Below are 57,671 nucleotides of genomic sequence, written 5' to 3' on the forward strand. Positions count from 1 at the left end.
TTGAGTTAGTGCGTATTACCAAGCTGAGTAATGAGCTGGAAGAGTAAGCGGTGAATGGAACAAAAGGGGAGCTTCGGCTCCCCTCAGACTGCTGACAAACCCCGATGACTCACTCTTGAACGGTGAAGATAGGCAGAGGAGTAAAGCGTCCGCGCCAAGGATGGCGCGGCTCGAGCCTACATGGATGTATTTACGGCGTCTTTACGATCTGCCTGTTCTCTCCGTTGCAGGCACTTTGTCAATAACCTCAGGGGAGCTTCGGCTCCCCTTTTGCTGTTTCAAGATATCTGTCGGTGAAAAAAATCAAGTACATTGCACTTTAATCGCCAGGCCGCCACGAGATGTTTCGCGGTATTTGGCATTCATATCTTTACCTGTTTCAAACATCGTTTCGATAACTTTATCGAGGGAGACACGCGGTTCACTGGTACGGCGCATCGCCATCCGTGCGGAGTTGATCGCTTTTACCGATGCAATCGCATTGCGTTCAATACAAGGTACTTGCACCTGACCTGCAACCGGGTCGCAGGTCAGACCTAAGTTGTGCTCCATACCAATCTCGGCAGCGATACAGACTTGGATCGGGCTGGCACCCAGCAATTCAGCAAGACCGGCGGCCGCCATTGAACAGGCAACGCCCACTTCACCCTGACAACCCACTTCTGCACCAGAAATAGAAGCATTCATCTTATACAAAATCCCGATGGCACCAGACGCGAGGAAATAACGGATAAAGATTTCAGGTGTCACCGGTTCGATAAAGTGATCGTAATAGGCCAGAACCGCCGGAACGATACCGCAAGCCCCGTTAGTAGGTGCCGTCACGACACGTCCACCTGCCGCATTCTCTTCATTCACGGCCAGTGCGAACATATTGACCCAGTCGATGACAATCATTGGGTCACTGGACAGCTTATCGGAAGAGACCAGCAGGCGGCGTAATGCCGATGCACGACGTGGTACACGCAGTGGCCCAGGCAGCACACCCTCGGTATTCAAACCGCGATCGATACAGGCGCGCATGGTCTGCCAGATAGCGGTGAAATAGGACTCAATCTCTTCTTTACTGTGCATCGCCAGTTCATTTTGCATCACCATACCGGAGATAGACATACCGGTTTGCTCGCAGTTGGCTAATATTTCTGCAGCAGAGTTAAACGGATAGGGCATACTAACGTCATTCACGCTGGCTTTGCCGAAATTCTCTTCATCAACGATAAAACCGCCGCCGATAGAGTAGTATGTTTTGCTGAGTACTTTTTCATCGCCAGCAAAAGCATGAATTTGCATGCCATTCTCATGCAGTGGCAGATTATCGCTGCGGAAGACCATCCCGCCTTCACGAGGGAAATCGGCTTCATGCAGGCCATTTGCCAACATCAGTTTCTGACGTAATTCAACATCACGGATAAACGCGGGGATACTGTCGATATCAACAGTATCAGGCAGGTTACCTGCCAAGCCCATAATAATGGCAATATCGGTGTGATGGCCTTTCCCGGTCAGCGACAGTGAGCCGTAAACATCGACGGCAACACGCGTGATAGACGGCATCAATCCTTCGGTTATCAGCAAATCGACAAACTGCTTACCCGCTTTCATTGGCCCAACGGTATGGGAGCTGGACGGACCGATACCAATCTTAAACATGTCAAAAACGCTAATCACGCTAAAGCTCCTTCACAAAAACCTATTATTATACCCAGCGCCTGAACAACAGGGGCTGAGAACATTTGTATTAAGTATAAAAGTTCTGTGGCTAGATGCGGGTCACTGCACATAATAAATATCCATACATGAAGTGATGCAATCACAGACCTTTATTGATTTGGGGTCTACTCGTATTAGCCGTGCCTATTTGATATGGCAACGGCTACATTTTTCTATTCCTCCATGGAGTATAAAAACCATTCATGGAGACTAAAAATTATCCATATTTTACAAAATACGTTCTAGTTATTCAGCTACGGGGTTAACGCCCCGGTATGTTTTGGTCTCTAAACGTTTTCTATCTCTTAAATACGGTCTCGCCATTAAGCCCATATGGGTAACAGCTTATGCCTATATTGGCTGCATTAACTATCAGGCATTAACCATAACTATCAGGAATTAACCTTAGTTTGTTAGTGGTTTATAGCGGCGGATAATATTTTACAGATATTTCGTAATGCTGATAGACCAGTTTACAGTTTTTTTAAAATGAATGTGCAAGGAAAATAGAGTAAAAATCGAAGTGAGGAGGTGATAAGGATCGCTTTATGCTGTTATTACTGTTTTTTAGCTACACGATGTGACGGATATCACGGGTTAACAGCCGCCAGTTGGCGGCTGTCAGACTGCTGACAAACCCCGATGACGCGATCTTGAACGGTGAGGATAGGCAGAGGAGTAAAGAGTCCGCGCCAAGGATGGCGCGGCTCGAGCCTACATGGATGTATTTACGGCGTCTTTACGATCTGCCTGTTCTCTCCGTCGCGGGCACTTTGTCAATAACCTCCAGCCGCCAGTTGGCGGCTGTGCGGTTAAATACTGACTTGCTGCGCCAGATGGCGAATAATCGTGGCGGTTAGGCCCCAGATAAACTGGTTCTCATACCATGAAAGATAGACCCGGTGATTGATCCCCTCCCGATGAATATCCAGCGAATGGTAGCGAGAGAGGCTCAGCGCTTCATGTAAGGGGATTTCAAATAACCCAGCCACTTCTTCGTCATTGCCGTAAAAAGGGATATTGGCTGGCACCAATCCCACAATTGGCGTGACGTGATAACCACTAGAACTGTTCAGAGGGGCCAGTTGTCCTAACACATGAACCGCTGATGCCGGAATGGCGACTTCTTCCTCGGCTTCACGTAGCGCGGTACTAATTAGTGACTGATCATCAGGATCGACTTTCCCTCCAGGGAAAGCGACCTGACCCGCGTGTTTGCGTAAGTGATCAGCGCGACGGGTTAGTAACAATGTGGGCTCTGGGCGGCAAATAATGGGTATCAATACGGCAGCATGGCGGTTGGTGGCAGAAAAATAGTGACTATTGGTCAAAACGTTATCGGGTTGCGGCAGTTGCAGTTGGAAACGGTTAATAAACTCGGACAAGTACTGCCCAGCAATTAATTCACTCACGAAATAACACACTCCCCAGTTGCGGTAAAATACGGGCGACCTTATCGAACGTTTCTTGATATTCAGCTTGCTCTTGGCTGTCGGCGACAATCCCCCCTCCGGCAGAACAATATATCTTACCGTTCTCTGTCATCAGGGTACGGATAGTAATATTGGTATCCATGGTGCCGCAGCAACTTATGTAGCCAATGTTACCGCAATAGGCATTGCGTCGATAGGGTTCGAGTTGTTCAATAATTTCCATTGCTCGGACCTTGGGTGCTCCGGTAATTGACCCTCCGGGGAAGCAGGCGCGCAGTAATTCGGTCGGCGGACATTCAGGGGGAAGCGTTGCGGTAATTGTACTGACCAAGTGGTGCACCGCAGGAAAAGGCTCGACTACGAAGAGTTCTGGCACCCGGACGCTACCCGGACGTGCGACACGGCCAATATCGTTACGCAGCAAGTCCACAATCATGAGGTTTTCAGCCCGATCTTTGGCTGAATTCGCCAATCGTTTAGCTTGCTGGCGATCCTGCTCAGGATCGGCCAAACGGGGTAGCGTACCTTTAATAGGCCGGGTTTGAATCTGATGATTTTCCAACCACAAGAAACGTTCTGGTGAGACACTCAATATTGCATTGTCGGGTAAGCGAATAAAAGCTGAAAAGGGGGCTTGATTGCTACGACTCAGTGACAGAAATGCTTGCCATTCATCCCCCTGATACTCTGCGCTGAATCTTTGTGCCAGATTGATTTGGTAACAGTCACCGCTACGTAGATACGCTTGAATTTGGCGGAATTTTTCGCCGTACTGCTCCCGTGACATATCTGCCTGCCATGGAACCGTGAGTTTGAAGGGGATGAGGTTCTCATCGGTTGTTTGCTGATGTAGCCAATGCAAGCGCTGTTCGGCGTCACCAAGGCATACCAGCGTTAGCTTCTGTCGATGGTGGTCAGCAATTAGCGCCCAGTCATACAGGCCAACGGCCATATCCGGTAAAGCGATATCATGCGCTGCCAGTTCAGGCAATTTTTCCACTCGGCGGCCTAAGTCGTAACCAAATAGCCCTAAAGCCCCCCCCTGAAACGGCAGGGCAGGGTGAGCAGGCATCGCTGGGGCGAATTTATCCAGTTGCTGCTGCAGCAAAGAGAAGGGATCCGCGAGGGAGGTTTCCTGCCCCTGATCACTGACAATAACCGTTTTATCGCCATGAGTTGTCAGCGTTATTTTTGGATCAGCGACCAAGATATCAAAGCGACTATGGGGGTGTTGAGCAAATCCAGAGTGCAACAACATCGCCCAAGCTTGGTTGGCAAGTGGGGTGAATTGTTGAAGCAGGGCATCAGGATGATAAGGTAACTCTTTGACGGTTAAAAATTTCTCACACATAGGTCGCTATTCTTTTCTTTCGAATGGTAATAAAGAGATGTCTCATGTACATGTTGGCAATTAGCTACAAGGCTGCATAAATCACTAAGACAGTGGTGGCAGGAGTTTACCGCAGGCAGGAATAAACAGGTATACTCAATAAATTATATGTAGGAGATCAATAGATGCTAGCGGGTATGCCTTCACTTTCCCATGAGGAACAGCAGGAAGCGGTTGAACGTATTCACAAATTCATGTCTGAAGGGATGAGCAGTGGTGAAGCGATTGCATTGGTGGCCGCAGAAATCCGTGAGCGGCACCAAAACGATCCACAAGCGATGGCTATTTTTGAAGATCATGATTTTGATGAACATACTGAGTCTGATTATCGTCGGGATGATGAACCGGATTCGGATGAGATTGAAGACCCGTATGAGGACTAGTGCTTCTGGTTGTTACGGTTCTCTGGCAGTTACTGACCGATAGATAGAAAGACAGAAAGAAAAGCCCGCTGTTGATTGGCGGGTTTATTTATTTGATAGCGTCTGCTAAATGAGCAGGATGGTTATTTCCCACTGACCTCAATGTTTCCCGCCGCCTGTTTTGCCACTTCAATGGCCGTTTCTATATTGTCTGCAACGGCCAGTGCAACCCCTAAACGCCGCTTACCGGCAATTTCGGGTTTACCGAATAACCGAATCTGCGTATCGCCTATCAGGGCGGTTTCCAGCCCGCAATAAGTGATGTTTTGGCTGGTCAGTTCTGGCAAGATAACCGCCGATGCAGCCGCACCATATTGGCGGATAGTGCCAATCGGCAAACCAAGAAATGCGCGAACATGCAGGGAAAACTCAGACATATTCTGTGAAATTAACGTCACCATGCCGGTATCGTGTGGGCGTGGAGAAACTTCGCTGAAAATAACGTCATCGCCACAGACAAACAGTTCCACGCCAAATAACCCAAACCCACCCAATGCAGTGACCACTTGTGCGGAGATCTCTTTTGCTCGCTGCAAGGCGATGTCACTCATGGCTTGGGGCTGCCAAGACTCGCGATAATCGCCATCTTCCTGGCGGTGACCTATCGGTGCGCAAAAATGAATACCATCGACAGCACTGATTGTCAGTAATGTGATTTCAAAATCAAAATTGACCAAGCCTTCAATAATCACTCGCCCGCTACCAGCACGACCACCTTGCTGTGCATACTCCCAAGCAGCTTGAAGTTGTTCTTCGCTGCGGATCAGGCTTTGTCCTTTACCAGAAGAACTCATCACCGGTTTAACAATACAAGGGTAACCTATATCGCGAACGGCCTGAAAGAAGGCGGTATCTGTGTCGGCAAAGCGGTAACTGGATGTGGGTAATTGCAACGTCTCTGCGGCCAGACGGCGAATGCCCTCTCGGTTCATGGTCAGACGGGTGGCTTCTGCACAAGGCACAACATGTTGGCCTATCCTCTCCAGCTCAACCAGCATATCGGTGGCGATCGCTTCGATTTCCGGCACGATATAATGAGGGTTCTCCAGGGCGACTAACTGCTTGAGTGCGGCACCATCCAGCATATTAATGACGTGGCTACGATGAGCGACATGCATCGCGGGGGCATCGGCATAGCGATCGACAGCAATCACCTCAAGCCCCAGCCTTTGGCATTCAATCGCCACTTCTTTACCCAGCTCGCCTGCGCCCAGCAACATGACACGGGTAGCGCTGGGGCGCAGAGCGGTTCCAATGGTTAGCATAGTTAGATACCTACATCTGTGGGAGATTACACGTTAATTTGACGCGCACTAGTATACAGTGAAATAGCGACGAAAACGATTGCGCCTGTGACTTTAAAGGGTGATCAGCTCAGACTGCTGACAAACCCCGATGACGCGATCTTGAACGGTGAGGATAGGCAGAGGAGTAAAGAGTCCGCGCCAAGGATGGCGCGGCTCGAGCCTACATGGATGTATTTACGGCGTCTTTACGATCTGCCTGTTCTCTCCGTCGCGGGCACTTTGTCAATAACCTCCAGCTGCGAATTTTTTCTCCATAAATTTCTCTCATGTTATACCGCCACCCTAAATACGAAGAAGAAGTTGCGCAGTGTATCGCCTATTTAGCCTGTTTTTTGCGGTTTAATTCCGGCAACGCACCTATCTCTGGTATTATCGCGGCAAAATCTTGCGCTTGCCTTCAGGCCATCGCTGCCATTCCATCCAGTTATAAGAGTTACTGTCGTGAGCACAACTTCCTTTTCTTCTCTGACACTGCCTGCCGAGCAGTTGTCCAATCTTAATGAACTTGGCTATACCGAGATGACCCCGGTACAAGCTGCGGCGTTACCCGCAATCCTCAATGGGCAGGATGTCCGGGCGAAGGCTAAAACCGGCAGCGGTAAAACAGCCGCATTTGGTATTGGTTTGCTGGATAAAATAGCGGTAGGGGAATTTGTTACCCAAGCGCTGGTACTGTGCCCAACCCGAGAATTAGCCGATCAGGTCAGTAAAGAGTTGCGCCGTTTAGCGCGATTTACACAAAACATTAAAATTCTGACCTTATGTGGTGGCCAGCCGATGGGCCATCAATTGGATTCTCTGGTCCATGCACCGCATATTGTCGTGGGTACGCCAGGGCGTATTCAGGAACATCTGCGCAAGAAAACGCTGGTACTTGATGAATTGAAAATTCTGGTATTGGATGAAGCCGATCGCATGTTGGATATGGGTTTTTCCGATGCCATTGATGACGTGATTGCGTATACCCCACCACAACGGCAAACCTTGCTGTTCTCTGCCACTTATCCTGCAGGTATTGAGCAAATCAGTGCACGAGTTCAGCGGCAACCGTTGAATGTCGAAGTGGGTGATACCGATGAAGAACCGGCTATTGAACAAGTGTTCCTTGAAACAACCCGTGAGAAACGTCTGCCGTTGTTGATCTCGGTCCTGAGCCATTATCAGCCAGCCTCTTGTGTGGTGTTCTGTAACACCAAAAAAGATTGTCAGAGTGTCTATGAGTCACTGGAATCACGTGGTATCAGTGTCTTGGCTTTGCACGGGGATTTAGAACAACGTGATCGTGATCAGGTTCTGGTGCGTTTTGCCAATCGTAGTTGCCGCGTGTTAGTGGCGACCGATGTTGCTGCTCGTGGTTTAGATATCAAGGATCTGGGGCTGGTCGTTAACTTTGAATTGGCGTTTGACCCCGAAATTCACGTACACCGCATTGGTCGTACCGGGCGGGCAGGGATGAGCGGTCTGGCCGTTAGCCTATGTACGCCACAGGAAATGGTACGTGCCCATACCATCGAGGATTATCTGCAGATAAAACTGAAATGGACGCCTGCGGAACAGATTAGCCATAGCACCAACATCATGTTGGAGCCAGAAATGGTGACGTTATGCATCGATGGGGGGCGCAAAGCTAAAATTCGCCCAGGTGATATTCTCGGCGCATTAACCGGTGAGGCAGGGTTAACCGCCGCGGATGTGGGCAAAATTGATATGTTCCCGGTTCATGCCTATGTGGCTATCCGTAAAGCCAGTGCCAAGCGTGCGTTGCAACAATTGCAGCAAGGCAAAATCAAAGGTAAAAACTGTAAAGCCCGTTTATTAAAATAATCACTGCGGGGTGATGGCAGTTGCATCACTCCGACAAATCACTCTATACTGTAATTATATACAGTTATCTGTGAGCAAAAAGGACGTGTAGCAATGGCCGTTGAAATAAAATTCGTCGTGGTGAGACAGGGTGAGGAAAAAATGACTTTCACAACCAAAAAAGAAGCCGATGCCTACGATAAAATGCTGGATTTGGCTGACAATTTGTCTGAATGGCTGTCACAGGCTCCTCTGTCGATAGAAGAAGGCCAGCGTGAAGCGTTAAGTTTCTTCTTGGCAGAAAATAAAGAAGCATTAGGGCAAATTCTGCGTGGCGGCATCCCTGTGGCCGCGGCTGATGGGCCACAAAAAGTAAAATCAGAAAAAAATACCGCTGAAAAAAAAAGTAAATCTGAAGAAGATCAAGCCGCTTAATGTGCTTACTTTCAGCAAAAAGTGAAAAAGAGATCTAAAATGAAGCGTGAAATCACCTTTTTTGGCTGTTTTGAAGCCGATATTCTGGCAGATCGTAAAACGATCACGATCCGGGATAGCAGTGAATCTGATTTCCACCCAGGGGAAGTCCTGCGGGTGTGCCGTAATGAAGATGGTGTATTCTTTTGCCACATCAAGGTTAAATCGGTCATGCCGATGACACTGGACGAGTTATCTGAACGTCATGCTGAGCAAGAAAATATGTCATTAGACGAACTGAAAAAGGTTATTAAGGCGATCTATCCAGGGCTGGATCAGTTTTATGTGATTGAATTTACTCGGTGTTAATTAAACAGCATTAATCACCTCGGTTTGGTCGTGCTGTTCACTCTATAACCTGCGTTTCAATCATCACTCCAGTCACTAGATGGGTATGCAAATGTGTGGAGGCGTGATGGAAAAGACAGGGTTAGTTTTAGTGCTGGCAACCATACTGCTTGGTATGATGGGAAGTGTACATGCCCAAGAGCCGCGAGCAGTAAACGTTCCTGCTTGTATTGGTTTAAATCAATCTCAGGTTGCAACTCAGGTCAAACGGGATTTTCTGCAAAACCGTATTCCTCGTTGGGAAATAGATAAAAAACAATTGGGCACTGATAAGCCCGTGGTGTGGATTAACGTGGTAGATGTTACAGGTAAAGATGATGTCTGGCAGGTTCCACTGACCGCTCGCGGTAACAAGGGTGATAAAACGTATCAAGTGGTACTCGATTGCAAGTCTGGCACAATTACTTATACCGGGCTGAATGCTCAGACCAGGTCAGATACCCAGATCGGTCTGAATAGCCAAGCAGGGCCGAAGTAACTTGCTGACTGTCGTGGACCTGGCACTTAATCAGTTGTTATTGCAGAGCAATAACCCGCTATATTTGGTGGGTTATGTTGCCATTCATCTGGTCAATCGTGTTTCAAACGGAGGCCAGAGTAACCTCTCTGGTAACTCTTTGTATCATTACCTGACAATAAATATTCCCAACAATCCCCTTAAATGCCCTTGTTTATCAGCAAACTATATGTTTTTCTTTGCATCAACAGGTAATCGTACCACTCTCGTGATAACGCACATAGATGGATAACCTAATCAATGATGACTCCTCCCAAAGCAGATAAACGCCCTTATCCGATGGCTCTACACGGTGATACGCGTGTGGATGACTATTACTGGCTACGTGATGACGAACGTACAGATGCTGATGTACTGAATTATTTGCAAGCTGAAAATGATTTCACGGCGGCGGTGCTTAAGCCACAACAGCAGTTGCGTGAAACCTTATATCAGGAAATGGTTGGCCGTATTCCTCCACAAGAGGAGTCAGTGCCTTATATCCGCAACGGCTACCGTTATCAAACCCGTTTTGAGCCGGGTAACGAGTACGCTATCTATGTTCGGCAACCCGTCAGCACAGACCGTGACTGGGAGACGCTATTGGATGGTAATCAGCGTGCCGAGGGCCGTGAGTTTTATACCTTAGGCGGTTTAGATGTCAGTCCTGATAACCAGTTACTGGCGGTAGCGGAAGATTATCTATCACGCCGCCAATATGATATCAGGATAAAAAACCTCTCCAGCGGGGCCTGGCACGATGAGGTTATCAGTAATACGTCAGGCGGATTTGAGTGGGCAAATGATTCAAAAACGCTGTATTACGTACGAAAACATGAAAAAACGTTATTGCCTTATCAAGTGTATCGGCATGTGGTTGGTACTGATCCTGAGCAAGATAAATTAATTTATCAGGAATCAGACGACACCTTTTACGTCAGTTTGGAAAAAACCACGTCTGAACGTTTTATTCTGATCCACCTTAGCAGCACGACGACGTCTGAGATTTTGTTGCTGGATGCTGAGCAGTCTGAGCCTGTACCGCAGGTTTTTGCGCCACGCCGTAAAGACCATGAATATGCTGTAGACCACTATAAGCAGCACTTCTATATTCGCTCCAATAGAGAGGGTAAGAATTTCGGTCTCTATAAAATTGAAGATAGCCAAGCGATCAGTGACTTTGCCGATGAGTTGCAATGGGCATTACTGATAGCGCCAAGAACGGAGGTTATGCTGGAAGGGTTCAGTTTATTCCGCGATTGGCTGGTGGTCGAAGAACGCAGTGAAGGGTTGACGCACCTACGGCAAATCCATTGGTCTACTGGAGAAGAAAAATCCATCACTTTTGATGATCCAACCTACGTAACGTGGCTTGCTTACAATCCAGAACCGGAAACGGCACTGTTGCGTTATGGTTACTCCTCGATGACCACGCCAAGCTCCATGTTTGAGATTAATATGGACAGTGGTGAGCGCCAGCTACTAAAGCAACAGGAAGTAAAGGATTTCACCCCTGAAAAGTATCGCAGTGAGCGTATTTGGGTTACCGCATCTGATGGCGTGAAAATACCTGTTTCATTGGTTTATCATCGCGACCACTTTGTTTCTGGCAGCAATCCATTATTGGTTTATGCCTATGGTTCGTACGGTAGCAGTATGGACCCTGTCTTCAGCGGTAGCCGTTTGAGCTTATTGGATCGTGGCTTTGTATTTGCTCTGGCACACATTCGTGGTGGTGGGGAGTTGGGGCAGCAATGGTATGAAGATGGTAAATTACTCAACAAGTTGAATACATTCAGCGACTTTACTGATGTAACTAAAGCCTTAGTGAATGAAGGATATGGGGATGCTCAGCGCGTTTTTGCGATGGGAGGGAGTGCCGGTGGCTTGCTGATGGGCGTCATCGTCAATCAGGCTCCTGAATTATATAAGGCAGTTGTGGCACAGGTCCCCTTTGTTGATGTGGTCACCACCATGCTGGATGAGTCGATTCCACTCACGACAGGTGAATACGATGAGTGGGGCAACCCTAACGATAAAGTCTATTACGATTATATTAAGCAATATAGTCCTTACGATCAGGTTAAAGCGCAGGATTACCCTCACATGCTGGTAACCACAGGGCTGCATGATTCTCAAGTCCAGTATTGGGAACCCGCTAAATGGGTCGCTAAGTTGCGTGAAATGAAAACTGATGATCACCAATTACTGCTCTATACCGATATGGAATCGGGCCATGGCGGTAAATCAGGTCGCTTCAAAGCTTACGAAGATATTGCTCTGGAATATGCATTTATTTTGGCGTTTATTTAATGCAATGATGCATTTATACCCCAAATAATGTGAGTTGCAGGAAGTCGGCATCTGAGTAAGTCCTCAGGAGCTTAATTTATTTTAGGGCCAACGACCCCTAAGTGACTGGGATGAACGAAGGTAATCAAAGCACATGCAGCTTGGCGTATGACGGGTATATATGACCTGAAAATATCGATATATCTTATATGAAAATATATTTTCACCCTTTCTTCATCATCGTCAAATATGAGCAATAAAAAAACCCGCCGATAATGGCGGGTTAACTCACGAGACGAAAAACCCCGTTATGCTGCGCTGGTAGATGATGATTTTTTAGCGCGTTTTTCAGCCTTTTTCTCAGCTGGTGTTTTCAGTGGTTTTTTCTTCGCATTCTTTTTGCTGTCCATTCCCTTACTCATGCCTTACCTCTCTTGACCTGCGGTTAGGTTTGTACGCCCATCCATTAACCACTTTATCAGAGCGAGTTGCAAGGAGATAAAACATCAATAAGATTAATTTATTGTTTAATAAAGACATTATTAAATATTACTAATTCTTGTTTTCATTTAATGCCTGTTATTTCGTCGTTTAAGGTGATGAGTATTATTGCGTTACGGTGTAAATATCATCCGTTGACTGAATTAAATAGATGACTGGCATGAATCTGAGGTTTTGTCATTGACCCTGTGGGCAGTATAGGTTTTGATGACTTAATGTCTAATAACAAGCATGGAAAAACAATGGAACAGTTACGTGGGCTTTATCCTGCATATGAACCTTACTACAGTGGTTTATTAGACACCGGGGACGGGCATCAAGTTTACTGGGAGCTCTGCGGCAATCCGAAGGGCAAGCCCGCTATTTTTATTCACGGGGGGCCAGGGGGCGGGATTGCGCCTTATCATCGGCAGCTATTCAACCCTGCAAAATATAATGTGATGTTATTTGATCAACGTGGCTGTGGGCGCTCTAAACCCCATGCCAGCCTGGATAACAACACGACTTGGCATCTGGTGGATGATATTGAACGTCTGCGCAAGATGGCTGGGGTTGAACAGTGGCTGGTGTTTGGTGGCTCTTGGGGGTCTACACTGGCGTTAGCTTATGGCGAAACACACCCTGAACGTGTCAGTGAGATGGTTCTGCGCGGGATCTTCACTTTACGCAGGAAAGAACTGCACTGGTACTATCAGGATGGGGCCTCGCGCTTTTTCCCCGATAAATGGCAGCGGGTACTGTCAATTTTATCCCCAGAAGAGCAGAGCGATGTGACGGCGGCTTATCGCAAACGGCTGACATCACCTGATCGGGCAATACAGCTAGAGGCCGCTAAAATATGGAGTTTGTGGGAAGGCGAAACAGTGACCTTATTACCAACTAAAAACTCGGCTTCTTTTGGTGAAGAGGATTTTGCACTGGCGTTTGCCCGGATTGAAAATCACTATTTCACGCATCTTGGCTTCTTGGACAGTGATAACCAGTTGTTAGACAATGTGACACGTATACGGCATATTCCAGCGGTAATCATTCGCGGGCGATATGATATGGCGTGTCAGCCACAGAACGCCTGGGATTTAGCACAGGCTTGGCCTGAAGCTGAGCTATATATCGTTGAAGGTGCCGGGCACTCCTTTGATGAGCCAGGGATACTGCATCAACTTATTCTAGCTACTGATAAATTTGCTCACTGACTCTACGCATTTAAGGATACTGACTCCCGCGGGTTAAGGCCTACGGGAGCATTTCGCGATTACTTCACTTTGGGTTCATACGGCAGTCGAGATAATTTTTTGGACTCGATACGGTAATGTGCCAGCCGCTGCAAAAAATACTCGCGTAGAGCTTCGGGTTGTTCTCTGGCCACCATCTCAGGGATAACGGGCATGTTGTAGCGCTCTTTAAATACAACACCAGAGGCGGCAAGGTCAACGTTCATTTTTGCCGTTTCTTCGTCAGAAAGCTCTACCAAGTTATATCCCATTTCTACCTCCTTCTTAGTCCATCGGCGTTGATAGCGCAAAAGGTAATGCAGACAGTAGATATTGGCAAGTCAGTAATGTTGCCAGCCATAGCATCTCAGGGGATGACTGTCGTGGAATAAGACTCATTCTCTGATATTGAAAGTTATTATTAAGTGATCACCAATCCCAATAGGAATCATTATCTTTAGTGATTATAAAATAATGTGAATGATTATCATGATGCTTTGGTATTTATTTTCACTTATTTTTATTGTTTATTTACAATTAGATATCAATAAGTTGAATTATTTATGTCTTTTGATAAATAATAATGTGAATAGGGTGTTCTTATTTTGTTTTTATCTTGGCATAATACACCAAGTTAATTATTTCTTGCCCATGTTAAAAAGTAAGGGAATTATTATGTTGAAAAAAGAAATGGCACAAAAACTCAATGAGCAGCTGAATCTGGAGTTTTACTCTGCGAATCTTTATTTGCAAATGAGTGCTTGGTGCAGCGATAAAGGTTTTGAAGGTGCGGCTGCATTTTTAAAAAAGCATTCTCAAGAAGAAATGCAACATATGGAGCGTTTGTTTGAATATCTCAGTGGAACTGGCTCTATGCCTATATTGGGTACGATCACCGCTCCACCTGTAGATTTCACATCATTAGCAGATGTATTCAAGCTTACGTATGAGCATGAGCAATTAATTACCACTCAAATTAATGAGCTTGCCCATGTTGCGATGACTACTCATGATTACTCCACATTCAACTTCCTACAGTGGTATGTTGCTGAACAACATGAGGAAGAGAAACTGTTTAAATCCATTTTGGATAAACTGGCTCTGGTGGGTAATAGCGGTAACTCGTTGTTCTTCGTCGATAAAGACTTGAAAACAATGGCAGCCCAAGGCTACACGTCAGCTTAACCAGTATTGAAAAATATTCGCCGCGGTACTGCTATCAGTGACTGCGGCTTTGTTGTTGTCTATATCCCGCGGTCCTTGCCTTTTCTTGCTCCTCTGTTTTTTACTGATTCTATGCTGGCAGCATTTAGCTTGGCTATAGCCACTCGACTTGCTACATTCAAATCGTTATCATTTGCAATAACGGTAATAGAGTGAGTTGAATTTTCATTCCTTTATTGGTTATATTTCAATCATAACTTGGTTTCTGGCGTTTTATTTTGTGTACTACCTCACAGGTAGTGCATTTGACTGGAAGTGATAGGGGTTTACGCTGCCAACATAGGATATGGTTGGTAGTAGACGATTCTTCCCCCATCGATTAAGGGACACTTATGTTTATTCGTAAAATACGCTCATCTTGCCGCATGTTGTCGGCTCTTATTGTGTTATTTGTTGGCCTTTCCAGCCAGCAAGCGCTTGCTCATGCGCATTTAAAAGCGGAGACCCCGGCTGCAGATGCCACTATAAATGCTGCACCTGAAGCCTTGACGCTGGGATTCTCTGAGGGTATTGAGCTGAGCTTCAGTGGTGTTAAAGTCACTGGCCCGGATAATAATGTGGTCAAAACCGGTGATCTTAAATTAGATCCCGTTAATAACACCCAACTGATTTTGCCGATTGACCATGCTTTAACCGCTGGTAAATATAATGTCTCATGGCACGTTGTTTCTGTTGATGGTCATAAGACTAAAGGCACTTACAGCTTCACTGTGAAATAGATATGTCTTTGGCGACTCTATTCGTTCTGTGTCGCTTTCTGCACTTTATGGCGGTGATGCTGATGTTTGGCATCACTGTATTCACCGCCTTTTTGGCACCAGATCGTTTTTCTTCAGTACTAAAAAAACGCCTGTCACCTTTACTCGTCCTCAGTACGCTGCTAGGGCTGATTTCTGCTGTGGGAATTTTGGCTATTCAAGCTGGAATGATGGGGGATGGCTGGGCAGATACCTACCGATTGACTGTCTGGTGGGCCGTCTTAGGGACGCGATTTGGTCAGGTATGGCAATGGCATATTGGCTTGTCCATCTTGAGTATGTGGATCGTTTTATTGGGTATAACACGTACGTATGACTGGCTGGTAGTCGGTTGCTCAACATTGTTGCTCGCGAGTCTGGCTTTTGCGGGGCATGCAGCGATGTATGATGGGGTGCTTGGATGGGTTCACCAAACTAATCAAGTTATCCACCTGCTCAGTACCGGGTACTGGCTGGGATGTTTACCGCCACTGCTTGTTTGCCTGGCATATACTCGAGACAAGGATGCCAAACGTGAAGCGATCACGGCATTAATTCGATTCTCGGGTTGGGGGCACTTGGCTGTTGCTTTGGTATTGATAACTGGGGTAATAAATAGCCTCATTATGCTGCAAGATGCCACGCTGACGCTGACATCAAATTATCAGATGCTTTTACTGTATAAAGTCATATTGGTGGTATTCATGCTTGCTGTTGCGTTGATTAACCGTTACCGAATTGTCCCGATGCTCAAGCAATTACCCACGAAAGCACATCACTGGTTAGTCATTAATAGCTGCTTTGAAATCGTGCTTGGCGCGGCAGTACTACTGCTGGTCAGTGTTTTTGCCACAATGGCCCCAGTATAGTGGGCAAGAATAGACGGTAGATATTGACGGTGAGCTTGCATCAACTCCTCAGTATGCGAGAAAATCAAAACAATCGGCTAATTGAGGGTAATTAAGATGAAAGGTTTTGTGCTAATGCTGTCGCTATTGATTCTGTCAGCTAATGCTATGGCTGCCGGGAAGATTATCACGGTCAGTAAATTTGAATTTGGTAAACAGTGGGCATTTACCCGTGAAGAAGTGATGTTAGAGTGCCGGGCAGGCAATGCTTTGTTTGTGATTAATCCTGCCACTTTAGTGCAATATCCCCTGAATGATATTGCTACTGAACAAATGAAGTCTGGTCATGTATTAGCCAAACCGTTAGATGTATTGTTACTGAACGACAGCAATAACCCAGGGCAGAAAATGAGTTTGGCACCTTTCCAACAACGTGCAATGGCGCTTTGCCAACAGTAAATAATGCTACGTTAACTACATGAAAAATTAAAGATTACTTTACCGCATATTTATTTTTACTCGGGTGAGGTTGTAAATTTTTTTAATTAATTCACATGAGTGATTATTTAGTTCTGCTACAAGGTTGGCGAAATGTCGGTACTCGGCTACGCTTAAGAAGTACGGCTGAATAAGCTTACATTAATACCAACTTTTAGCGCACGGCTCTTTCCCAAGAGCCATTTCCCTAGACCGAATATCAGGAATCGTGTTCGGTCTTTTTTAATTTGTTAATTTTATTTGTATTTATTCTCTCCGTTCGAAAATGGTCTAAATTTTTATATTCGGCCTAAATCTTAACCCACTCATTTTACGCGAATCCAGGGACACATTAATCATTTTCATCGACTTGTGACCAAGCCGTTTTGGGGCGAACTCTTTCCCATATTCAGCCTCATAAAGTTGCCATGTCAAGCTGCGGGTCTCGTGAAAACGGGGGGGGATATGTCATAAACCAGATAGGTTGCTTTCAATGTTTTAACAAATACTTCTGTGAGTGGCAATCGGGTAACCTTGCCAGAGGGATTGAAGTGTTCTTAAGGCCGACGAGTTAACATGCTGGAAGTCATATCGTATAGCGCTTGATGATATTGATGTGAGTGCAGCGCCGGATATCATGTGGCCCGTTTCTCCAGATAACATAAAATTGCCGGTGGTTTTAACCAAAGCAAAACTGGGCAATTAAGCCCAGCCTATTTCAGTCATACAACCAGCGACCAGCCTTGGCGGACTCAATAAGCATCCCTATGGTGAAATCTGGAACAGGTATGGGCGCTGTTTTTTTGAATGGATTGAAAGAAAAAGGAACGTCAGGGAAGTAATTTTTAATATTGAAATTACCTCTTTGTACAGAGAACTCTTTAAAGAAGTCATTCATTAAATCTTCTATTTCAAGCTCATCAATACTTAGGTCAGTGTCTAAGTCTGTATCAGGGGTCAAAGATACTGGCTTTCTCTTGAACACATAGACGCCAGCATAAGGCCGGACAAGATCATAAATTCGTTGTTCAATATCATCTACCATAGCTTATCGCCCCCCCTTGCTATCATGTTGTAGTCACGAATTGCACGGTAAGTGATTGCTGATACGTCAGCAGCAATAATGATGAGGCCAAGTAGGGGGATCGAACGACCAACAAACGGGGCGATATTACGCACCATCGCTTTTCTCGCCGTCCATGGAGTATACCCGCCTAACCATGTAGGTAGCGACATCCCAAATGGGAATTTTGTTTTCTTAAATACACTTCGTGCCGCTTTGGAGGCGTATGATGTGCCTTTTGTTGCACCTATGGGCTTTCCTCTTGTTAAGAGATTGCTTCTACCCGAAATAATCGCAACCACAGCCCCGAAATCCTGCATACCAAACTGGCTGGCAGTATTCTCACAGAAAATCATAAATAGTAGCTCACTGGCTTTTAAATTCGGCTTGCCTGCATAAAAGTACGTCCCGCCCAGCTCTTCAACTGTATCCATAGTACATCCTTGTTATCGTGTTAATTATTGCTTAAAGCCCATTTGCTCTTCATCAGCATATATTGTTACCTCACATGATTAAACTAGAGTGGCAAGAGATTCAGACAATCCTCAAATGTATTTAATTTCTCATTACGTTGATATCAGCGAATTAACGCGCTAAATCACCCCAAGAGGCCAATCCTCACTTTTTAGTGTTTTTTTTATGCCCACCGGAAATTACTCACTATGTCTGCTATCGATATCACTACCATGCGCGGCGAAATGCCATGGGCGGTTGCACAGAATCTGGTATAGGCCCTCTATTACCTGAGCAAGCCGCCACTGTTACATGCTGTTCAAATGGGTTACCGACCAATTTGTTACTCGGTTGCCGCCTTCCTGCAACTCGAATTATTGGGGGGCATTATCTTTATATTATTCTCTATTTGCTGATTTTTAATTGTTCAAGCATTTTGTTTCTGGAATGCATCGTATTTTCTAACGCATTGGCATTTTTTAAATGAATCTCACCTTGAGCTCTGAATTGAAGAACATATTCATATTCTTTTTTACTGTATTCATAGGGCTGTCTTTCGTCGGCTTTTTCAGTAGCAATTCCCCTTGTATTCAAACTTATATTATCAGGCGATCTACAAGGTTTTTCTTGGGCTGCATTTTCTTTTAGTTCACATATGTCTTGTTCATCGTATTCCACCTTGTTTTTGATGGAAATGCCTTTTTCATATTCACCAGTAAATATGTCAACTATTTTTCTTGCTGTTGTAAGATCACAAAATCTGGCATGACCATCATGCATAAGAGCATCATAATTAGCAAAGTTTAGCATATGTTGTTTAAATTCATCGGGAGTGACGTCATTCGGAAAAGTTACACTATCAAAATCCTTCCCATTATTACCACCTGGTGGGTAATGATTATGAGAATACATAGATTCGAAAGGATCATTATGAAGCCTTTTTACATGAACTGCATTCGTTCCTCTGTAGTACTTACCACATCCTCGATCAACGCTATTGTGAGCATTTGATGCGCATGCGTAAATCTCATCTCTAAAATGTTGTCCATCCTTATTCATCTCACCTATAACAAACCAATTTATCGAGTTTCCACTAGTGGCTACAGCCACACATACTTGCGTATATCTATCGATATGAGGCGGCGTTTTTTCTCCAAACCTTTCATAGATCTCTGTTGGAGCATATAAATATGAAACTTCTATCGCAAATGTTCTGCCATGTATATTACTAGGTGTGATATCTTTGTTTGATATTACATTTTCAGGCATGTTACTTACGCTTTCAATTTCTTTTGCTAAGCAAAAATCTCCATCTAAATAGGTGTTTGTCAGGTTTTTTTCTGTAGTACTTGAAAGGGGTAAATTAATTATTTTATATTTAACTCTTGAGTTTTATTTGTAATCTAGTAATGTTTGGAAGTTTGATGATGTTTTGTAAAAAGACTCTATGGCTTCTATGAACAAACTGTCATCGGAAAAAATACGTGGATTGATTAATGCTTTTAACTCATATCCATTTGTGTTTTTACCAATGGTGACTCTGTCGGTTTCTGCATAACTTACAGGTTGGGTTAATATGTTTAATATGCTTTCAATGTTTGTCAAAATTTGATTCTCTGTTATAGAGAAGGAAGACCAAAACCACAATCTATCATTTTCTACAGATATGTTTGTACAAATCCCGCCTTTAAATACGATTTGAATTGGAGACAATAAATCAAAATTTCGGCAATAACTTTCAGGTACGCCTATTTTAATAAGGGCGCTACGAGTTACTTCTCCTATGCTACGATTGGAGTTTTGTTTGAATGACAAAGGACTTAATATTTCCATCAACTGTTAATCCTATATCCTTTTTTTTATAAACTAAAGATATTACAAATGTATTTTCAAGGTGTTAACCCTATGTACAACTATACCCAAAATAATTCGAGTTGCATGAAGGTGGCAACGGAGTAAGTCCCCAGAAACTTACTGTAGTAAGTGACTGGGGGGAACGACGGTAGTCAACGTATATGCAACTTGATGTATGACGGGAATAAGTTTAAATAATTTTAATTTAGAAAGAATGGACATTATTTCAAAAAAGAGAATTAATTTTTGTAATTAAAAAATAGTTGCCATAAAAGATTTACCTTTGCCTTCTTCTTGGTCTCCGCGCCACCAAACCTTTGCAAGGTGCAATTGAAGTCCGGCAGTTGTTGTTCAATCTATCAAATAACCCCCTGAATAATGCGTTGTTCCGAGCATAAGCTCACCCATTTACCCGTCATACTTCGAGTTGCATATACGTTGGCTGCTGTCCCTCTGACTAACACAGGAACGCTCACGTTGAACAGGAATACCTGCAGTGGCTGAAGATAGCGATCAGGAAAAAAGCGAAGAACCCACAGCCAGTAAGTTGGAGAAGGCACGAGAGAAAGGCCAGATCCCGCGCTCGCGTGAATTAACCTCAATGCTGATGCTTGGGGCCGGTTTGACGATCCTGTGGATGTCCGGTGAATCAATGGCCAGGCAATTATCGGCCATGCTTGCGCAAGGGTTGCATTTTGATCACAGCATGGTTAGCAATGATAAACAGATGCTGCGGCAAATCGGCATGTTATTACGTCAAACATTGCTGGCGATGCTGCCGATTTTTGCCGGATTAGTGATAGTCGCTTTGGCGGTACCGATGCTTTTGGGTGGGGTGCTGTTTAGTGGTGAGTCAATAAAATTTGACCTAAAACGGATGAGTCCGGTAGCGGGTTTAAAACGCATGTTTTCCTCACAGGCGCTGGCTGAGTTACTGAAAGCCATTTTGAAGGCGACACTGGTTGGTTGGGTCACCGGGGTGTTCCTTTGGCATAACTGGCCCGACATGATGCGCCTGATTGCCGCGCCACCGGTTGCTGCATTAGGCGATGCACTCCATTTGATCATTTTCTGTGGACTGATGGTGGTATTAGGTCTGTTGCCAATGGTTGGGTTTGATGTGTTTTACCAGATAACTAGCCATATCAAAAAGTTACGTATGACCAAACAAGATATACGCGACGAATTTAAAAATCAGGAAGGCGATCCACATGTGAAAGGGCGCATTCGCCAGCAGCAGCGGGCGATGGCCCGTCGTCGGATGATGGTAGATGTGCCCAAAGCGGATGTCATCGTGACTAATCCGACACACTACGCGGTGGCTTTGCAATACAACGAATCAAAAATGAGTGCGCCTAAAGTGTTGGCGAAAGGGGCGGGAGCTGTCGCGCTGCGTATCCGTGAGTTAGGTGCTGAACATCGTATTCCGTTATTAGAAGCACCGCCACTGGCGAGGGCATTATTCCGGCACAGTGAGGTCGGTCAACATATTCCCGCCACCCTTTATGCGGCAGTCGCCGAAGTGCTTGCCTGGGTTTATCAGTTGAAACGCTGGAAACGGGAAGGCGGGCTTATCCCAAAAAAACCTGAACATCTGCCGGTGCCGGAAGCACTGGATTTTGCAACAGAGAGTGAGACCGAGAGTGAGACAGACTAATGGCTAATTTGGCCGCCCTGCTACGTTTACCGGGCAATTTTAAAGATACACAATGGCAAATTCTCGCTGGGCCAATCCTGATCTTAATGATCTTGTCGATGATGATTTTGCCTCTGCCGCCATTCGCCCTGGATTTGTTGTTTACCTTTAATATTGCACTTTCCATCATGGTGTTATTGGTGGCCATGTTCACTCAGCGCACACTGGATTTTGCCGCCTTTCCGACCATCCTGCTGTTCTCCACCTTATTGCGTTTATCGCTAAACGTCGCTTCCACTCGTATTATTCTGATGGATGGTCACACCGGGGGGGCGGCGGCTGGGCGAGTGGTTGAGGCATTTGGTCACTTCCTGGTTGGCGGTAATTTTGCCATTGGTATTGTGGTCTTTATCATTTTGGTGGTGATCAACTTTATGGTGATCACCAAAGGGGCAGGACGTATTGCTGAAGTGGGTGCCCGTTTCGTTTTGGATGGTATGCCCGGTAAACAGATGGCAATCGATGCTGATTTAAACGCCGGATTGATCGGCGAAGATGAAGCGAAAAAACGCCGCTCTGAAGTCACGCAAGAAGCTGACTTCTACGGCTCAATGGACGGGGCCAGTAAATTTGTTCGCGGTGATGCGGTTGCGGGTTTGCTGATCATGGTGATTAACGTGGTGGGGGGGTTGCTGGTCGGTGTACTTCAGCACAACATGGCTTTTGGTCATGCAGCAGAAACCTATACCTTGCTCACCATTGGTGATGGTTTAGTTGCTCAAATCCCTGCGTTGGTGATTTCGACCGCTGCAGGTGTGATTGTCACTCGCGTCAGTACTGATCAGGACGTTGGTCAGCAAATGGTCACCCAACTGTTCAACAATCCACGGGTGATGGTATTAAGCGCCAGCGTTCTGGGTTTGCTGGGAATGGTGCCAGGGATGCCGAATTTTGTCTTCCTGCTATTTACCGCAGCATTACTGGCCTTGGCTTGGCGCTTACGCGGTAAACAAACACAGCAGCCTGTGGCGGTGGAAGCACCGGTGGTGCAGGATCAGCAGCAGGGCGCAGAGGCGACATGGGCAGATGTTCAACTGGAAGATCCGCTGGGGATGGAAGTGGGTTACCGTTTGATACCTATGGTGGATTTCCAGCAAAATGGTGAATTATTGGGCCGCATTCGTAGCATTCGCAAAAAATTTGCGCAAGAGATGGGCTATCTACCGCCAGTCGTGCATATTCGCGATAACTTGGAATTACCACCCGCTAACTATCGGATATTAATGAAAGGGGTCGAAATTGGCAGTGGCGAGGCGCACCCAGGGCGCTGGCTGGCGATTAATCCCGGTAACGCCGTTGGCACATTGCCAGGTGAAGCCACCCACGACCCGGCCTTCGGTCTGGCGGCAGTGTGGATAGAGAGTGCGTTACGTGAACAGGCACAAATTCAGGGCTTTACCGTGGTTGAGGCCAGCACGGTGGTGGCGACGCATTTGAACCATTTGCTCAGCCAATATGCCAGTGAGTTGTTCGGCCGTCAGGAAACTCAACAGCTCCTTGATCGTGTGACGCAAGAAATGCCAAAGTTGACCGAAGACTTTATCCCAGGAGTGGTGACATTAACTACGTTACATAAAGTCTTGCAAAATCTGTTAATGGAGCGGGTATCGATCCGCGATATGCGCACCGTTATTGAAACACTGGCTGAACATGCGCCAAGCCAGGCAGATCCTTACGAATTAACCGCGACAGTGCGGGTGGCATTAGGGCGTTCAATTGCGCAGCAGTGGTTCCCTGGAATCGGTGAAATTCAGGTTATCGGGTTGGATGCTGCCTTAGAGCGCTTATTATTACAAGCTCTGCAAGGGGGGAGTGGCTTGGAGCCAGGTCTGGCTGATCGTCTGCTGGATCAATCTAAACAAGCGCTGCAACGCCAAGAGATGCTAGGCGCACCGCCTGTATTATTGGTTAATCATGCACTACGGGCATTATTGGCCCGCTTCTTGCGCCGTAGTTTGCCGCAAATGGTGGTGCTGTCTAACCTGGAAATTGGTGATAACCGCCAGATTCGTATGACCTCGACGATAGGATCCGCCTAATGTTGATTCGGACCTACCACAGTGTACTGATCCTATTAGCGGCGAGCCTGTTGCCGCTTAAGATTAAGGCCGCATCCGGTTCTTGGGTGGCGGATAATATTGGCATCACTCAGGGTCTGCGTGGGGTGGCAACGGCGTCATCCCCGCTGCAACCGCCAGTTGCACTGGCGCAGGAAAATGCACGTATTGTTTCAGTCGGCTGGCGCTATCAGTTAATGTCAACGGCCCCAGATGGTTTGCAAGTGAAGTTATGCACGCCAACCCGCTGTATACCGCTTGAAGGGGGCCGTGGACAGAGTTTAGGGCTGGCAGGGGAGGCCGCAGCGAATCAACTGACTTTTGTCTACTTTATTGCGGGCAAGGGCCGGGTCAACCCACCATTACAAGTGATCAGCAACCAAGTGCTGGTCAATTATCGTTAACCCTGTTTCGGGTGAACACAGAGATATATGTGTCATGAACTGATACTCAGTGCCATGACTTAACTGAAAGCCAATCTTTTGTTTTGCAATGCTTATTTCACAATGCTTATTTCACTATGGAAAAATACAAGTATCATCGAGGCTACCATCAGGATTAATACGGATATTGCGGAGTAACGCCTCAGACTGAAAGTAGAAATAAAAACCGCAGCAGGTAACTGATAACATCAAATGAAGGGGGGACTTCTTCTAATTGATATTATTTCTATAGTGATAGTTTGTTTTTTATTTTGCGCCTTTAATATTTTCACCTGTTTTATCACAATAAAGTTAATTGTATCGCCGCATGGCGGAGGCTGTTTGATGATATATATCGAGTATTTTTAATCTGCTCGGTCTGATTATTTGAAAAGGTGCTATCCTCTTAATGTCTTTACTAAATTAAAAATAACTTCCACTTCCAATTATTGCTTTTTAATGTTTTTTATTGTTGTTCTGTGATCTTGCATCTAAGAATAATATCTCTTCAAATTATTATATCTTTAATTAATAGTTGAAGTGATTTTAAATGCTCGGTTTATGGTCGTTTATACCCAAAATAACGCAAGTTGTTGAGCGCAGCCAACGCACATGTAGCTTGACGTATGACGGGTATGCTTTATTTCATTTAAATCAGATGGTTTTCCAGCCAATCAGTGGTTTTTTCTTGAGAGGAGTGCGGGAATGTCTATGTATTTTAATAAAATAATTTCATTTAATATTATTGTGCGAATAATGATTTTTATCTGTTTAATATTGACCATCTTCATGGTTGTGGCTTCAGAAAAATATGATGTTAAGTCACTGCCGCAGGCCCAGTCTTATTCTCTTTCTTCAGACGCATTTGAAGATACTCGTCCCAATAATGAAATGGAGAGTTCAATCAATCCCTTTTCCGTATCGGATGCAGAAAAAAATTCTGCAATGATAGATCGTGCCAATAAGGATCAGGAGGCCGAGGCAGTGAATAAGATGATAAGCACCGGTGCCAGATTGGCGTCATCAGGCAGGTCGTCTGATATAGCTCATTCAATGGTGGGCGATGCGGTTAATCAAGAAATTAAACAATGGTTAAATAAATTCGGCACGGCTCAAGTTAATCTGAATTTCGACAAAAAATTCTCGCTAAAAGAAAGCTCTCTTGATTGGTTGGCTCCTTGGTATGAATCTGCTTCGTTCCTCTTTTTTAGTCAGTTAGGTATTCGCAATAAAGACAGCCGAAACACACTTAACCTTGGCGTTGGGCTGCGTACATTGGAAAGTGGTTGGCTGTACGGACTTAATACTTTCTATGACAATGATTTGACCGGCCACAACCACCGCATCGGTCTTGGTGCTGAGGCTTGGACCGATTATTTACAGTTGGCTGCCAATGGGTATTTTCGCCTCAGTGGATGGCACTCGTCGCGCGATTTCTCCGACTATAAAGAGCGTCCGGCCACAGGGGGGGATTTGCGCGCCAATGCTTATTTACCTGTGCTCCCGCAACTGGGGGGGAAATTGATGTATGAGCAATACACCGGTGAACGTGTTGCTTTATTTGGCAAAGATAATCTGCAACGCAACCCTTATGCTGTGACTGCTGGGATCAATTACACCCCCGTGCCTCTACTCACTGTCGGGGTAGATCAGCGTATGGGGAAAAGTCGTAAGCATGAAACACAGTGGAACCTACAAATGAACTATCGCCTAGGCGAGAATTTTCAGGCGCAACTTAGCCCTTCGGCGGTGGCTGGAACACGTTTACTTGCTGAAAGTCGCTATAATCTTGTCGATCGTAACAATAATATCGTGTTGGAGTATCAGAAACAGCAGGCGGTTAAACTGACATTATCACCAGCAACTGTCTCTGGCCTTCCGGGGCAGGTTTATCAGGTGGGTGCACAAATACAAGGGGCATCTGCTGTAAAGAAAATCATCTGGAATGATGCTGAACTAATTGCCGCTGGCGGCACATTAACCCCATTGAGTACCACGCAATTCAGCTTGGTTTTACCACCTTATAAGCGCACAGCACAAGTGAGTAGGGTAACGGTGTTACCCAGCGAAGCCGATTTGACAGCCAATTTTTATTCGCTTAGCGCGGTCGCGGTTGATCACAATGGGAACAGATCTAATTCATCCACATTGGTCGTCACCGTTCAGCAGCCTCAGTTGATATTAACGGCGGCCGTCAGTGGTGATGGCGCTCCCGCCAATGGGAAAACCGCGATCACCGTTGAGTTCACCGTTGCTGATTTTGAAGGGAAACCCTTAGCCGGGCAGGATGTGGTGATAACCACCAGTAATGGTGCGTTGCCGAATAAAATCACGGAAAAGACCGATGCAAATGGCGTCGCGCGTATCGCATTAACCAATACGACAGGTGGCGTGACGGTAGTCACAGCAGAAGTGGAGGGGCAACGCCAACGTGTTGATACTCACTTTATCGAGGGGGCTATCGCGGCGGATAAATCCAGTCTGGCTGCGGTACCGACATCTATCATCGCTGATGGTCTAATAGCCTCAACCATCACGTTGGACCTGAAGGATACCTATGGTGACCCGCAGGCTGGCGAGAATGTGGTTTTTGACACAACCTTAGGCAATATGGGCGTTATCACGGATCACAATGATGGTACTTATAGCGCACCGTTGACCAGTACCACGTTGGGGGCAGCAACAGTAACAGTGAAAGTGGATGGATCTGTGTTCAATGTGCCGAGTGTGACGGTTAACTTCACTGCGGACCCTATTCCAGATGCCGGCCACTCCAGTTTCACCGTCTCCACACCGGATATCTTGGCTGATGGCACGATGAGTTCCACATTATCCTTTGTCCCCGTCGATAAGAATGGTCATTTTATCAGTGGGGTGCAGGGCTTGAGTTTTACTCAAAACGGTGTGCCGGTGAGTATTAGCACCATTACCGAGCATCCAGATAGCTATACCGCGACGGTGGTTGGGAATACCGTTGGTGATGTCACTATCACGCCGCAGGTTGATACCTTGGTACTGAGCACATTACAGAAAAAAGTATCCCTATTCCCGGTACCTAAGCTGACCGGTATTCTGGTGAATGGGCAAAACTTTGCTACGGATAAAGGGTTCCCGAAAACGATCTTTAGAAATGCCACGTTCCAGCTACAGATGAATAATGATGTTGCTAATAATGCTCAGTATGATTGGTCGTCGTCATTCACACCCAATGTATCGGTTAACGATCAGGGTCAGGTGACTATTACCTACCAAACCTATAGTGAAGTAACCGTGACGGCGAAAAGTAAAAAATTCCCAAGTTATGCGGTGACTTATCGGTTCTCACCGAATCGGTGGATATACACCAGCGGCAGATCGCTGGTATCGAGTAGCGAGGCCAGCAGACAATGCCAAGGTTCAGATATGTCTGCGATTATTGAATCCTCCCGTGCAACCAATGGAACGCGTGCGCCTGACGGGACATTATGGGGCGAGTGGGGGAACTTGACCACGTATAGTTCTGATTGGCAATCAGGAGAATATTGGACCAAAAAGACCAGTACGGATTTTGAAACCATGAATATGAACACGGGTGTGCTGCAACCAGGGCCTGCGTACTTGGCGTTCCCGCTCTGTGCGCTGGCAATATAGCCAGATAGCCAGATAGCCAGATAGCAATAAGAACAGTTTAATGCGCTGATTATTTGGGGCGTGAATGGGAGTTCGGTAATCATCGACTCGCCCCAAAAGCAGCAAACACCCAGAGGGCAACGCCGCTCATGTTAATTGAGCGGCGTTGTTTTTTTAAAAAGGATCTGTCGCGATAAGCGCGAGCTAGCGTTAAATGCCGATCTTACGGCCCAGCAGATTGGCACCTTTAGCCTGACCATCAGGGCCATAGAGCGATTGGCCGTGGCGGGTATTCAATACTGCCAATGCTTGATTATTATGTTCAATATGTTGTTGTAGCAGTAACCCATTGTGTAGGTTGCTGTAACGCAGGCGCTCAGTGAGTTGTAAAATACGCTGCCAACGTTCAGCTAAAGCTGCCACATGAGTATAAGGCGCTTGAATATTCACGGTGGTTTCGGTAGTCAACCGGGTCTGGTCCAAATAGGCCAGGGTCGCCAATATTGAACTTTTTTGTTCTGTTACCCCTTGCAATACCCAGCCTTGGATCCGCCCAGAGCATAGCAATTGTTGCTCTTGCGCTACGACATGAGTCAGCGATTCGAGCAGTTCCAACTGCTGGTCCAGATTGGTTTGTAAACTTTCCACCACCACGTATCCTTTTACGATTAACGACTCTTAAGTTCATCCGCCACATTTTTTAACAGGGCATCGGCTATTTTACCGGTATCCATAGTCAATTGACCGCTGCGGATAGCCTGTTTTAATGTTTCGACACGCTCCACATTGATGTCCTGGCTGCCCGGTTGCATCAGTTTTGCCTGTGCATCACTCAATTTAACCTCAGTACCACTGACCGGGGTTTTTGTCTGGGTAGCTGGCTGACGCGTTTGTTGCGCTACGTCATTGCTTTCCCGTGCTTGAACTTGTGTTACTGGCGATAGCGGTTGAGTGCGATCAATACTGCTCATGGTGTTACTCCCTTTATCGCGGGATTTTCGTTTATCAACCCGCAAAACATTTGTCTATCTGCAAATGAATGGCGGGATTATCACTTATTCATTAACCTGCAAATAACGGCTTATTTTAATTATCGGCAAAGGTTAAAAAAACTTTAATGACTATAACATAATCCGAATTGTGCCATCGTCAGCCACCGTTCCACTGACTATCTGCCCAGAGGGCATACGCACTCGGATAGTCTCCTGTGCTGCCCCATTGTTCATGGCCTTACCATTACTGTTAACATTAAAACCATCACCCTGTGCTAATACTTGCACGTCCTGACCCGTTTTAACCAGCCACAGACGGCGGAGCATATTTCGGGTCAACGGTTGCCCGGCATTGATTTGCCTCAGGCTTACTGCGCCTTGTGCAAAATGGGTATCAAGCAGGGCACCGGGCGGTAAAGTATCCAACCGGCCTTGTTTCATTTGAATATCTTGTGTGCTGATTTTTTCACCAGCCGCTAATCGACGAGCAGCAACCGCATAACGCCCGCTCACCTGAACCTGTGTTTGGATAAACCGCCGCTGGCCTTCACAGCGTACCGACAGACTGACACTCCCCCACGGACGGGCATTGGCCGGTAACGTTATCTCGGGCGCATCACATTGTGGCCACTGGCTCTGTGGGGTTTTTATCACCACCTTGACCAGACTCTCTTTATCCGGATATTGCTGCTGGAAGAATTGATCTACCTGTGTTGATAAGTTTGTTGCCAATGTTTGATTAGCTAATGTTTGAGTAGTCAATGTTTGAGTAGCCAATGTTTGAGTAGCCAATGTTTGATGAGCTAATACCCGATGGGGCAGTATGTGATGGAGCAATAACAGCCCAAGCGCCACGATAATGATGTTCTTTCTTTTCACAACCATCTTTTTTTCATCGCCATCACGGTCTTCCTTTGTTATCACGGCCTTCCTCAGCGTCACACTGTTCACTATTAGTTAAACCACTAGTTAAACCGCCCCCTATCACATTACACACTAGTGTACCTGTACCTTGGCGGAGTTAAGGGGACAAATAGCGACGCATTTTGCGCTTATTCTGGCGATAGGCTTCCCGGTACGACGTTTATGCTGTCGGCTCCAAATTTTAACCTTGCGGGGGGACTATGCTCGACAAACTGGACGGTGCTCTGCGTTTTCAACAAGAAGCGCTTAATTTGCGTGCACAACGGCAGGAGATCTTGTCGTCCAATATTGCAAATGCGGATACACCCGGCTTTCAGGCGCGTGATATTGATTTCTCCAGTCAACTGAAAAAAGTGATGGAGCAAGGACGAGCTAACGGGACAGGGGTGTCGCTCAGTTTAACCTCAGCCCGCCATATCCCGGCAACAACAGTTCAACCGCCCGATCTGGACTTGTTGTTCCGCATCCCAGATCAACCCGCGATGGATGGCAATACCGTTGATATGGACCGCGAACGTACTAACTTTGCCGATAATAGCCTGAAATATCAGACCGACCTGACCGTTCTTGGCGGTCAGATTAAAGGGATGATGTCAGTGTTACAACAAGGATAAGACGCATGTCTTTACTGAATATTTTTGATATTGCCGGTTCAGCATTATCAGCCCAGTCGCAACGGATGAACGTCAGTGCCAGTAATCTGGCCAACGCCGACAGTGTGACTGGCCCCGATGGGCAACCTTACCGCGCCAAGCAAGTCGTCTTTCAGGTGGTTGCACAGCCAGGACAGGAAACCGGTGGAGTGCGTGTTGCCCAGATAGTTGATGATCCGTCACCGGATCGTTTGGTGTATCAGCCGGGTAACCCTCTGGCGGATGCCAAAGGGTATGTGCGGATGCCCAACGTTGATGTGACGGGTGAAATGGTCAACACCATTTCTGCATCACGTAGCTACCAGGCAAACGTTGAAGTCCTGAATACCACCAAATCCTTGATGCTCAAAACGCTGACACTCGGTCAATAACAGGAGCCAGCATAATGGCCATTACCAATTCCCTGACGGAAAGTGATTACGGTATTACTGGCACGGCAGGGACCAATTCCACAACCGGCAGTAGTAGTCAAGATCTGCAAAATAGCTTCCTGACGTTATTAGTGGCGCAGTTGAAAAACCAAGATCCCACTAACCCAATGCAAAATAACGAGTTGACCACGCAATTAGCACAAATCAACACCGTGAGTGGCATTGAAAAGCTGAATACGACCCTTGGCTCTATTACAGGGCAAATTGATAGTAGCCAATCTCTGTACGCTACCAGCCTGATTGGTAGAGGGGTCATGGTCCCCGGTTCTAATATATTTGCAGGCAGTAAAGATGGAACGGTTAGCACCACGCCTTTTGGCCTCGAACTACAACGGCCTGCAGATAAAGTGACCGCCACCATTAGCGATAGCAATGGTCAAGTGGTACGGACCATTGAGATCGGTGGTTTAAACGCGGGGGTTCACTCCTTTACCTGGGATGGTTCACTGGATGCTGGCGGTAATGCGCCAGATGGCGCTTACACCGTGACAATTACCGCCAGTAATGGTGGGGAATCACTGGTCGCAACACCGTTGAATTACGCCATTGTCAATGGTGTAACCCGTGGTGCTGATGGCTCGAAGCTGGACTTGGGTCTGGCGGGAACCATCACGCTAGATCAAGTGCGCCAGATTTTATAAGTCTGTTGTTATGCCTTCATCGAACCGTTATGCCGTCATAGAGCAGTTACGCGGTGATAAAACAGCAGACAGTACGGTGATTCACATCGGTGAATGAACTGACTTTCATTATCAAAAACAGCGTTTGATATGTCATCAGCGCTTAAGGTCTGTAACAGACCCCAAATTTAACGGAGAAGAAAATGGGCTTTTCTCAAGCGGTTAGCGGTATGAACGCAGCATCCAGTAATTTGGATGTGATCGGTAACAATATCGCCAACTCGGCAACTTCAGGTTTTAAAGCGGGTTCAGTTTCTTTCGCTGATATGTTTGCGGGTTCTCAGACCGGCATGGGCGTAAAGGTTGCGGGTATTACTCAAGATTTTAACGACGGCACCCCAACCACCACCAACCGGCGTTTGGATCTGGCTATCAGCCAGAACGGTTTCTTCCGCATGCAAGATAGCAGCGGTGGTATCTACTTTGCCCGTAACGGCCAGTTTAAGCTTGATGAGAATCGTAATATCGTCAACATGCAAGGCCTGAATCTGACCGGCTACCCGGCAACCGGCACACCGCCAACGGTACAGCAGGGGGCCAACCCGGTACCTTTGTCTATTCCGCAGGATATGATCTCTGCCAGAGCTACCACCTCCGGCAACATGGTGGTGAACCTGACCTCGACGCACGATATTATTCCTACTACCCCTGACTTTGATCCAGATAAGCCAGATACCTATAGCTTTGTTAATAACATGACGACCTTTGATAGCTTGGGTAACCGCCATGAGATCAATGTGTATTATGTTAAGCGGACTGAGAGTTCAGTGGATGGTAACTCTTGGGATGTATACACCCGTGATAGTAGTGCCAACCCAGCGCAACTTGCTGAAAAACGTGGAACCATGCAGTTTGATACTAATGGTGCGTTGACTGGGACAACTTATCCGCTGATCACGCCACCTGCGACTACGCCTGTCGATACTCCAACAACGGTACCTTTTACCTTTAACATACCTATGGGTGTGGTTAATGGTGCGACAGCAGAACCCTTCGCGCTGAGTGTTGCGGGCAGTAAGCAGCAAAACACGGGTACAGACAGCATTGTTGCGCAGAACCAGACCGGCTACGCCGCAGGTGAGTTTACTGGCTTCCAGATCAACAGCGATGGTTCCGTCATTGGGACTTATTCTAACCAGCAAACCCAATTGCTTGGCCAAATCGTCATGGCTAACTTCTCTAATCCAGAAGGGCTGTCCTCCGAAGGCGATAACGTGTGGAAAGAGACGCAATCTTCCGGTAACCCGATGCTCGGCACTGCCGGTAGCGGTGGCTTTGGCACGTTGACCAGTGGTGCGCTGGAATCCTCTAACGTGGATTTGAGTAAAGAATTGGTCAACATGATTGTGGCACAGCGTAACTATCAGTCCAACGCCCAGACCATCAAAACCCAAGATCAGATCTTACAAACTCTGGTTAGCCTGCGTTAATCGTACTGACGGGAAGAGCTCATGGATCACGCAATATATACCGCAATGGGGGCTGCCCGGCAGTCTCTGGAGTTGCAGGCCGTTACCGCCAACAATTTGGCGAACGCCTCTACACCGGGCTTTCGTGCGCAATTGGCTGCGATGCGCGCGGTACCCATTGATGGACCAAGTCTGGCTACCCGCACGATGGTCACCACATCGACTCCCGGTGTGGATATCAGCCAGGGGACGATGAATTTCAGTGGTCGTCCGCTGGATGTTGCTTTGCAGCAAGATGGTTATTTGGCGGTACAACTGCCAGATGGCAGCGAAGCCTACACCCGCAACGGTAATATTCAGATTTCCGCGAACGGGCAGATGACGGTGCAAGGTTACCCATTGATGGGGGATAACGGCCCGATCGAAGTCCCCCCCCAAGCGGCAGTCACTATTGCTGCGGATGGCACTATCTCGGCACTGAATGCCGGTGATTCACCAAACACCATTGCGCAACTGGGTCAGATCAAACGGGTTCAGGCGACGGCGGGTGAAATGATGCACGGCGATGATGGATTGTTCCATCTGACCCCCGCCACTCAACAGGCTCGGGGCGCGCAATTGCCCAATGATCCGCTCGTCAAAATTATGCCGGGGGTACTGGAAGGCAGTAACGTGAAAGCCGTTGAAGCCATGACGGACATGATTGCCAACGCCCGCAGTTTTGAAATGCAGATGAAAGTCATCCAGAGCGTGGATGAAAATGAACAACGCGCTAATCAGCTGTTAGCAATGGGCTAAGCGCGTGAGCGCAGAGGAATAAACTGATGATCCGATCATTATGGATTGCCAAGACCGGCTTGGATGCACAGCAGACCAATATGGATGTGATCGCCAACAACCTGGCGAACGTTAGCACCAATGGCTTTAAACGTCAGCGGGCGGTCTTTGAAGATTTGCTGTACCAAACCATGCGTCAACCGGGAGCACAATCCTCCGAACAGACCACCTTACCGTCTGGCTTACAGATTGGTACCGGGGTACGCCCGGTGGCGACTGAGCGTCTGCACAGTCAAGGGAATTTATCGCAAACCAATAACAGCAAAGATATTGCTATTAAAGGTGAGGGATTCTTCCAGGTACAAATGCCTGATGGCACCAACGCCTATACTCGTGATGGTTCTTTCCAGGTTGACCAGAATGGTCAATTAGTCACTGCGGGTGGTTTTCAGGTGCAACCGGCGATCACTATTCCTGCCAATGCCCTGAGCATGACGGTGGGCCGTGACGGGATCGTCAGTGTCACCTTGCAAGGTCAAACCGCGACTCAGCAAGTGGGGCAACTGACCTTGACCACCTTCATCAATAACAGTGGCTTGGAAAGTGTGGGTGAAAATCTGTATCAGGAAACCGCCAGTTCCGGTGCGCCTAACGAAACCACACCTGGGCTGAATGGCGGTGGGTTGTTGTATCAGGGCTATGTTGAAACCTCTAACGTCAATGTGGCGGAAGAGTTGGTCAATATGATCCAAACGCAGCGCGCGTATGAAATTAACAGTAAAGCAGTTTCAACGTCTGACCAGATGTTGCAAAAACTGGCTCAACTGTAAACCTGCTTTCGGGGGGCGTCGTGCCCCCTGATCGCCGCAGCATAATATGTATCTGGGCAAGTTTGCCAGCCTCTAACCGGTTACAGGATCGATAATCAGAGATGGATAGAGCGCCGTTCAGAACGTCAGGTGGAGTGAAAGGGATGTATTTGAGAAGAGTAAGTGCGCCGTTGATGACGATGTTGCTACTCAATGGTTGCGCGTATATTCCGCATAAACCACTGGTGGATGGCACCACGTCTGCGCAGCCCGCACCGGCCAGTGCACCGTTGCCGAATGGCTCTATTTTTCAGACCGTACAGCCGATGAATTATGGCTATCAACCCCTATTTGAAGACCGCCGCCCACGTAACATCGGTGACACGCTGACCATTACCTTGCAGGAAAATGTCAGTGCCAGCAAAAGTTCGTCAGCCAATGCTAGCCGTAATGGTGCCAGTTCATTTGGTGTTGCGACCGCCCCTCGCTATTTGGACGGGTTATTGGGTAATGGGCGCGCCGATATGGAGATCGCTGGCGACAGTACTTTTGGCGGCAAGGGGGGCGCGAATGCCAATAACACCTTCAGCGGCACGATCACCGTGACAGTCTATCAGGTACTGGCTAACGGCAACTTGCATGTGGTGGGTGAAAAACAGATTGCTATCAATCAGGGGACCGAATTTATTCGTTTCTCTGGGGTAGTCAACCCACGCACCATCAGCGGCAGCAATAGCGTGACCTCAACACAGGTTGCCGATGCGCGCATCGAGTATGTGGGGAATGGGTATATCAATGAAGCGCAAACCATGGGCTGGTTACAGCGGTTCTTCCTTAATGTTTCGCCGTACTAAGAAGAGGCGTCAAAATGCGTAAACAGTCACTTGTCACTCTACTTATGGTCTTGCTCTCGCTGGTTTGGCTACCAGCATCGGCGGAGCGTATCCGCGATTTGGTGACCGTTCAAGGGGTGCGTGATAACGCGCTGATTGGTTATGGGCTTGTGGTTGGGCTAGATGGCTCCGGTGACCAAACCATGCAAACACCGTTTACCACGCAAAGCCTGAGCAATATGTTGTCGCAGTTGGGAATAACCGTCCCCCCTGGCACCAATATGCAACTTAAAAACGTGGCGGCAGTGATGGTCACTGCCAAATTACCGGCCTTCTCCCGCGCAGGGCAAACCATTGATGTCGTGGTTTCCTCAATGGGTAATGCTAAAAGTATTCGTGGTGGTACGTTGTTAATGACCCCCCTGAAAGGGGTGGATAATCAGGTTTACGCCTTGGCGCAGGGCAACGTACTGGTTGGGGGCGCCGGTGCCGCCGCCGGTGGCAGCAGTGTTCAGGTGAACCAATTGGCGGGTGGCCGTATTAGTAACGGCGCGACGATCGAACGTGAATTACCTACCACCTTTGGCACTGATGGCATCATTAACCTGCAATTGAATAGCGAAGATTTCACGTTGGCACAGCAAGTCAGTGATGCCATTAACCGCCAGCGTGGTTTCGGTTCAGCGACAGCCATTGATGCGCGCACCATTCAGGTGCTGGTCCCACGTGGCGGTAGTTCACAGGTCCGTTTTCTGGCTGATATCCAGAACATCCCGATCAATGTGGATCCGGGCGACGCCAAAGTGATTATCAACTCCCGTACCGGCTCTGTGGTGATGAACCGCAATGTGGTGTTGGATTCCTGTGCGGTGGCGCAAGGGAACCTATCAGTGGTCGTGGATAAACAGAATATTGTCAGCCAGCCGGATACGCCGTTTGGTGGTGGTCAGACCGTGGTGACGCCAAATACCCAGATTTCTGTTCAGCAACAAGGTGGGGTATTGCAGCGGGTCAATGCCAGCCCAAATCTGAATAATGTGGTTCGTGCGCTGAATTCGTTGGGGGCGACACCAATAGATTTGATGTCCATCTTGCAAGCCATGGAGAGTGCGGGTTGCTTGCGGGCTAAATTGGAAATTATCTAATGAGTGATTTAATGGCGATGTCCGGGGCGGCGTATGACGCTCAGTCATTGGATGCCTTGAAACGGGATGCGGCACGGGATCCCGAGGGTAATCTGAAGCAGGTTGCTCAGCAGGTGGAAGGGATGTTTGTGCAGATGATGCTGAAAAGTATGCGAGCGGCCTTACCACAAGACGGCGTGATGAACAGCGAGCAGACCAAGCTTTATACCTCGATGTACGATCAGCAAATTGCGCAGCAAATGTCGGCCAAAGGATTAGGGCTGGCGGACATGATGGTTGAACAACTTTCCGGGACCACCTCGGCAAGTGAAACCGCGGGTACGGTGCCGATGATGTTGGATAACGAGGTGTTGCAACGTATGCCAGCACAGGCGTTGGCGCAAGTGATGCGCCGGGCCATCCCCACGCCACCGTCCAGTAGCATGGCGGCAATATCCCCAGGTAATGGCAGCTTTGTGGCTCGGATGTCAATTCCGGTACAAATCGCCAGCCAACAAAGCGGCATTCCACATCAACTGATCATGGCGCAGGCTGCGCTGGAATCCGGTTGGGGCCAACGTGAGATCCCAACTGCGGATGGCAAAAGTAGCTATAACGTTTTTGGCATTAAGGCGGGCAGTAGCTGGAATGGGCCGGTCAGTGAAATTACCACCACTGAATATGAGCAAGGTGTGGCGAAGAAAACCAAAGCTCGTTTCCGGGTGTATGGCTCTTATGTCGAGGCGGTCACTGATTATGTCAAATTACTGACCCAGAACCCGCGCTACGCCCATGTTGCAGCAGCGCAAAGCCCAGAGCAGGGGGCACATGCACTACAACAGGCCGGCTATGCCACCGATCCACAATATGCACAAAAATTAGTCAGCGTGATTCAGCAAATGAGAAATGCCGGGGAGCAGGCGGTGAAGGCGTATGGGGGGCGTGATCTGACCACGCTATTCTAAACCTAACGCAATAGGCTATTTTACTTGCCATTTTGGGCTTGAGCAGTGCTCGGCATCTTTACTCTCTGCCTATTCTCTCCGTCGTGGGCACTTTGTTATTAACCTCAGCTATTGGATAGGTTGGATTTTTACTCAAGTTTTCCAATATCGGGCCGATACTGATTACAGGCTGTGTGGGGGCTTCGGTCACCTTAGGCAGTATCCCAATATTAATAATGCAGGCGCTGCGATGCTCGTCGTCTGCGGTAAAAGGATTGCTTCATGTCCAATAGTTTAATGAATACTGCGATGAGTGGTTTGAACGCAGCACAATACGCCTTGAGCACTGTCAGTAACAATATCACCAACTTTCAGGTAGCCGGTTATAACCGCCAGAACACGGTCTTTGCGCAAAATGGTGGCTCGATTACGTCCGCTGGTTTTATCGGTAATGGCGTGACGGTCACCGGAGTTAATCGCGAATATAACGCTTTTATTACCAACCAACTGCGTGCGTCTCAAACACAGAGCAGTGGCCTGACCACCTATTACCAGCAAATTTCTCAAATCGATAACCTGCTATCGAACAGCTCTAACAACCTCTCGACTACCATGCAGGATTTCTTCAGCAACCTGCAAAATCTGGTCAGTAATGCCGGCGATGATGCGGCACGCAAAACCGTATTAGGCAAAGCCGAAGGTTTGGTTAATCAGTTCCAGAATGCGGATAAATATCTGCGTGATATGGATAACGGGGTCAACCAGAAAATAACCGAGAGTGCGGCGCAAATTAATAACTATGCCGAGCAAATCGCTAAGTTAAACGACCAGATTACTCGTTTACGGGGCAGCAGTGGCAGCGAACCGAATGCCTTGCTCGACCAACGGGACCAATTGGTGACAGAGTTAAATCAAATTGTTGGCGTCACCGTGACCCAACAAGATGGTGATGCTTACAACGTATCATTTGCCGGTGGACTGTCGCTGGTACAAGGGCCAAACGCCCACAAGGTGGAAGCCATTCCCTCTGGCGCCGATGCAACACGATTAACGCTGGGTTACACCCGGGGCAACGGCGATAGCACTGAGATTGATGAAAGCCGCATCACGACTGGCTCTCTCGGCGGCACTTTAAAATTCCGCAGTGAAGCGTTGGACAGCGCCCGTAATCAACTAGGCCAATTGGCGTTGGTTATGGCCGATAGTTTCAATATTCAGCACAGCGCCGGATTTGATACTCATGGCGATAAGGGCGAGGATTTCTTCAGCTTTGCAGAACCGTCTGTAATGAAAAATGCTAAAAATCAGGGTAGTGCCAGTATTAGCGTGGCTTATACCGATACATCTAAAGTGAAAGCCAGCGATTACACCGTAGAATTTGATGGTAATGATTGGCAGGTTACTCGACTGTCCGATAATACCAAAGTGTCAACGACGCCAGGTGTGAATGCTGCCGGTGAGCCTACGTTGGAATTCGATGGTGTCGCTATCAAGATAGAAAACGGCACTCCGGGTCCACAGGCGAAAGATAAATTTACCGTCAAGACAGTAACGAACGTTGCCGCCAACTTACAGGTTGCCATTACTGATTCCAGTAAGATTGCCGCGGCGGGCACTGCTGATGGTGGTGCGAGCGATAACACCAACGCGCAGGCACTATTGGACTTACAGGGCAAAAAACTGGTGGATGGTAAGGCTACACTGTCTGGTGCTTATGCAGGCTTAGTGAGTAACGTCGGCAACCAAACCAATACCGCAAAAACCAACAGCACGGCGCAGGCGAATATCGTCAAGCAGTTAACTGCAGAGCAGCAGTCAATTTCTGGGGTGAATTTAGACGAAGAGTACGGAGATTTGCAGCGTTTCCAGCAATATTATCTGGCGAATGCACAGGTCATCCAGACCGCTTCGACGTTGTTTAATGCGCTACTGAGTTTGCGTGGTTAACTTATTTTTTTATAGGCGATTATCTACATAACTTATTGTCCGCGGTAGCTGTTTAGCGCCGTGACTTATTTTATATCAAGTTTAGCCAGTGTGGCTGTTGTTATTAATAATGATGATTATTGATGATGACCATGCTCATCAATACGCACTGGCTGAACGGTTGCTAAAAGGAACTCACATCGTGCGCCTAAGTACCAGCATGTTGTATCAGCAAAATATGCAGGGCATCACCAATGCCCAATCCCTTTGGATGCAGACCGGCCAACAGCTTTCTACCGGTAAACGCGTCATTAATCCATCCGATGACCCGATGGCAGCATCGCAAGCGGTGATGGTGTCACAAGCTGAATCTGAAAATAACCAATATGCATTAGCGCGCAGTTTTGCCCGTCAAGGGTCATCACTGGAAACGACGGTATTGGTGCAAACGACCAGTACCATTCAGTCAATTCAAACTTTAGTCATCAGTGCTAAGAACGATACGTTAAGTGATGATGACCGCGCCTCCTATGCGACGCAGTTACAGGGTTTGAAAGACCAACTGCTGAATCAGGCCAATACTACGGATGGCAACGGTCGTTACATTTTTGCTGGCTTCAAAAGTGACAAGCCTCCCTTTACGGTTAGCGACACCGGTGAGGTGACCTACGTAGGCGGTGATGTCGCCATTGAGCAGAAAGTGGATGCCAACCGTTCGATTACTGTCGGTCATACCGGTTCCAGTGTTTTCATGGCATTGACCAGCAATGCGAAACCGGAACCTGATGATGCTAATGGTGATCCGGTTGCATCGGAAGATAATATCTTTGACACTATTGATACGGTGCTGAATTCACTAAAAACCCCACTGCAAGGGGCCTCTGAAGAGGTGAAAGCGCAGGCACAAGCTGATCTGGATAAAGGGATCCGCGGGTTGTCTAATTCATTGAATAATGTGTTATCAGTTCAGGCAGAAATTGGGGTTCAACTGCAAGAGCTGGATAATTTAGACAGCTTGGGTGGTGACCGCACCTTGATTAATAAACAGCGATTAAGTGATTTGCAAGATGTTGATTGGACCTCGGCTATCTCTTCTTATGTCATGCAACAAGCGGCGCTACAGGCTTCGTATACCACTTTCACCAATATGCAGGGTTTGTCTCTGTTCCAACTGAATAAATAATCTGTTTTAACCCCGTAGAACAGCCTACGGGGTTTTACTTTGCGTTAACCCATTCTTCATTAAACGCACTTGCCATTAACTCATTAACGCACTTGCTGTGACTTCATCAGTGACTAACACGGTGGCATGTTGGCCTTTGAGGGTCGCCCGGATAGCATCGACTTTATTTACGCCGCCAGCCACGCAGATCCGCACTGGGATCTGATCAATCTGATCAATCGTCAATCCAATCATTCTGTCATCAAGATGGTCATAAATGGGTGCGCCGGTGGCATCAATATAACGCCCGGCAATAATTGCCACCGCCCCTTGTTGCCGGTAAGGTGCTACCGCAGCGTGTGTCACGGTATTGGAACTGAAAATCGTGCTATCTGCTTCGGTATTACCCACGCCGAAAACAATCTTGGTACAGGTGTTGAGTAACGCCAACTGCGGCATTAATGCAGGTTCATTACACAGCATCTCTTTGATTTCTGGGCGTGAAAGTAGAAAGGGCGCATGTAAATTAATACACCGGGCGCTGTAGCGGTCAGCAATATTTGAGGTGCAAAGTTCAGGGGAGAACTCATAGGTCGAATGCATACTCCCGGTTATCTGAATGACCGTTAAATCAGCCACTGGATGCCGGGTGATTGCGTGAGAGAGCGCCAATACCGTTTGCCCCCACGAAACCCCTAAAACGTCATTTGGCGCGATAAGTGAAGACAGTAATTGCGCGCCAGCTTCACCGACACGTAATGCGGTAGGGCGCAGCCCTTGATCATCGGGGATAACAATACAACGCTCTAACCCGAATTCTCTCATAATGGTTTGTGCTAAACGCATCGACGCCAAATGCTCATCGGAAATTTTGATTTCCACTATTCCGCGTAAACGCGCTTCATTCAAATAGTTGATCACTGTCGCGCGAGAAACCCCCAATATCTCCGCAATATCACTTTGCTTTAGTTGATCTTCGTAGTAGAGCCAGGCGGCAGAAATCATTGGGTTGAGGTGTAATGCCGTACCCTTAGAGGATTCAGCCACCCGGTTTTTCATATTATTGGCGTAGGTTTTTTCCAAAACGATGTCCTGAATAAGGTCAGTAACGACAGAGAGAGAGCGGCGATATTTTTTAAAATTGTGTCTATCAGATCAAATTTTTAACATAAAAGAAATAACTCCGTAGCATCTATTCCCTCTCCCTCTTGACGGATGTTACATTTGCAAGGCATACAAATCATATGTAATGACATAAGTAATTAGCATAGAACATATGTTACTACTTACGAGGTTAATATGAAAAGTCTTTGGTGTGATACCGATGCGGCTGAGTGTGTTAACAGGCTAAGTTTACTGGGGCTACCACCAGAGTTGGGGCTTCGTACTTACTCTGCACGATTGTTGGGTGCGAACCCCAAACTTGTCTTACACGGAGGGGGAAATACCTCGGTTAAGCTCTATATGAATGATCTTTTCGGTAACCCCGTACAAGTGATGTGTATTAAAGGTAGCGGCCAAGACTTAGCCACAATCACCGCGTCAGGTCACCCGGCGGTCAGATTGGCACCGCTGCAACAACTGAAGGTATTGGATCATCTGTCTGATGAAGACATGGTCAATATCTTACGCACGAATCTTCTCGACTGCCATGCGCCGACTCCCTCGGTTGAAGCACTTTTACATGCTTTTGTTGACCGGCCTTTTATTGATCATACCCATGCGGTTGCTGCCATGGTCATTGCTGATCAACCTGATGGTGACCGTTTGTGCCGTCACATCTATGGTGAGCGTGTGCTGTGGATCCCCTATGTCATGTCTGGATTTGCGCTTTCACTCGCAGTCGAACGTGCCTTCCGGGCGTACCCAGATGCGGAGGGTATGCTCTTGGGTAAGCATGGCCTGTGTACGTTTGGTGAGAGTGCCAAAGCATCTTATGAGCGAATGATTACTTTTGTCACTCTGGCTGAAAATTTTATTGAAAGTCGCCGGGCCATATATTCCTCGCCAGTGATAATGGCCCCCGCAAAGCCCAAAAATTTGGCTGGTATGGCACATATTGCGCCGTATCTACGCGCCGCCTTCGGCCATGCGGTTTCGCTAAGTGAAAACAGCCATTGGATATTCGATTTGCGTACTGACCCAAAGAGTCTCGCGTTTTCATCTGGCTTAGGAACCTCAGACATTGCCCAGCGTGGCGTGGCGACCCCAGATCATGTTATCCGCATGAAAGGCCGCCCGGTGGTTTTAGATGCGCCTGACCTGAATAATTTGGGCAACTGGGCCGCACAGACACAGACAAAAATCGCGGCGTTTGTTGAGCGCTATCAGCACTATTTTCATCGTAATAATGCCCGGTTTGAGAGGGAAAAAATAGCGCTGGATGCCCTGCCAAGAGCCATTGTCATTCCGTATCTCGGGGTGGTGGGAGCGGGCAGAACCGCAGAGGACGCGGCAATCAACGCCGATATCATCGAGTCATGGCTGGAAGTCGTGACGGATGCCACTGTCTGTGGTGATTATGAGCCGATTGGCGAAGCGGACGAATTCGACATGGAATACTGGTCTTTGGAGCAAGCTAAGCTCAATAACGTGTCGGCAAAACCATTACAAGGGCAGATCGTGGTGATCACGGGAGCGGGGGGCGGTATTGGCGCGGCTATTGCCAAGGAGTTTTCGTTATTAGGGGCAGAACTCGCGGTACTCGATATTGACAGAGCATCAGCCAAAAACGTTGCCGCGCAATTAGGGCCACATGCACTGGCTTTACAGTGCGATGTCACCGAGACCGCTTCTGTTCAGGCGGCTTTTGAGACGATAGCGACCAGATTTGGCGGCGTTGATATCGTGGTATCCAATGCGGGCGTTGCGTTATCCGGGGCGATAGCTGAATTGCCGGAAGCCACACTGCGTACCAGCTTTGAAGTGAACTTTTTTGCCCATCAACGGGTGGCCCAACAGGCGGTCAGTATCATGAAAAAACAGGGTATCGGTGGGGTGCTGCTGTTTAACATTTCTAAACAAGCGATCAACCCCGGTATTAATTTTGGCGCTTATGGCACCTCAAAGGCCGCCCTGTTAAGTCTGGTGCGGCAATATGCGTTGGAACATGGTCAGGATGGCATTCGAGTTAATGCGGTTAATGCAGATCGCATTCGGTCTGGTTTACTTGATTCTGAAATGATTAGCCTACGTGCCAGGGCGCGCGGTCTTAGTGAAGAGAAGTACATGGCGGGTAATTTACTCGGTCAAGAGGTCACCGCCCAAGATGTCGCCAAGGCTTTTGTTGTCTCGGCCATGCTCGATAAATCAACCGGTAACGTCATCACCGTGGATGGTGGCAATGTGGCAGCGATGTTGCGATAAATCATGGTTTTCCTCCGTTCAGGTTTTACCAATATAAATCCTGAGAGGAGCACTGATCAGGAGCCTCAAACAGTTACCGTAATTCAAACAGTTACCGTAATTCAAACAATATGGGGGTTCAAACTGTTATGAAAGTTCAAACACGAATGGGCTGCAAACAATTAACTCGCCGTATGTTGAACGATAAGCAACTTAATTTCTTGGTAATGGTCAATATATTGGTTATTACGGTAGCCGCTATCATTACCCAAGGGGCCTTTGTCGATCTCTATAATCTACAAACCATGGCGGGTCAGGTCCCTGAATTGGGCTTGCTGGCGATGGGGGTCATGCTGGCCATGATCGTGGGTAATGGGGGGATTGATCTCTCGGGCATTGCTCTCGCTAATCTGGCGGCAGTCGTCGCCGGTACGCTCACTCCGGGGTGGGTCAATGCTGTTGATAGCCCTTTGCTGTTTACCGTGGTTTTTGTCTTATGCGCCTTGTTGGTCGGTCTGACAGGGGGGCTAATCAATGGAGTGCTCATTGCTTACGCTAAACTCACGCCGATCCTCTGCACCTTAGGCACTCAGCTTATTTTCACCGGGTTTGCTGTCGTGATTTCTCATGGCAGTGGCGTTAAGATTGGTTTTATTGAACCGCTGTCCTTTATTGGTGATGGCCTTATTGCCAATATTCCGTTCTGCTTTGCGCTGTTTATTCTCCTCGCCACGTTGTTAGGTCTTTGGTTGCGTTTTAGTGCTACCGGTATACGGCTATATCTCTTGGGAACCAATCTTAAAGCTGCACAGTATATTGGCATTGCGCAACAACGGTTGCTGGTCGTCATCTATACCTTATCAGGCACTTTAGCCGCTATCGCCGGCATTATAATTGCGGCCCGTTCAACCAGCGCTACCGCCGATTACGGTAGCTCTTATGTGCTAATTGCTATTTTGATCGCCGTGATGGCAGGGGTCCGCCCAGAAGGAGGATATGGGCGAATGGGCTGCCTATTGTTATCGGCTACCGCCCTACAGTTTCTTTCCAGTACCTTTAATTTTTTGGACGTCTCCAGCTTTTTCCGTGACTGCGCTTGGGGCGCGTTGTTGCTGTTCTTCATTATTTTTTCCCGCATTAATCCCTCGGATTTTGTTAAATCGTTATGGCGAAAAAACACCCCATCAGTGCAATCCCCCGTGCGCTGATGAGCTGTGTCTCTGGGGGAAATAAAATGAGGAAACACCATTATGATGATTAAAAAGTTGTGTCTCATTGCCGCCATCATATTCAGCCTCGGGGTCATGGGGGCTTATGCTCAACGTAGCCAATCGATTGTGACTGTCGTTAAAGTTATTGGTGAACCTTGGTATACCCGCATGGGGGAAGGGGCTAAAGAATTTGGTGACGAAAATCCGAGCATCAGTACCCGCACGGTCGGCCCTGCACGGGCAGATTCCGCCTTACAGTTACGCATCATTGAAGACTTGATCGCCAAAAAAGTGGATGCGTTGGCCGTTGCCCCCATGGATCCGAGCACACTCGAAGGTGCGCTTAAGAAGGCGATGAGTCGGGGCATCATTGTCGTGACCAACGAAGCCTATGACATGGTCAATATGCACGCGGATATTGAAGCGGTCGATAACGCCACGTTTGGCGCAAAAATGAATGAGGGGCTGGTTAACTGTATGGGCGAAAGCGGTAAGTGGACCACCTTTGTCGGTTCACTCGGCACCAATAACCATGTGCTTTGGGCTAAAAGTGCCGCAGTTAATGCCCAAAAATACCCCAATATGACGCTGGTGGACCCACTTAATGAATCCTTTAATGATGCGAATAGAGCTTATGACAAAGCCAAAGAAATTATGCGCAAATATCCGGATATCAAAGGGTTTCAGGGGCACTCGGCCATTGATGTTATCGGCATTGGTCGAGCGGTGGAAGAGGCCGGTCTACAAGGCAAGATATGCGTCTTTGGGATCGGCCTGCCGCAAGATTCTGGCAAGTATCTGGACAGTGGCGCGATCAACGGCATCAGTTTCTGGGATCCTAAAGATGCCAGCCTCGCGATGGATACCGTCGCCAAGTTTCTGCTCGATAAAAAACCACTCACCGATGGGATGAATCTGGGCGTACCGGGCTACGAGAACGTCTCCATTAGAAAAGGAAAAGGTGACGGTGTTTTGGTTATCGGTGATGCGGCAAAGTTTGTTGATAAGACCAACTGGCAGCAGTACCCATTCTGATGAGTGGTACCAATAATAAGCGATGCCGATTAAGCGGCATAGGGCGTATTGATGGGGGATCACCCATGGACGTTTCCGCAGGTCAACGCGTCATGGCGGCGCAAGAAAGCAGAGAGACGGCTTTCCTCGTCATACACAACGTACATAAACGCTACAGTGGCGTGCACGCACTGCGGGGAATTAACGTTGAGATTCATCAAGGTGAGATTTATCACTTACTGGGTGAGAACGGCTGCGGAAAAAGCACTTTAATCAAGGTGATCTCAGGGGCTATTTGCGCGGATGAAGGTGAGTTGGTGATCAATGGCACTGCTTGTCAGAAATTAACCCCCATTGAGGCGCTGTCATTGGGGATTGAGACGGTTTATCAGGATCTCTCTCTTATCCCGAATTTAAGTGTTGTCGAGAATATTGGATTAACCGAACAACTTGTCGCACAGGCAGGGAGATTAAACCGAATACTGGATCGCCAGCGCCTGTTATCCACCGCTAAAGCGGCATTAGCGGTGGTGGGGTTACCTTCCAGCGAGAGTTTTTTGTTCACCACGGTAGAGGTGCTACCGATTGCACAACGGCAACTGGTGGCAATTGCCCGAGCCATCGCCACTAAAGCCAGACTGGTTATCATGGATGAACCTACCACCTCACTGACAAAGAAGGAGATTGATAATCTGATTGGTGTCATTCGCCAGCTTAGTCAACAACATGTCGCCGTGCTGTTTGTGAGCCACAAACTGGATGAATGTTTCGCCATTGGCGGACAAGTCTTGGTACTGAAAGATGGTCAAAAAATCGCCCAAGGTGCCATTACCCATTTCACTAAGTCTCAACTGGGCTATTTAATGACCGGGCGGCGGGTGGATGAACGACGTTACCGTCGCGTGCAGCAGGGTGGAGAGCCGCTGCTAACGGTTACGGGCTTAGGTCAACGGGCGGCTTTTGACGAGATATCCTTCGTGTTACACCGCGGTGAAATTTTAGGCGTAACCGGCTTACTTGACTCAGGGTGCAATGAACTCGGTTTGGCGCTAGCTGGAATATTGCCAGCTAACCGCGGGATCATCGCCCTCGAAGGTCAGCCCATTAGCCTTAGGCAACCCCGTGATGCCATCAACAACCACATTGCTTATGTACCAGAAGATCGTCTTGATGCGGGCCTCTTCCTTGGTAAATCGATACTTGAGAACCTCATTGTACTCGAACTGGATCACTTACTGGGCTATTGGGGTCAGGTGGATAAGGGGCAATGCCAGGTTTTAGCCACCCAGACGGTTCTCGATTTAGATATTTCTGCGTCGAATATAAATCTGCCAGTTCAGGCACTTTCTGGCGGTAATCAACAACGGGTCCTCATTGGCAGAGCACTGACCATCAAGCCGTGGGTGCTTATCTTGCATGGCCCCACCGTCGGCGTGGATGTCGGTGCTAAAGATACGATTTATCGGCTGATCCAAGCGCTGGCGAAGAAAGGAATGGGGGTCATCCTGATCAGTGATGACCTACCGGAGCTGTGTCAAAACTGCGACCGAATTCTGGTGATGAAGAAAGGCCGTATTTGCCAACAGGTGAGCGCAGTGGATGCCAATGAAAATAGACTCTATCAAGCACAGATCGCCGATGAGGGACTCACTGAGGATTTATAGCTATGGTTATTGATCTCCCCGTTCACACGAAACCATCACGTTCATTCAACACCCTTATCGAATGGTGTCTGCACCGCCCGTCAACCTTTACCTTTATATTGATCATTATCGTGTGTCTCACCGTCGGCGTTATTAATCCTGCTTTTTTACAACTCTCCAATCTGTTTGATATTGCGAGAGCCTCGGTCGTCGTGGGTCTGTTTGCATTGGGCGTCTTGATTGTACTCGCCTCCGGTGGTCTGGATGTCTCGTTTACGGCGATCGCGGCACTGTGCATGTATGGCGTCACGAAGTTTGTCTTACTGTATTGGCCTGATGCCCCGGTTATCGCCATGTTTATTGCCAGTGGCTGTGGGGGGGCTATCTTGGGAGGGATTAACGGTGTTTTGGTTCACAGCCTGAAAACCTCATCACTTATTGTGACTATTGGCACCCAATACCTTTATCGGGGGCTGCTGCTGACTTTTATTGGCACGGCGTTATACATGAATATTCCCGAGCAATTAGAGCAATTTGGTAAAAGCCCACTCTATATTGTCAGCAATATCAATCAAGGTATCACGATACTGCCGCTGTTCTTTTTAATACTGGTATTTGCCAGCTTACTGACCTGGTGGTTACTGAACCGCACCTTGCTGGGGCGTGCCATTTTTGCCATTGGCGGTAATAGCGATATTGCCCAACGGCTCGGTTTTGATGTGCGAGTGGTACAGATCTTTGTATTTGCTTACGCCGGGTTACTGGCTGGCATCGCGGGCATGGTGCATGTAGCCAGTAACCGCATAGCCAACCCGTTTGATTTAAATGGATTGGAGTTAACGGTCATTGCCGCTGTCATTCTCGGGGGCGCGCGTATTACCGGCGGCAGTGGTACGGTTTTGGGTACCCTCATGGGGGGGGGCTTGGTCGTGTTGGTTAACAACGTTTTAATTCTGGTGGGTATTCCAAGTACATGGCAGAAGGTGATTATCGGGGCGTTTATTATCGCCGCGGGTACCGCTTTTGGTTGGCGTAAATATCGCTAAGGTCTATTTCAGCATTTATGTTTAATCAATGATTATGAGGATATCAATATGTCAAAAATTGTCAGCCTGGGTATTCATGTCCTTGATGTATTAGGGCGTCACGTGAACCGATTCCCCCCCGGTGGAGAGCTCGATATTATTAATGAAATCCGCTTAACCGTTGCGGGTACAGCCGCCGGGATGAGTGTTGATCTGGCTAAGCTCGGGGGCGATGTTTATGCGATGGGGGCCGTGGGTCTGGATGCATCGGGCAACTTTATTATCGACACCTTGCGGCGCTATGGGGTTAATACCGACCACATTGTACGTAAATCAGCAGTACAAACCTCCTGCAGTATGCTGCCCATCCGGCCCAATGGCGAGCGGCCAGTTCTGCATGTTTTGGGGGCCAACGCGGCCTATAGGCTTGAAGATATCCATTGGGATGTGATTGCCAGTGCGGATATTCTCCACTTTGGTGGCACCTATTTACTGCCCGGCCTTGATGGGCCACCCACGGCCACTGTCTTAAAATTCGCCAAAGAGCATGGGGTGACCACCACGCTGGATTTACTGGTTAACGCCCAACCTGACCTACTGGCCAAGCTTGAGCCAGCGTTGCCTTATATCGATTATTTTATGCCCGGTTTAGATGAGGCGCGGGCCATTTGCGGTTTAGAGAAACGGGCTGATGTCATTGCGTTTTTCCTGAACCGTGGGGTGGGCCACACCGTTTTCAAAATGGGGGCTGAGGGGAGCAGTATTGCGTCACTGGACATGGCGGAGATTCTGATCCCCGCGTATAAAGCGCAGGTTGTGGATTCAACCGGCTGTGGTGATTCCTATTGTGCGGCCTTTATTATGGGGTTGACCAAAGGCTGGGACCTTGCGACATCGGGGCGCTTCGCTTCTGCTGCGGCTTCGCTGGTGGTCTCTGGTTTAGGCTCTGATGCGGGCATTATTGATTTTGAGCATACCCTTAAGGTGATGAATACGGCCGAAACCTTACCCATTGCCCAAGAGACTTAACCTTCGGGTCCCAATGACGGTCTATTGTTCGGGTCATTGGGATATCTTGGGTTATTGGACTGGATACGGTTGTCACATAATCTTTGGTGATTTTCTAGGCTGCGCCCCTTATCTTAACTCGCTTGATGAGTGGTATATGCTCGATGCGTGTAACATCTTTATATTAAAAATCACCTAAAAATCACCTAAAAATATATAGTTACGAGAGGTCAGAAAAAAAAGGGGGGGAAACCCCGCCGAAACTCCTTGTGATTTGCTGATGCGCCAAACATACACGCCATACATACAATTTACGCCTGTTACAACGCATATGTGTGATGTGTGGCGATGAACTCTGGGAAAGAATGGTCCACATATTCCGGAGCATAAAACTAGTCACCCGCTGGGTACGCAGCGTAAACGCGTTGATAATCGTGATGCAATGAACGTCATTTTCTTGCTATCAGTTTGCCATGCCGCTTAATACCTCGGCCAGGCGGTCGAAGAATTCACCAAACAGGTGTTCGGTGAACGGGGCTAACAATGGCATGATCAAACCCAAAGAGATAATGCCTACGGTCAGTGTTAACGGGAAACCGATAACGAAAACAGAGAGTTGTGGTGTCATCCGGTTCAACATCCCCAAGGCCATATTCAAGGTTAACAACAAAGTAATCAAGGGGAGAGCCAGCATCAGCCCATTCATAAAGATCATCGAACCTGACTGGGCCAGCGTGAGAAAACCGTTGCCATTAAGGGGGGCAAACTGAATGGGTAAAGTATGGAAACTGTCTGCTAGCAATGAAATGAGCCATAAGTGGCCATCAAAAGAGAGGAAGAGCAGCGTCACCAGGATGTTAAGCAAGCGGGATAATACCGGCATATTTGGACCACCTGATGGGTCAAAGAAGGTGGCGAAAGATAACCCCATTTGTAACCCAATCACCTCTCCGGATAACCGAACGGCGGCAAAGGCGAATTGCATCGTTACACCCAGTGCAACACCAATCAATATTTGTTGGATAGCGACCCAGAGTGCAGCGCTGGAGAATAAAGGGATATTCACCGGGGGCAGGGAGGGCGCAATCAGAAAGGTAATTAAGACCCCCAGCCCAATCTTCACTTTTTTGTTGACCTGTTTCTCACTCAACAGCGGGGCGGTGCCGATCAGGGCCAATACCCGGACCAACGGCCAAAAGTATTGGCTAACCCAGACGCTGAGTTGGTGGGTATCAAAGGACAGCATGGCTAGCCAATCAACGTGGGCAGGCTGGTGAATAAATTGCGCATATAGTCCAGGATCAAGTTCAGCATCCACGGGCCTGCTATCACCATAGTAGTGAAGACTGCCAGTATTTTAGGGATGAATGACAGGGTCATTTCGTTGATCTGTGTTGCTGCCTGTAGCAGGCTGACAATTAGCCCGCTGATGAGCGCGGCCAGTAACAGTGGCGCGGCCAGTGCCAAGGCGATCTTCATTGCCTCGGTACCGAGAGCCATTACTGATTCTGGAGTCATGACGTGTCTGCCTCTTGCCTAACTGTGTGAGTGAATACGCGATAAGCCAGTGACGGGGAGCACCGGCCATCAATGCACCTGCAACGTGAAATATACCGGGTTAATCAGCTATAAAAGCTCTGCGCCAGTGAACCCAATAACAATTGCCAGCCATCAACCAGAACAAATAACATCAGCTTGAACGGTAGCGAGATACTGGCAGGCGGAACCATCATCATCCCCAGCGCCATCAGCACACTGGCGACCACCAAATCGATAATCAGGAACGGAATAAATACGGTAAAACCAATTTGGAATGCCGTTTTCAATTCACTGGTGACATAGGCGGGCAGCAGAATACGCATCGGAACCATCTCGGGGCCTTCCAGCGGCGGCAGATTTGCCAACCGGGCATACAGCGCCAGATCAGATTCCCGCGTTTGGCGCAGCATAAACTCCCGCAACGGTTGTGAACCTTTATCCAGCGCCACGTCCATGCTGATTTTATCCTGACTGAAGGGCAGATAAGCCTCTTGATAAACTTTGTCAAACACCGGTGACATAATAAAAAAGGTCAGAAACAGCGCCAGCCCCAGCATCACCTGATTCGGCGGGGCCGAAGGGGTGCCCATCGCGTTACGCAGTAACCCGAGCACAATAATGATGCGGGTAAAACTGGTCATCATCAGTAACGCCGCGGGCAAAAAACTCAGCGTGGTGATGAATACCAGCGTTTGCACGGGTAAAGACCAACTCTGTCCACCATTAGCCAACGGTTGGCTGATGATCCCAGGCAGTTGAGCCAATACCGAAGGTGAGCAAAATAAGGTGAGCAGCCCCAGTGTGGTTTTGTTGATAACCGACGTTATTATGGTGCGCCACATCCGGCAGAACAGCGTGCCAGTGATGAGAGAACGTTTGCTGATAAAAACAGGGCGATGGGACGTCATGCCGATTTTTCCGGATGTTTCAATATCTTGTTTAGCAGTTGGCGAAAATCAGCCGCTTGCGCATTGCTTGTTGATAGCGTGCCATCCGCCTGCCGCGGTGCTTTCACCACCGGACGTGCCAGTGTATGCAAGGGGGTAACCTGTTGGGCCGTAACGCCCAATACCAGCCAGGTGTCATCGACTTCGACAATCACCACCCGCTCACGTTGCCCGACCTGACAACTGGCCCGTACGTTCAGTAGCTTGCTATTACGGGCCTGTGGGGCAAACCCCAACCGCCGCACCAGCCAGGCCACAAACAGAATTAATAACAGAATACCGCCCAGCGCACTGCCCACCTGCGTTAACACACCCCCTGCAGGCATGGCCGGGGTGGCGGCGCTCGATTGCAATTGATTGGTTGATTGCAGTTGACTGCTCGGCTGTAACTGACTGTTCGACCCCGGATGGCTGGCAGCAAACCCTGTGGTTGCGGTTTGCTGTGTTGTTGTTGAGGCCAGTATTGTCGAGGTCGGTGCGGCTGCAGTCATTAGCGGCTCAAACGACGCATACGTTCAGATGGTGTAATGATGTCCGTGATGCGGACCCCGTATTTATCGGCCACCACCACCACTTCGCCCTGAGCAATCAGATAACCGTTAATCAGAATATCCAGGGGTTCGCCCGCCAAGCCATCAAGGGAGACCACCGAGCCTTGTGACAGACGCAGTAACTCTTTGATGGTCATTTTGGTGCGACCTAATTCAACGGAGAGTTTTACCGGGATATCCAGAATTAAATCGATATCCTGCAAATTACCCAGCCCCTCAGGTGCTTCCAGCGATTTAAAGACGCCTTCGGTCGTGGCCGTGGGTTTTTCTGTCGCTTGCTGCTCATTAAACGCATCAGCCCACAGATCGTCCACGGATTCCTTTCCATCAGCAGACGGAAACTTAGGGTCACTCATTTGGGCTGTTCCTCACTCAGAGCATTCAAAATAGGGTTAATCAAATGTTCAACACGCAGGGCATATTGCCCGTTTAATGTCCCGTATTGACTGGTTAGTACCGGTACGCCATCGACGTGACCAATCAGTCGATCCGGTTTTTCTATCGGCAACACATCCCCCGGCTGTAGTTTTAGGATCTGTGACAATCGCAGAGGGATATCAACAAAATTAGCCACCAATTCCAGCTCCGAATGCTGAACTTGCTTCACTAAGGTTTCGCGCCAGTAGTTATCTTCCTGACGGGAGTTCTCCAGAGGTGGATTGGTCAACAGTTCGCGCAAGGGCTCGATCATGGCGAAGGGAATACAGATATTAAACTCACCGCTCAGGGTGCCTATCTCCACCTGAAAAGGCGTGCTCACCACGATGTCATTGGGGGAGGTGGTGATATTGGTAAATTTCACCTGTATTTCTGAGCGAACATATTCCACATCGATTTTATAGATGGCCGCCCAGGCATCACGGTAAGCATCCAACGCCAACCGCAACATCCGGGTGATAACCCTTTGCTCGGTATGAGTAAACTCACGGCCTTCCACTTTCGTTGGAAAACGGCCATCCCCGCCAAACAGGTTATCAACAGCAATAAATACTAAACTGGGGGCAAATACGAATAGCGCAGTACCGCGTAGCGGTTTTAGATGCACCAGATTAAGGTTGGTTGGCACTGGCAGATTGCGGGCAAAATCGTGATAAGGCTGAATTTTTATCGGGCCGACCGTGATATCTGGGCTACGGCGCAATAGGTTAAACAATCCCATACGGAACTGACGGGCAAAACGCTCGTTGATGATCTCCAACGCGTGTAGGCGTTCACGCACCACACGTCGCTGGGTTGTCGGATCGTAAGGTTTGACGTCGGTCTCATTGGCGGTGATTACCACGGGTTCTTCACTCCCGCTATCGCCATTTAACAGTGCGTCAATCTCTGCTTGTGAAAGAATGCTATCGCCCATAATGATTATCGCAATATGAATGCGGTAAACAGCACATCGCTGATCACCTGATTAGGTTGGCCTTTAACCATTGGCGGACTAAGTATGTTTTTAATGTCATTGACTAAACGCTGCTTGCCTTCTTCATTCGATAAGCTATCGGCTGACTGACGAGAAAGCAGTAATAGCAAGCGGCTGCGAACTTCCGGCAGATAGTCATTGAGTTTGGCGCGGGTAGTATCGTCGGGCAGTCTTAGGGTTAAACCGATATAAAGTACGCGATCCAGATTATTATCGGGCGTGATCAAGTTAACGGTGAAGGTCTCCAACGGCATAAATACCGGGATGGCAGCAACAATCTGGGTATTGGCCGGTTTACTCTTATGAAGTAACCACCAGCTATAGCCGCCACCCGCACAGGCTGCTATAGCAACCAGTACCAGCAGGATCAGCCAGATCGAACTCTTACGCTTGGCCGGGAAGGTATTATCAGACATGGGGAAGACAAATTCCTGTTTCGATATTAAGCGGTGAATCACGATAATAACTTGGGGCAATGCCTGTGCTGATGACCACCAACCGCGGTCCACCCACAAACTACCCCACGCTATACGAATTATTGCTGACGATTATCCCGCTTATCTTCAATACCAATAGGCAGAATAGGTGGGAAAAAACGGCCTAGCTTGCCCGTTTGTTCACTTATGGTGAAACAAACGTCAGTTTTAGGTGAAGACGTTAACCTTAGGCGAAGACATCAACGCCGCCTTGGCCGTTCGCTAAGGACTGTAAGGCGGTTGGCGCGGCCAACGGGGGCTCGGTCAGAGGACCGGCGGCCACATCACCGTAAGTGGGTTGGCCGCGAGCAACGAAGTCCTGCTGATTTTGCTGCTGTGCCTGCTGCCATTGCCCCTCGCTGCCAACACTGCTTTGACCTAATTGAACCCCACTTTCCGCCAAGGCGTGGCGTAGACTGGGCATCGCGGCTTCAAGTGCGGCGCGTACCTGGCTGTGGGCAGAAGCAAAGTGCAATTGCGCTTGGTTATCTTCCATTTTCAGACTGATCTGTAAGGCACCCAGCTCTTGTGGGTGTAAACGTAACTCGGCACGTTGCTGACCATTACGGCTGAACATGATCACTTGCTGCCCCAATGACTGTTGCCACTCCTGGCTGCCTGGCGAGGCACTTAAATACCCATTAGCGGGGGCGCTGACCAGTGAACTGACGGCAGTGGTGTTCATCGGGCTGGACAGCGCAGCGGTTACCGGTGTCGAATTTAACAGTGTTTTATCGCTGCTGGCGGTGGTGAGAGAGACCTCGCTCTGGGCGGTCAATGGTGGGTTTTTGGTGCTCAGGACGCTATCGCTGTCCTGAGCCGCTAAATGGGTTAATTTGTCCGGTGCGGTAGTGGTTTTAGTTTTACCGTTAGTGGCCCCGGCCAGTCGCTCTGTGCCAGTCAGCGCCGTAGCATCTTGTTTCGCTGTACTGTTTTTGTCGCTTATTAACTCATTGTTACCCATTAACCCATTGTTACTTATTAACCCATTGTTGTTAGCCAGCAGACCCTCTTCAGATAGCGTGTTTTCTTGCCCTGCACTGCCAGAAGCCAGCTTGTCAGCGCCGAGTGTCGCCGCGACCTGATGCGGCAACATGGTTAATAAGGTTTGTAGCGCGTTGAGGTCACTCGTCTCATGGCGGTTATCCAGTTGAGAGTCATCATTAGCCGTGGTTTTTTTTGCGCCAGCGGCATCACCGACTTGCCCTATATGAGTCAGACCGGCAGGCAGGGTGGCCGTGATATCCCCCAGTGCGGCTAGCAACTGATTGAGTTTACTGTTGCTACTGGTTAATTTGCCACTGTCGGCATCAGCGGCTAAAGACGATTTCAGCATTGCCGCTTCTTTAGCTGTCAGTTCCTTGCCCGGTTGAGTGAGTTGGTCACCTAATAATTTCGCGAAATCCGTGGGCATACCGGCATCGGTAAACAGCGTTGCAATAGAGGAAGAGGACGAGACACCTTCGCTTTCACTCGGGGTAGCCGCAGCGGGCAATAGGGACAGATTCATAAATTAAGACTCCTTTGTGAGGCGCGCTGAGCGAACTCATCCATCAATTTTTGATCCAAACGGTTCTCTTGCTGGCGCTGAGTGGTTTCAGCCCGCTCTTGCAAGGTTTCAAACGCGTTTAACCGCTGCTGTTTTTCTTGCCAATACTTCACTGCCTGCTCAACTTTGATACTCCATTGAGCCAGTTGTTTGCGATGTTGGTCGATGGCTTGTTCCAGTGTTTGAATAAACTGCTGATAATTTTGCCAACTGGATGAAGCCATCCCATTGCACAGCGTGTCATTCAACCGCTCCCGGTATTCATCCTGATAAGTCAGCAACATGGTCAGTTGCTGCTCAGCATTCTGATAGGACTGACGAACGTGTCCCAGTTGAGTACTGGCCTGTTCGACGGCTTTCTGGGCCAGATCGCACAAGGTGACGAGAGGTGACTGACTTTTCATCGAATTCCTCATTGATTACAGGGGTGACACGGCGGTTTGCATCATCCTTTCCGGCTTCTCAGCCTTCATAACGTTTTAGCCAGGCAATAAACGCTTAACCTGGAAATAAACTCTTCAGATGCTGGCAGGCATCGTCAAAACTGCTGCGCTCAAACATGCCTTGCTGCAAGAAAATTTCCATCTGCGGATACAGGGCAATCGCCTTGTCCAATAATGGATCACTGCCCGCAGCGTAAGCCCCCACACTGACTAAATCTCGGTTACGCTGATAGCTGGCAAGCAGTTGTTTAAATTGGCGCACCCGGCTGTAATGGTCATCATCGATTAATGAAGTCATGGCACGGCTGATAGAGGCTTCGATATCGATAGCTGGATAGTGACCGGATTCAGCTAAACGGCGAGATAGCACCACATGCCCATCAAGGATGGCGCGCGCGGAGTCAGCAATAGGGTCTTGTTGATCATCACCTTCGGTGAGGACGGTATAAAATGCAGTAATGGAGCCGCCGCCTGAAACACCGTTACCCGCCCGTTCAACCAGTGCCGGTAATTTGGCGAATACGGAGGGCGGATAGCCTTTGGTCGCGGGAGGTTCGCCGATAGCCAGCGCGATTTCGCGTTGCGCCATGGCATAACGGGTTAGGGAGTCCATAATCAGCAATACATGCTGACCGCGATCGCGAAAATCTTCGGCAATCCGGGTGGCATAGGCGGCACCCTGCATACGCAGCAGCGGTGACACATCGGCTGGCGCGGCGATAACCACCGAACGGGCGCGGCCTTCTGGCCCGAGGATATTTTCGATAAAATCTTTGACTTCACGGCCACGCTCACCAATCAGCCCAACCACGATCACGTCAGCCTGCGTGTAACGGGCCATCATGCCGAGCAGTACGCTTTTACCAACCCCAGAACCGGCAAACAGCCCCATCCGTTGACCACGTCCCACCGTCAACAGGGCGTTAATGGTACGCACACCCACATCCAAGACTTGGACAATGGCGGTGCGCTGCAAAGGGTTTATCGGTGGTGTAATCAGTGGCGCACGATAACC

General features: G+C 48.1%; 59 protein-coding genes and 1 pseudogene (2 of these 60 only partly in view). 37 read left to right on the top strand and 23 right to left on the bottom strand.

The window, feature by feature from the left end; translation table 11 throughout:
* A protein-coding gene (locus tag AC971_RS02365; protein WP_025383529.1) for a TerC family protein crosses the window boundary here: on the top strand, positions 1–47 show its 3' portion. Its footprint begins 1,498 nt before the window's first position; the window shows 47 of its 1,545 coding nt (coding positions 1,499–1,545); the start codon falls outside the window, past its left edge; the stop codon is at positions 45–47.
* A 256-nt stretch (positions 48–303) separates the two neighbouring features.
* Here the strand turns inward: AC971_RS02365 and AC971_RS02370 are convergent, their stop codons facing one another.
* Positions 304–1,668 carry an L-serine ammonia-lyase gene (locus AC971_RS02370; RefSeq protein WP_025383530.1) on the bottom strand — a complete coding sequence of 455 codons (1,365 nt, stop codon included), beginning with the start codon at positions 1,666–1,668 and terminating at the stop codon, positions 304–306.
* Between the two features lie 760 nt (positions 1,669–2,428).
* Here AC971_RS02370 and AC971_RS25710 point away from each other — a divergent pair.
* Entirely contained in the window at positions 2,429–2,533 is a 105-nt protein-coding gene (locus AC971_RS25710; RefSeq protein ID WP_197090725.1) for a gluconate 5-dehydrogenase, read from the top strand.
* Here AC971_RS25710 and AC971_RS02375 read toward each other — a convergent pair.
* Entirely contained in the window at positions 2,523–3,122 is a 600-nt protein-coding gene (locus AC971_RS02375) for a CoA pyrophosphatase (RefSeq protein WP_025383531.1), read from the bottom strand. The two genes, AC971_RS25710 and AC971_RS02375, sit on opposite strands and share 11 nt — an antisense overlap.
* On the bottom strand, positions 3,115–4,494 hold the full coding sequence (gene pabB / locus AC971_RS02380) for an aminodeoxychorismate synthase component 1 (protein WP_048677268.1): 1,380 nt from the start codon (positions 4,492–4,494) through the stop codon (positions 3,115–3,117). Before pabB ends, AC971_RS02375 begins: the two co-directional genes overlap by 8 nt.
* Before the next feature lie 164 nt (positions 4,495–4,658).
* On the opposite strand from pabB, the gene AC971_RS02385 reads away from it, so the two are divergent.
* On the top strand, positions 4,659–4,916 hold the full coding sequence (locus tag AC971_RS02385; RefSeq protein WP_025383533.1) for a YoaH family protein: 258 nt from the start codon (positions 4,659–4,661) through the stop codon (positions 4,914–4,916).
* A gap of 122 nt (positions 4,917–5,038) precedes the next feature.
* Here the strand turns inward: AC971_RS02385 and purT are convergent, their stop codons facing one another.
* Entirely contained in the window at positions 5,039–6,220 is a 1,182-nt protein-coding gene (gene purT / locus AC971_RS02390) for a formate-dependent phosphoribosylglycinamide formyltransferase (protein ID WP_025383534.1), read from the bottom strand.
* Between the two features lie 206 nt (positions 6,221–6,426).
* Between purT and AC971_RS24590 the strand changes: the two genes are divergently transcribed.
* The 7 genes from AC971_RS24590 (at position 6,427) to pip (ending at position 13,369) form a co-directional block, all read left to right on the top strand.
* Positions 6,427–6,519 carry a gluconate 5-dehydrogenase gene (locus tag AC971_RS24590; RefSeq protein ID WP_197090494.1) on the top strand — a complete coding sequence of 31 codons (93 nt, stop codon included), beginning with the start codon at positions 6,427–6,429 and terminating at the stop codon, positions 6,517–6,519.
* 184 nt (positions 6,520–6,703) lie between these two features.
* A complete protein-coding gene (gene dbpA / locus AC971_RS02395; RefSeq protein ID WP_025383535.1) occupies positions 6,704–8,086 on the top strand; it encodes an ATP-dependent RNA helicase DbpA in 1,383 nt (460 codons plus the stop codon).
* 93 nt (positions 8,087–8,179) lie between these two features.
* Positions 8,180–8,500, top strand: coding sequence for a YebG family protein (locus AC971_RS02400; protein ID WP_025383536.1), 321 nt, complete (start codon positions 8,180–8,182; stop codon positions 8,498–8,500).
* Positions 8,501–8,539: 39 nt separating this feature from the next.
* Positions 8,540–8,848, top strand: coding sequence for a N(4)-acetylcytidine aminohydrolase (yqfB, locus tag AC971_RS02405; RefSeq protein WP_025383537.1), 309 nt, complete (start codon positions 8,540–8,542; stop codon positions 8,846–8,848).
* 106 nt (positions 8,849–8,954) lie between these two features.
* Complete coding sequence (gene yebF, locus AC971_RS02410) at positions 8,955–9,365, top strand: protein YebF (protein WP_268869948.1); 411 nt, start codon at positions 8,955–8,957, stop codon at positions 9,363–9,365.
* Positions 9,366–9,644: 279 nt separating this feature from the next.
* A complete protein-coding gene (locus AC971_RS02415; RefSeq protein ID WP_025383539.1) occupies positions 9,645–11,696 on the top strand; it encodes a S9 family peptidase in 2,052 nt (683 codons plus the stop codon).
* Positions 11,697–12,418: 722 nt separating this feature from the next.
* Positions 12,419–13,369, top strand: a complete 951-nt coding sequence (gene pip / locus AC971_RS02420; protein ID WP_025383540.1) for a prolyl aminopeptidase — start codon at positions 12,419–12,421, stop codon at positions 13,367–13,369.
* Positions 13,370–13,428: 59 nt separating this feature from the next.
* On the opposite strand, the gene AC971_RS02425 is transcribed toward pip, so the two are convergent.
* Positions 13,429–13,659, bottom strand: coding sequence for a DNA polymerase III subunit theta (locus AC971_RS02425; protein WP_025383541.1), 231 nt, complete (start codon positions 13,657–13,659; stop codon positions 13,429–13,431).
* Positions 13,660–14,062: 403 nt separating this feature from the next.
* On the opposite strand from AC971_RS02425, the gene ftnA reads away from it, so the two are divergent.
* The 5 genes from ftnA to AC971_RS22590 all read left to right on the top strand — a co-directional run bounded on the left by ftnA (position 14,063) and on the right by AC971_RS22590 (position 17,379).
* Positions 14,063–14,572, top strand: coding sequence for a non-heme ferritin (gene ftnA / locus AC971_RS02430; RefSeq protein WP_025383542.1), 510 nt, complete (start codon positions 14,063–14,065; stop codon positions 14,570–14,572).
* Between the two features lie 371 nt (positions 14,573–14,943).
* Positions 14,944–15,330: a CopC domain-containing protein YobA gene (gene yobA, locus AC971_RS02435; RefSeq protein ID WP_025383543.1), complete on the top strand. Its 387-nt coding sequence runs from the start codon at positions 14,944–14,946 to the stop codon at positions 15,328–15,330.
* 2 nt (positions 15,331–15,332) lie between these two features.
* Positions 15,333–16,217, top strand: a complete 885-nt coding sequence (copD, locus tag AC971_RS02440; protein WP_025383544.1) for a copper homeostasis membrane protein CopD — start codon at positions 15,333–15,335, stop codon at positions 16,215–16,217.
* A 96-nt stretch (positions 16,218–16,313) separates the two neighbouring features.
* Positions 16,314–16,655, top strand: coding sequence for a YebY family protein (locus AC971_RS02445; protein WP_025383545.1), 342 nt, complete (start codon positions 16,314–16,316; stop codon positions 16,653–16,655).
* Positions 16,656–17,268: 613 nt separating this feature from the next.
* Positions 17,269–17,379 carry a tail fiber assembly protein gene (locus tag AC971_RS22590; protein ID WP_231572989.1) on the top strand — a complete coding sequence of 37 codons (111 nt, stop codon included), beginning with the start codon at positions 17,269–17,271 and terminating at the stop codon, positions 17,377–17,379.
* A gap of 12 nt (positions 17,380–17,391) precedes the next feature.
* On the opposite strand, the gene AC971_RS02450 is transcribed toward AC971_RS22590, so the two are convergent.
* The 4 genes from AC971_RS02450 to AC971_RS02465 all read right to left on the bottom strand — a co-directional run bounded on the left by AC971_RS02450 (position 17,392) and on the right by AC971_RS02465 (position 20,022).
* Positions 17,392–17,718 carry a DUF1493 family protein gene (locus AC971_RS02450; protein WP_002211097.1) on the bottom strand — a complete coding sequence of 109 codons (327 nt, stop codon included), beginning with the start codon at positions 17,716–17,718 and terminating at the stop codon, positions 17,392–17,394.
* Positions 17,712–18,170, bottom strand: a complete 459-nt coding sequence (locus tag AC971_RS02455; RefSeq protein ID WP_025383546.1) for an STM2901 family protein — start codon at positions 18,168–18,170, stop codon at positions 17,712–17,714. The genes AC971_RS02450 and AC971_RS02455 overlap by 7 nt, the downstream gene beginning before the upstream one ends.
* Before the next feature lie 424 nt (positions 18,171–18,594).
* Complete coding sequence (locus AC971_RS02460) at positions 18,595–19,458, bottom strand: hypothetical protein (RefSeq protein WP_025383547.1); 864 nt, start codon at positions 19,456–19,458, stop codon at positions 18,595–18,597.
* Between the two features lie 123 nt (positions 19,459–19,581).
* On the bottom strand, positions 19,582–20,022 hold the full coding sequence (locus tag AC971_RS02465) for an InvB/SpaK family type III secretion system chaperone (protein ID WP_025383548.1): 441 nt from the start codon (positions 20,020–20,022) through the stop codon (positions 19,582–19,584).
* A 517-nt stretch (positions 20,023–20,539) separates the two neighbouring features.
* Here AC971_RS02465 and flhB point away from each other — a divergent pair.
* From flhB to inv, 4 genes are all read left to right on the top strand, one after another.
* Complete coding sequence (flhB, locus tag AC971_RS02470) at positions 20,540–21,700, top strand: flagellar biosynthesis protein FlhB (protein WP_025383549.1); 1,161 nt, start codon at positions 20,540–20,542, stop codon at positions 21,698–21,700.
* A complete protein-coding gene (gene flhA / locus AC971_RS02475; RefSeq protein ID WP_025383550.1) occupies positions 21,700–23,778 on the top strand; it encodes a flagellar biosynthesis protein FlhA in 2,079 nt (692 codons plus the stop codon). The genes flhB and flhA overlap by 1 nt, the downstream gene beginning before the upstream one ends.
* Entirely contained in the window at positions 23,778–24,200 is a 423-nt protein-coding gene (locus tag AC971_RS02480) for a flagellar protein FlhE (RefSeq protein ID WP_025383551.1), read from the top strand. Before flhA ends, AC971_RS02480 begins: the two co-directional genes overlap by 1 nt.
* Positions 24,201–24,923: 723 nt before the next feature.
* The gene (inv, locus tag AC971_RS02490; protein WP_025383552.1) at positions 24,924–27,848 is read left to right on the top strand and encodes an inverse autotransporter invasin Inv; all 2,925 of its coding nucleotides are present in this window, start codon (positions 24,924–24,926) and stop codon (positions 27,846–27,848) included.
* Positions 27,849–28,037: 189 nt separating this feature from the next.
* Here the strand turns inward: inv and AC971_RS02495 are convergent, their stop codons facing one another.
* From AC971_RS02495 to flgA, 3 genes are all read right to left on the bottom strand, one after another.
* The gene (locus tag AC971_RS02495; RefSeq protein WP_025383553.1) at positions 28,038–28,478 is read right to left on the bottom strand and encodes a flagella synthesis protein FlgN; all 441 of its coding nucleotides are present in this window, start codon (positions 28,476–28,478) and stop codon (positions 28,038–28,040) included.
* A gap of 17 nt (positions 28,479–28,495) precedes the next feature.
* A complete protein-coding gene (gene flgM, locus AC971_RS02500; protein WP_025383554.1) occupies positions 28,496–28,798 on the bottom strand; it encodes a flagellar biosynthesis anti-sigma factor FlgM in 303 nt (100 codons plus the stop codon).
* A 150-nt stretch (positions 28,799–28,948) separates the two neighbouring features.
* On the bottom strand, positions 28,949–29,704 hold the full coding sequence (gene flgA, locus AC971_RS02505) for a flagellar basal body P-ring formation chaperone FlgA (protein ID WP_038402648.1): 756 nt from the start codon (positions 29,702–29,704) through the stop codon (positions 28,949–28,951).
* 239 nt (positions 29,705–29,943) lie between these two features.
* Here flgA and flgB point away from each other — a divergent pair, with 239 nt between their 5' ends.
* The 11 genes from flgB (at position 29,944) to flgL (ending at position 40,512) form a co-directional block, all read left to right on the top strand.
* Positions 29,944–30,357, top strand: coding sequence for a flagellar basal body rod protein FlgB (gene flgB / locus AC971_RS02510; RefSeq protein WP_025383556.1), 414 nt, complete (start codon positions 29,944–29,946; stop codon positions 30,355–30,357).
* A 5-nt stretch (positions 30,358–30,362) separates the two neighbouring features.
* Complete coding sequence (gene flgC, locus AC971_RS02515; RefSeq protein ID WP_025383557.1) at positions 30,363–30,767, top strand: flagellar basal body rod protein FlgC; 405 nt, start codon at positions 30,363–30,365, stop codon at positions 30,765–30,767.
* 14 nt (positions 30,768–30,781) lie between these two features.
* Complete coding sequence (gene flgD, locus AC971_RS02520; RefSeq protein ID WP_025383558.1) at positions 30,782–31,468, top strand: flagellar hook assembly protein FlgD; 687 nt, start codon at positions 30,782–30,784, stop codon at positions 31,466–31,468.
* Positions 31,469–31,650: 182 nt separating this feature from the next.
* Complete coding sequence (gene flgE / locus AC971_RS02525; RefSeq protein WP_025383559.1) at positions 31,651–32,937, top strand: flagellar hook protein FlgE; 1,287 nt, start codon at positions 31,651–31,653, stop codon at positions 32,935–32,937.
* A gap of 21 nt (positions 32,938–32,958) precedes the next feature.
* Entirely contained in the window at positions 32,959–33,714 is a 756-nt protein-coding gene (locus AC971_RS02530) for a flagellar basal body rod protein FlgF (protein ID WP_025383560.1), read from the top strand.
* 26 nt (positions 33,715–33,740) lie between these two features.
* On the top strand, positions 33,741–34,523 hold the full coding sequence (gene flgG / locus AC971_RS02535; RefSeq protein WP_024063376.1) for a flagellar basal-body rod protein FlgG: 783 nt from the start codon (positions 33,741–33,743) through the stop codon (positions 34,521–34,523).
* A gap of 143 nt (positions 34,524–34,666) precedes the next feature.
* Positions 34,667–35,356 (top strand): flagellar basal body L-ring protein FlgH, encoded by a 690-nt coding sequence (gene flgH, locus AC971_RS02540; protein WP_025383561.1) that lies wholly within the window; start codon positions 34,667–34,669, stop codon positions 35,354–35,356.
* 14 nt (positions 35,357–35,370) lie between these two features.
* Complete coding sequence (locus AC971_RS02545) at positions 35,371–36,480, top strand: flagellar basal body P-ring protein FlgI (protein WP_002211117.1); 1,110 nt, start codon at positions 35,371–35,373, stop codon at positions 36,478–36,480.
* On the top strand, positions 36,480–37,424 hold the full coding sequence (flgJ, locus tag AC971_RS02550) for a flagellar assembly peptidoglycan hydrolase FlgJ (RefSeq protein WP_025383562.1): 945 nt from the start codon (positions 36,480–36,482) through the stop codon (positions 37,422–37,424). Before AC971_RS02545 ends, flgJ begins: the two co-directional genes overlap by 1 nt.
* Before the next feature lie 261 nt (positions 37,425–37,685).
* Positions 37,686–39,350: a flagellar hook-associated protein FlgK gene (gene flgK, locus AC971_RS02555; protein ID WP_025383563.1), complete on the top strand. Its 1,665-nt coding sequence runs from the start codon at positions 37,686–37,688 to the stop codon at positions 39,348–39,350.
* Between the two features lie 181 nt (positions 39,351–39,531).
* Entirely contained in the window at positions 39,532–40,512 is a 981-nt protein-coding gene (flgL, locus tag AC971_RS02560) for a flagellar hook-associated protein FlgL (protein ID WP_025383564.1), read from the top strand.
* 75 nt (positions 40,513–40,587) lie between these two features.
* Here the strand turns inward: flgL and AC971_RS02565 are convergent, their stop codons facing one another.
* Positions 40,588–41,574, bottom strand: a complete 987-nt coding sequence (locus AC971_RS02565) for a sugar-binding transcriptional regulator (protein WP_025383565.1) — start codon at positions 41,572–41,574, stop codon at positions 40,588–40,590.
* A 216-nt stretch (positions 41,575–41,790) separates the two neighbouring features.
* Between AC971_RS02565 and AC971_RS02570 the strand changes: the two genes are divergently transcribed.
* The 7 genes and pseudogenes from AC971_RS02570 to AC971_RS24130 all read left to right on the top strand — a co-directional run.
* Positions 41,791–43,857 carry a bifunctional aldolase/short-chain dehydrogenase gene (locus AC971_RS02570; RefSeq protein WP_025383566.1) on the top strand — a complete coding sequence of 689 codons (2,067 nt, stop codon included), beginning with the start codon at positions 41,791–41,793 and terminating at the stop codon, positions 43,855–43,857.
* 128 nt (positions 43,858–43,985) lie between these two features.
* Positions 43,986–45,044: an ABC transporter permease gene (locus tag AC971_RS02575; RefSeq protein WP_025383567.1), complete on the top strand. Its 1,059-nt coding sequence runs from the start codon at positions 43,986–43,988 to the stop codon at positions 45,042–45,044.
* Between the two features lie 42 nt (positions 45,045–45,086).
* The gene (locus AC971_RS02580; RefSeq protein WP_025383568.1) at positions 45,087–46,082 is read left to right on the top strand and encodes a substrate-binding domain-containing protein; all 996 of its coding nucleotides are present in this window, start codon (positions 45,087–45,089) and stop codon (positions 46,080–46,082) included.
* A 65-nt stretch (positions 46,083–46,147) separates the two neighbouring features.
* Positions 46,148–47,725: a sugar ABC transporter ATP-binding protein gene (locus AC971_RS02585; RefSeq protein ID WP_025383569.1), complete on the top strand. Its 1,578-nt coding sequence runs from the start codon at positions 46,148–46,150 to the stop codon at positions 47,723–47,725.
* Positions 47,726–47,727: 2 nt separating this feature from the next.
* A complete protein-coding gene (locus AC971_RS02590; protein ID WP_025383570.1) occupies positions 47,728–48,750 on the top strand; it encodes an ABC transporter permease in 1,023 nt (340 codons plus the stop codon).
* A gap of 48 nt (positions 48,751–48,798) precedes the next feature.
* Complete coding sequence (locus AC971_RS02595; RefSeq protein ID WP_025383571.1) at positions 48,799–49,758, top strand: sugar kinase; 960 nt, start codon at positions 48,799–48,801, stop codon at positions 49,756–49,758.
* A gap of 317 nt (positions 49,759–50,075) precedes the next feature.
* Positions 50,076–50,200, top strand: a pseudogene (locus AC971_RS24130) (IS5/IS1182 family transposase); the annotation flags it as partial.
* On the opposite strand, the gene fliR reads toward AC971_RS24130, so the two are convergent.
* The 10 genes from fliR to fliI form a co-directional block, all read right to left on the bottom strand.
* Positions 50,201–50,983: a flagellar biosynthetic protein FliR gene (gene fliR / locus AC971_RS02600; RefSeq protein ID WP_025383572.1), complete on the bottom strand. Its 783-nt coding sequence runs from the start codon at positions 50,981–50,983 to the stop codon at positions 50,201–50,203.
* A 2-nt stretch (positions 50,984–50,985) separates the two neighbouring features.
* Positions 50,986–51,255 carry a flagellar biosynthesis protein FliQ gene (fliQ, locus tag AC971_RS02605; protein ID WP_002211131.1) on the bottom strand — a complete coding sequence of 90 codons (270 nt, stop codon included), beginning with the start codon at positions 51,253–51,255 and terminating at the stop codon, positions 50,986–50,988.
* Between the two features lie 104 nt (positions 51,256–51,359).
* A complete protein-coding gene (gene fliP, locus AC971_RS02610; RefSeq protein WP_038402652.1) occupies positions 51,360–52,118 on the bottom strand; it encodes a flagellar type III secretion system pore protein FliP in 759 nt (252 codons plus the stop codon).
* Positions 52,119–52,180: 62 nt separating this feature from the next.
* A complete protein-coding gene (fliO, locus tag AC971_RS02615; RefSeq protein WP_025383574.1) occupies positions 52,181–52,714 on the bottom strand; it encodes a flagellar biosynthetic protein FliO in 534 nt (177 codons plus the stop codon).
* Positions 52,714–53,130, bottom strand: a complete 417-nt coding sequence (gene fliN, locus AC971_RS02620; RefSeq protein ID WP_011192176.1) for a flagellar motor switch protein FliN — start codon at positions 53,128–53,130, stop codon at positions 52,714–52,716. The genes fliO and fliN overlap by 1 nt, the downstream gene beginning before the upstream one ends.
* Positions 53,127–54,128 carry a flagellar motor switch protein FliM gene (fliM, locus tag AC971_RS02625; protein ID WP_011192177.1) on the bottom strand — a complete coding sequence of 334 codons (1,002 nt, stop codon included), beginning with the start codon at positions 54,126–54,128 and terminating at the stop codon, positions 53,127–53,129. The genes fliN and fliM overlap by 4 nt, the downstream gene beginning before the upstream one ends.
* A gap of 5 nt (positions 54,129–54,133) precedes the next feature.
* A complete protein-coding gene (fliL, locus tag AC971_RS02630; protein WP_025383575.1) occupies positions 54,134–54,604 on the bottom strand; it encodes a flagellar basal body-associated protein FliL in 471 nt (156 codons plus the stop codon).
* Between the two features lie 247 nt (positions 54,605–54,851).
* Complete coding sequence (locus AC971_RS02635; RefSeq protein WP_025383576.1) at positions 54,852–56,174, bottom strand: flagellar hook-length control protein FliK; 1,323 nt, start codon at positions 56,172–56,174, stop codon at positions 54,852–54,854.
* On the bottom strand, positions 56,171–56,617 hold the full coding sequence (gene fliJ / locus AC971_RS02640; protein WP_002211139.1) for a flagellar export protein FliJ: 447 nt from the start codon (positions 56,615–56,617) through the stop codon (positions 56,171–56,173). The genes AC971_RS02635 and fliJ overlap by 4 nt, the downstream gene beginning before the upstream one ends.
* A gap of 94 nt (positions 56,618–56,711) precedes the next feature.
* On the bottom strand, positions 56,712–57,671 hold the 3' portion of the coding sequence (gene fliI, locus AC971_RS02645) for a flagellar protein export ATPase FliI (RefSeq protein ID WP_025383577.1). Its footprint extends 405 nt past the window's final position; 960 of the gene's 1,365 nt are visible here — the last part of the coding sequence; its start codon lies beyond the right edge, outside the window; it ends in the stop codon at positions 56,712–56,714.

Origin of the sequence: Yersinia similis (assembly GCF_001053095.1) — a bacterium.
GTDB lineage: Bacteria > Pseudomonadota > Gammaproteobacteria > Enterobacterales > Enterobacteriaceae > Yersinia > Yersinia similis.

Coding starts and splice junctions, on each gene's coding strand:
- AC971_RS25710 (WP_197090725.1), top strand. CDS start 2,429: ATGGATGTATTTACGGCGTCTTTACGATCTGCCTGTTCTCTCCGTCGC.
- pabB (WP_048677268.1), bottom strand. CDS start 4,494: ATGTGTGAGAAATTTTTAACCGTCAAAGAGTTACCTTATCATCCTGAT.
- AC971_RS02385 (WP_025383533.1), top strand. CDS start 4,659: ATGCTAGCGGGTATGCCTTCACTTTCCCATGAGGAACAGCAGGAAGCG.
- purT (WP_025383534.1), bottom strand. CDS start 6,220: ATGCTAACCATTGGAACCGCTCTGCGCCCCAGCGCTACCCGTGTCATG.
- AC971_RS24590 (WP_197090494.1), top strand. CDS start 6,427: ATGGATGTATTTACGGCGTCTTTACGATCTGCCTGTTCTCTCCGTCGC.
- AC971_RS02400 (WP_025383536.1), top strand. CDS start 8,180: ATGGCCGTTGAAATAAAATTCGTCGTGGTGAGACAGGGTGAGGAAAAA.
- yqfB (WP_025383537.1), top strand. CDS start 8,540: ATGAAGCGTGAAATCACCTTTTTTGGCTGTTTTGAAGCCGATATTCTG.
- yebF (WP_268869948.1), top strand. CDS start 8,955: ATGGAAAAGACAGGGTTAGTTTTAGTGCTGGCAACCATACTGCTTGGT.
- AC971_RS02415 (WP_025383539.1), top strand. CDS start 9,645: ATGATGACTCCTCCCAAAGCAGATAAACGCCCTTATCCGATGGCTCTA.
- pip (WP_025383540.1), top strand. CDS start 12,419: ATGGAACAGTTACGTGGGCTTTATCCTGCATATGAACCTTACTACAGT.
- AC971_RS02425 (WP_025383541.1), bottom strand. CDS start 13,659: ATGGGATATAACTTGGTAGAGCTTTCTGACGAAGAAACGGCAAAAATG.
- ftnA (WP_025383542.1), top strand. CDS start 14,063: ATGTTGAAAAAAGAAATGGCACAAAAACTCAATGAGCAGCTGAATCTG.
- yobA (WP_025383543.1), top strand. CDS start 14,944: ATGTTTATTCGTAAAATACGCTCATCTTGCCGCATGTTGTCGGCTCTT.
- copD (WP_025383544.1), top strand. CDS start 15,333: ATGTCTTTGGCGACTCTATTCGTTCTGTGTCGCTTTCTGCACTTTATG.
- AC971_RS02445 (WP_025383545.1), top strand. CDS start 16,314: ATGAAAGGTTTTGTGCTAATGCTGTCGCTATTGATTCTGTCAGCTAAT.
- AC971_RS02450 (WP_002211097.1), bottom strand. CDS start 17,718: ATGGTAGATGATATTGAACAACGAATTTATGATCTTGTCCGGCCTTAT.
- AC971_RS02455 (WP_025383546.1), bottom strand. CDS start 18,170: ATGGATACAGTTGAAGAGCTGGGCGGGACGTACTTTTATGCAGGCAAG.
- AC971_RS02460 (WP_025383547.1), bottom strand. CDS start 19,458: ATGCCTGAAAATGTAATATCAAACAAAGATATCACACCTAGTAATATA.
- AC971_RS02465 (WP_025383548.1), bottom strand. CDS start 20,022: ATGGAAATATTAAGTCCTTTGTCATTCAAACAAAACTCCAATCGTAGC.
- flhA (WP_025383550.1), top strand. CDS start 21,700: ATGGCTAATTTGGCCGCCCTGCTACGTTTACCGGGCAATTTTAAAGAT.
- AC971_RS02480 (WP_025383551.1), top strand. CDS start 23,778: ATGTTGATTCGGACCTACCACAGTGTACTGATCCTATTAGCGGCGAGC.
- inv (WP_025383552.1), top strand. CDS start 24,924: ATGTCTATGTATTTTAATAAAATAATTTCATTTAATATTATTGTGCGA.
- flgM (WP_025383554.1), bottom strand. CDS start 28,798: ATGAGCAGTATTGATCGCACTCAACCGCTATCGCCAGTAACACAAGTT.
- flgA (WP_038402648.1), bottom strand. CDS start 29,704: ATGGTTGTGAAAAGAAAGAACATCATTATCGTGGCGCTTGGGCTGTTA.
- flgB (WP_025383556.1), top strand. CDS start 29,944: ATGCTCGACAAACTGGACGGTGCTCTGCGTTTTCAACAAGAAGCGCTT.
- flgC (WP_025383557.1), top strand. CDS start 30,363: ATGTCTTTACTGAATATTTTTGATATTGCCGGTTCAGCATTATCAGCC.
- flgD (WP_025383558.1), top strand. CDS start 30,782: ATGGCCATTACCAATTCCCTGACGGAAAGTGATTACGGTATTACTGGC.
- flgE (WP_025383559.1), top strand. CDS start 31,651: ATGGGCTTTTCTCAAGCGGTTAGCGGTATGAACGCAGCATCCAGTAAT.
- AC971_RS02530 (WP_025383560.1), top strand. CDS start 32,959: ATGGATCACGCAATATATACCGCAATGGGGGCTGCCCGGCAGTCTCTG.
- flgG (WP_024063376.1), top strand. CDS start 33,741: ATGATCCGATCATTATGGATTGCCAAGACCGGCTTGGATGCACAGCAG.
- flgH (WP_025383561.1), top strand. CDS start 34,667: ATGTATTTGAGAAGAGTAAGTGCGCCGTTGATGACGATGTTGCTACTC.
- AC971_RS02545 (WP_002211117.1), top strand. CDS start 35,371: ATGCGTAAACAGTCACTTGTCACTCTACTTATGGTCTTGCTCTCGCTG.
- flgJ (WP_025383562.1), top strand. CDS start 36,480: ATGAGTGATTTAATGGCGATGTCCGGGGCGGCGTATGACGCTCAGTCA.
- flgK (WP_025383563.1), top strand. CDS start 37,686: ATGTCCAATAGTTTAATGAATACTGCGATGAGTGGTTTGAACGCAGCA.
- AC971_RS02570 (WP_025383566.1), top strand. CDS start 41,791: ATGAAAAGTCTTTGGTGTGATACCGATGCGGCTGAGTGTGTTAACAGG.
- AC971_RS02575 (WP_025383567.1), top strand. CDS start 43,986: ATGAAAGTTCAAACACGAATGGGCTGCAAACAATTAACTCGCCGTATG.
- AC971_RS02580 (WP_025383568.1), top strand. CDS start 45,087: ATGATGATTAAAAAGTTGTGTCTCATTGCCGCCATCATATTCAGCCTC.
- AC971_RS02585 (WP_025383569.1), top strand. CDS start 46,148: ATGGACGTTTCCGCAGGTCAACGCGTCATGGCGGCGCAAGAAAGCAGA.
- AC971_RS02590 (WP_025383570.1), top strand. CDS start 47,728: ATGGTTATTGATCTCCCCGTTCACACGAAACCATCACGTTCATTCAAC.
- AC971_RS02595 (WP_025383571.1), top strand. CDS start 48,799: ATGTCAAAAATTGTCAGCCTGGGTATTCATGTCCTTGATGTATTAGGG.
- fliR (WP_025383572.1), bottom strand. CDS start 50,983: ATGCTGTCCTTTGATACCCACCAACTCAGCGTCTGGGTTAGCCAATAC.
- fliQ (WP_002211131.1), bottom strand. CDS start 51,255: ATGACTCCAGAATCAGTAATGGCTCTCGGTACCGAGGCAATGAAGATC.
- fliP (WP_038402652.1), bottom strand. CDS start 52,118: ATGTGGCGCACCATAATAACGTCGGTTATCAACAAAACCACACTGGGG.
- fliO (WP_025383574.1), bottom strand. CDS start 52,714: ATGACTGCAGCCGCACCGACCTCGACAATACTGGCCTCAACAACAACA.
- fliN (WP_011192176.1), bottom strand. CDS start 53,130: ATGAGTGACCCTAAGTTTCCGTCTGCTGATGGAAAGGAATCCGTGGAC.
- fliM (WP_011192177.1), bottom strand. CDS start 54,128: ATGGGCGATAGCATTCTTTCACAAGCAGAGATTGACGCACTGTTAAAT.
- fliL (WP_025383575.1), bottom strand. CDS start 54,604: ATGTCTGATAATACCTTCCCGGCCAAGCGTAAGAGTTCGATCTGGCTG.
- AC971_RS02635 (WP_025383576.1), bottom strand. CDS start 56,174: ATGAATCTGTCCCTATTGCCCGCTGCGGCTACCCCGAGTGAAAGCGAA.
- fliJ (WP_002211139.1), bottom strand. CDS start 56,617: ATGAAAAGTCAGTCACCTCTCGTCACCTTGTGCGATCTGGCCCAGAAA.